Genomic DNA, 55090 nt, shown 5'->3' with positions numbered 1-55090 from the left:
CGACCGTCTGCCAGAGCCCGTGGCCGTTGGGCTCGAAGGAGCGCACCGGCGCGGTGGTCTCCCAGCCGTCCTCGGCGGTGTTGCGCACCGGGAACTCGCCCTGCCAGATGTTGGTGCGCCACACGCCGTCCGGCATCAGCTCGTCCCCCCAGGGGAACCGGGCACCGGTGAGGCCGCCCCGGGAGGCGCACTCCCACTCGGCCTCGGTGGGCAGTCTCCGCCCGCTCCAGGCGCAGTAGGCGACCGCGTCGTCCCAGCTCACGTGGACGACCGGGTGGTCGTCCAGCCCTTCGAGGTCGCTGAACCGCCCGCCCGGGTGCCGCCAGGACGCGCCGCGGACGCCGAGCCACCAGGGCGCGCCGGCGGCCCGGCCCAGCACGTCCTCGGGTGGGGCCGCGAGCGCCAGGTGGAACACGGCGGAGAAGCCGTGCGACTCCGCGTCGGTGACGTAGCCGGTGGCGTCGACGAACGCCGCGAAGGCGCTGTTGGTCACCGCGGTGGCGTCGATGGTGAACGGCCCGACGCGGACCTCGTGCACCGGGACCTCGCCGTCCGCCGGATCGCCGTCGCCGTGGTGGTCGCCCATGAGGAACCGGCCGCCCGGCACGAGGCACTGCTCGGCGGGCGGGGGCACCGGATCCGCTTCCGGGCCGATCTCCCGGTGCTCGCGGGGGCCGTCGTGCACGAGGGTGGGTGCGCAGCACGGCGTCTCCCGGCGGGGTCGGCCGGCCGCGCCGGTCATCGCTCGGCCTTCTGGTAGGTGGCCTCGTCCAGACCGCTCAGCGTGGGGTCGTACGCGACCTCGCCGACGTCGTACATGGACGTCATCCAGTGGTAGAAGTTGTCGCCTCGCTCGCGGAGCACCGTGTAGAGGCGGCGCATCATGGCCGCGCGGACGTCCCGCATCTCCGGCTGCTCGTACCGGTTCAGCAGCTCGTCCGGGTCCGTCTCCAGGTCGTAGAGCTCGTTGACCGAGTCGGGGTTCACCACCAGCTTGTACCGGTCCGTGCGGAGCATCCGCTGGGGATAGGGGAAGTGGTGCCCATGGAACTCGCACACGATGTCGTCGTCCCACTCGGCGTCCTCGCCGCCGAGCAGGGGCAGCAGGCTGCGCGAGTCGACGGCCGTCTTGGGGTCGAGGCCCGCGAGGTCGAGGATCGTCGCGGTGCAGTCGAGCAGGCTCACGAACTCGTCGCGGACCACGCCGCCGGGCCGGCCCGGCACCCGCAGCAGGCCCGGCGTGCGGTAGATGTCCTCGTACATCGCCGGCCCCTTGTCGTGCAGCCGGTGCGCGCCGGTGAACTCGCCGTGGTCGCAGGTGAAGAACACCGCGGTGTCGCCGGCGAGGCCGAGCCGCCGCATCGCGTCCATGACCCGGCCGATCTGCCGGTCGATGAGCGCGACGTATCCCCAGTAGACGGCGATCAGCTTGCGCGTGGTCTCGATCGGCATGGTGTCGAACGTCCAGTGGGCGCTGTAGTTCCGCTGGACCGGCGGCTTGCCCTGGAAGGTCTCCGCGACCGACCGCGGCAGCTCGATGCCGGACGGGTCGACGAGGTCGAAGTACTCGTCCGGCAGGATGTACGGCAGGTGGGGCCCGAAGAAGTGCAGGGCCAGGAAGAACGGCTTCTCCTGGTCCCGCACGTCGGCGGCGTACCGTTCGAGCGTCTCGATCGCCCGGGTGGCGAGGTAGTGCTCGAACGTCGCCTCCACGGGCTGGTGCAGCCGGGCGGCGAGCAGGTTCCCGGGGCCGCCGTTCGGCAGCGTGCCGCGGATCCGGTCGGAGATCTCGTACGGGGGCAGGTCGTGCTCGGCGAGGTAGGCCAGGTAGTCGGGATGGTCGACGGGGTTGTGCCAGCCGGGCAGGTCGGGCCCGTCGAAGCCGAAGTCGCGGGCGGTCTTCTCGGTGCCGACATGCCACTTGCCGATCAGGCCGCAGTTGTAGCCCTTCTCCCGCAGCGCCTGCGAGAACGTGAACTGCCCGTCGGCGAGGTCCTCGATGTAGCCGACGTTGCGCTCGTGGTTGGCGAGCAGCTTGTGCCGGAACGGCGCCTGCCCGGTGAGCAGGCTGGCCCGCGCCGGGGTGCAGATCGCGGTCGGCGTGTACCACCGGTCGAACCGGGTGCCGCTCCGGGCCAGCTCGTCCAGGACGGGCGTCGCGGCCTGCGGGTTGCCGTACGCGCCGAGGGTGTCCGCCCGGTGCTGATCCGTCATGAGGAAGAGGATGTTCGCCGGGCTCGTCACTTGGCGCCCGCCGTGAAGAGGTCGCCCGTGTAGTAGGTCTTCGGGTCGACGGGCGACTTCAGCTTGCCCGCGCCGACGAAGTAGCCGTTCATCCCCGTGAGCCACTTGCCGATGGTGCCGTCGTTGGTCATCCTGTCGAGCTCGTCGACCGATAGGACCTTGACGTTGGCGGCGTCGGCCTTCACCTGGTCGACCGGCACCTTCAGCATCTTCGCGGTGAGCTCGATCGACTCGTCCATGTGGGCCGTCCGGTACTGCATGGCCTCGCGCAGCGCCGCGATCATCTTCGTGGCCTTGTCCTTCTCACCGGAGACGAACTTGTTGCCCGCGACGAACGCGGTCGGGAAGGCCATCTGCGACTCGAAGTCGGAGTTCTTGGCCAGCTCGGTGAGGCCGGGGACCCGCTTCTTGATCGTCGCGATGGCCGGGTACCAGAAGCCCGCGGCGTCGATCTTCTTGGACGAGAAGGCCGACACGATGGTCGAGGCGTCCATGTTGACCACCTTGACGTCCTTCTTCGTGAGGCCCGCCTTCCTGAGCGCGAGGGTGAGGATCATGTCGCCCGACGTGCCCTCGGGCACCCCGACGGTCTTGCCCCGCAGCTGCGCCAGGGACGCGGTGCCGCTCTGCGCGATCACCCGGTCGGCGTTGCCGAGGGTGTTGAGCGCGATGATCTTCGCCTGGCCGGAGGCCGGCAGCCAGAACGCGCCGGGGCCGATGTACCCGACGTCCAGGTCGCCCGTGCCGAGCGCCTGGATCTGCAGCGGGCCGTTGGTGAACACCTTGGCCTTGACGTCGAGGCCGTGCTTCTCCCAGATCTTCTGGTCCTCGGCGACGGCGAGCAGGCTGGTGCCGTTGTAGTCGGCGATGTAGCCGAAGTCGACCTCCGCCTTGCCTCCACCGCCGCCGGAGCCGGAGCCGCAGGCGGAGAGCGCCAGCACGGCGGCCAGGCCGACGGCGGTCGGGGCCGGGATTCTGCGTGACAGTGACATGTCCGTCCCTCGGAGATCAGGCCGTTGTCGATGACGGCACGGGGTGCTTTGAGTCGGCGGCCGTGCGGCCGTCCTGGTGGTAGACGGAGTGCCAGACGCGGTTGCGCAGCGCGGCGAACTCCGTGCTGAGCCGGAACTCCTCGGAGCGCGGGTAGGGGAGGTCGACCTCGATCACGTCGTAGACGCGGCCGGGGTCGGCGGCCATCACGATGACGCGGTTGGCGAGGAAGACCGCCTCGTCGACGTCGTGGGTGATGAACAGGACGGTGCGCTGCTCCTTGCTCCAGGTGTCGAGCAACTGCTCCTGGAGCTTCACGCGGGTGAGCGCGTCCAGCGCGCCGAACGGCTCGTCCATCAGGAGGATCGAGGGGTTCACGGCGTACGCGCGGGCGATCGCGCACCGCTGCCGCATCCCGCCGGACAGCATCTTGGGCAGCGCGTCGGCGAACTGCTCCAGCCCGACCATCTCGATGAAGCGCTGGGCACGCTCGCGGCGCTCCGCCTTCGGCACGCGCGCCGTCTTCAGCCCGAACTCGATGTTCTTGCGGACGGTCAGCCAGGGGAACAGCGCGTACTGCTGGAAGATGACACCGCGCTCGGGGCCGGGTCCGGAGACGGCCGAGCCGTCCACGAGGGCCTGCCCCTCCGTGGGCTCCTCCAGGCCGGCGAGGATGTTGAGCAGCGTGCTCTTGCCGCATCCGGACGGGCCGACCACGGTGACGAACTCGTTGTCCGCGATGTCGAGCGACACGCGGTCCAGCGCGGTGAAGGAGTCCTTGCCGAGCGCGAAGGTCTTGCTGACGCCCTGGACGGAGATCTTCGGCGAGGTGGTCATCGGCGCTCCTGCCATCCGGTGAGCCTGCGTTCGGCCAGCAGGAGCACCCGGTCCATGAGCAGGCCGAGGATCCCGATGGTGATGAGCCCGACGAAGATCGTGGGCAGGTCGTAGTAGAGCTGCGCGTTCTGCATCCGGAAGCCGAGGCCCTCCTGCGCGGCGATGAGCTCGGCGGCGACCAGCGTCGCCCACGCCGAGCCGAGCCCGACCCGCATGCCGACGAGGATGAACGGGGTCGAGGCCGGCACCACCACCCGCAGGAAGATCCCGGCGTCCCCGGTGCCGAGGACGCGGGCCGCGTTGATCAGGGTGCGGTCGACGTCCACCACGCCCTGGAACGTCGAGATGACGCAGACGAGGAACGCCGCCAGGAAGATGACGAAGATCTTCGGTGTCTCGCCGATGCCCATCAGCACGATGGCGAGCGGGATGATGGCGAGCGGCGGGATGGTGCGGAAGAACTGCACCCAGGGTTCGACGAGGCCGCGGACGAGGCCGTACCACCCCATGAGGAACCCGACCGGGATCGCCAGGCCCGTCCCGAGGGCGAACCCGGCGAGGACGCGGCCCAGGCTGGCGAGGACGTCCTTCTGGAGCGTTCCGTCCGAGAGGAGCGTGCCCGCCTGCGACACCACCTCGGCCGGCGTCGGGAGGGTGAAGCCCGCCGCGGCGAGCCCCCACCACAGGGCGATGCCGAACCCGACGGACACGCCGTTCAGCAGCAGGGAGACCCCTCGCCGTCGCGGCCCCGTCCTCGCACCGGCACGGCCGCGGCCGGCCGCGGCGTCCGCGCCGCTCCGGCCCGTCCGGGCGCTCTGGTCACTGAGCACGGCCATGGCCCACTCCTCTGTTCGCTGTCTTCGGTGCGCGCTCCACCTGTGCGCGCTCAGGTGCACGCTCGGCCTGTGCGCGCTCGACCCGTCCGCGCTCGATCGGCCCGGAGCCGCCGGGACCCGCCTCGGCGGCCTCCGGATAGGCCGCCAGCAGCGGCGAGCTGTGAAAGAGCGCGGCGAGGGCGCCGAGCGCGCCGTCGTCGTCGGAGAGCTCGGCCCGGCGCACGACCGGCCGGGGGGCGCCGGGGAAGTGCCCGGCCGCGATGGTGGCCGCGGCCTGTTCGAGCAGCGCGGGCGCCACCCGGGTGATCTCCCCGCCGATGACGACGTCCGAAGGGTTGAGGATCAGGGACGCCTCGCCCAGCACCCGGCCGACGGCGGTCCCGGCGGCGTGCAGCACCCGGTCGGCGACCGGGTCGCGCCGCTCGACCGCGGCGGCCAGGCCGCCGAGGTCCTCGACCGCGAGACCCTGCTCCCGGCAGGTCCGCAGGATGGCGGGGACGGACGCGAGGGTCTCCACGCAGCCCCGCTTGCCGCAGCGGCAGTCCAGCCCGTCCGGGTCGGCCGTGATGTGGCCCAGCTCCCCGGCCAGCCCCGACGAACCGGTGACCAGCCGCCCGCCGACCACCAGCCCACCGCCGACCCCGTCGGAGATCCGCAGGTAGAGAAGGTCGTCGACGGACCCGTGGCCGAAGACGACCTCCGCGAGCGCGGCCAGCCGGGTGTTGTTGTCCACGATGACCGGTGCCCCGAACCGCGCCGCGAACGCGGCCTGCGCCGCCGCCTCGGGCGCGCCGTCGGCCGCCGGTTCGTGCGGAGCCGCCACGAGCACGCCCGGGCTCGGGCGGTACGGCCCGGGAACCCCGATGCCGATGCCCTGCAGCGCCCCGTAGTGCACGCCGGACTCGGCGCTGAGGCGGTCGATGAGCTGGAACGCCAGGTCGAGCCGGACCGGCCACGGCGCGTCGTCGTACCGGTGCGACCCGGACACGACGATCTCGTGGGAGGCGTCCGCGACCGCCAGGCGCACCCGCCGGTGCCCGAAGTCGACGCCCATGAACTGCCCGGAGGCGGGGTCCAGGGCGAGCCGCTCGGCCGGCCGGCCGCTGCCCTCCCGCCTGTCCGCGTCGGTGTCGACCACCACGATGGCGCCGCGCTGCAGCAGGCTGCCGGTGATCTCGGAGAGGGTGGTGCGGGACAGCCCGACGGCGAGGGCGATCTGCCCGCGGCTCATCGCGCCGTGCTCGCGCAGGACGCGCAGGACGCGCTCCTCGTGGGTGCGTCTCACCAGCGCATGCACTCCGGCCGACGTCGTCATGCGGCAACGCTGACAGCGGGCAATTTTTCCGTCAACACTCCGACAGAAAGATCCTCGCGTTTCCGAACCGGTGCCGGCACCGGTCGCGCCACGCGTCCAACGACCTTTCTGTCGCCTGTTCACCGACGGAATGAGTCTCTATAACGTCTCCTCCCAGCCGGGCCACCGGGGTCCTGCGCGACGAACGAGGAGTGAGTGATGACCAGCTCCGAACACGGTTTGCACCTCGGCCGGCGGTCCCTGCTGATCGGTGCCGCAGGCTCCCTCGCGGCGGCCGCGCTGCCCGCGACCGCCGCCGCCGTACAGGCGTCCCCCGCGGAGTCCGTGTCCAAGCGGCGGTACCCGCCGAACTGGCCCGACCCCGAGCCCTACGGCCTCGCCGACACCCGGCAGGACCTGTGGCCACGCCGCGACAACTCCTTCGTCCTGCCGCTTGAGCTGCGCCCCCGGGACAGAGAGCGCGGCGTGGTCTGGATGCGCGACACCTACGTCAACTGCTTCGTCGTCAAGGGACGCCCGCTCTACGTCGCCACCGGGACCTCGCGCGTTCCCGGACTCGACCGGGCCGCCCCGTGGAACGACGGCATCTTCGTGTGGGTGTCGCCTTCGCTGCGAGGGCCGTGGCGGCTGGTCGACACCACCAGGGTCCGGCCGGGCGCCGAGAAGGGGAAGGTGTGGTCGCCCGAGTTCGTCGGCGAGAACCGGCCCGGACGCATGGTCGTCGCGCCGTGGCAGGAGTACTGGTACGACGACAGGTTCGGTAAGCGCGGCGAGGTCTGGGCGCCCGAGCTGCACTACTTCCGCGGAAGGTGGTACATCGTCGCGTGCATGGGCGACCACTCCCGCAAGGTCGGCTCGTTCATGCTGGTGAGCGAGGGCGGGATCGAAGGCCCGTACCGTCTGGTCGAGGGGAACCACGACAAGCCGTTCGGCGACTCCTTCATCGGCGGACCGAACTTCATCGAACCCGGCGCCTACCACCACATCGACGGCGGCCTCTTCGCCGAGAACGGCGACGCGTGGCTCGTCCTGCACAACGACCTCTACGCGAAGTTCCGCGACGACATGGAGGACATCGTCCCGACGACCGACCTCCCGAGGTTCCAGCAGACGCCCTACTCGCCCGAGCCGTACCTCGAAGGCGCCTACGTCTTCAAGTTCCAGGGCAGGTACTACCTCCTGCACGCCGCGTGGGACCGGACGTCGGCCAATCCCGACGGCAGCACCCGCTACGCGTACGACCCGCCCGGCCCCGGCCGCACGCAGTACCAGTACGACGTGATCGTCGCCGTCTCGGACGCCTTCGAGGGCCCCTACTCGGAGCGGTGGACCGCGGGCGTCGGCGCCGGCCACAACAACTTCTTCACCGACGCCGCCGGGCGGCCCTGGTCGACGTTCTTCCGCAACCCGAACGCCGGCTACTGGGCCGACCCGGCGCGCGTCGCCGACGCGGCCGTGCCCGGGGTGGTCCGGTTGGAATGGACCGGCCCCGAGGGCGGGCGCCTGTACGTCCAGCGCCGCGACCAGGGCCGTGCGATCGATGGTTGACGATCGCTCGCGGCCTCGGAGCCGACGCGTCCCGCGTCACCGCCTCGTCACCCGGATCCTCACGATCGCCGGTGTCCTCGCCGCCCTGACCGCCTGCTCGCTCGGCTCATCCGCGGCCGGTGACGCGGGCGGCGGGGTCGAGCCGCTCCCCGCGCTCGGCGCGCTCGGCGCCAACTACAACGAGAACCTCGACCAGCTGAACTACCGGGAGCTGCGCGAGGCACGCGCCGGCTGGGTTCGCGGCTTCTATGCCCTGCCCGAGGCGGACCAGGTCCCGCCGGCGCGGAGCGACGCCATCCGGGTGATCCGCGGTGCTCACGACCGGGGGTTCCGCACCCTGCTCAGCCTGAAGTTCCCCATGTCGGGGACCCCGTTCCCCCAGCCCGGCGGTTCGGAGATGGCAGCCGAGCTCAAGCGGCTGGACAGCGTGCTGCCGCTCGTGCTCGGGACGGCCGACGTGATCACCATCGGCAACGAGCCGTTCATCGAGAGCCTGCCGGCCCAGCGTGACGAGCGGCTCAACCGGTTCTACGAGACCGTCGCGCGCCATGTCATCGAGACCCGGGCCGAACTCTGCGGCGCGGACTGCCCCACCCACCTGTTCATGGGGGCGCTGAACCGGCTGGACCTCCCTCAGAACCGGACCCCGGCCGTCGAGCGGTACCTCGCCTTCGCGCGCGGGACGCCCGAGATCGAGGGCGTCGACCTTCATCCGCACGTTCCCGACGAGGCTCGGATCCAGGACTTCCTGGACTACACCCTGCCGCGGCTTCGCCCTGGCCAGACCTTCCTGGTCACCGAGTTCTCACTGGTCTGGCACTGGCAGAAGCACATGACCGACCGGATACCGGCCGCCTTCGCCCGTCGCTACGACTACGCCTCCGGCACCCAGGTCTGGCAGGTCATCGGCGAAGCGATCGAACGTCCCTTCCCTGCGCGCAAGTGGAACGAACTTCTCGCCCAGAGCCCCTGGTTCGAGTCCAAGAAACACATGCTGCGGGACGAGATGGCGCGGTTCCGGAGTACCGGCCGGCTGGCCGTGGCGACATACGGCTTCCGCCAGATTCCCTCCATGACGGCCGGCTGGAGCGCGACCAAGCCGCCCTGGCTGCTCAACAGCGTGTTCGCCACGCTGACGGTGCGGCACCGCGACCAGGCCATGTCGACGCCGGGCTACGCCTGGATCGGCGATTTCCGCCGCTTGCAGTGACCGCGGCCCGTCCACCTGTCGAGGACCCGGTGACCTGACGGCCCTGACGGGTCAGGCGAGGTCGTAGCGGTCGAGGTTCATGATCTTGTCCCATGCGGCGACGAAGTCCCGGACGAACTCCACCTTCGCGTCGTCGCCGGCGTAGACCTCCGCGACCGCGCGCAGCTCGGCGTTGGCCCCGAAGACGAGGTCGGCCCGGCCGGCGGTCCACCGGACGGCGCCGGACGCGTCGCGGCCCTCGTAGACCTCGGAATCCTCGGACGTCCGCTTCCACACCGTGCCCATGTCGAGCAGGTTGACGAAGAAGTCGTTCGTCAGCGTCCCGGGGGCGTCGGTGAAGACGCCCAGGGACGACCGCTTGTGGTTCGCGCCGAGGACGCGCAGGCCGCCGAGGAGGACCGTCATCTCGGGCACGCTCAGGGTGAGCAGGTTCGCCCTGTCGACGAGGAGGAACTCGCCCGGCAGCATGTTGCCCTTCGCGAGATAGTTGCGGAACCCGTCGTGCGTCGGCTCCATCACCTCGAACGACTCCACGTCGGTCTGCTCCTGCGACGCGTCGGTGCGTCCCGGCGTGAAGGGCACCTCGATGTCGTGGCCCGCGTCCCTGGCGGCCTGCTCGACCGCGGCGCACCCGCCGAGGACGATGAGGTCGGCCAGGGAGATCCGCCTGCCGCCGGTCTGCCCGGCGTTGAACTCCTCCTGGACCCGCTCCAGGGTGCGCAGCACGGTGGCCAGCTCGTCGGGGTCGTTGACCTGCCAGCTCCGCTGCGGCTCCAGCCGGATGCGGGCGCCGTTGGCGCCGCCGCGCTTGTCGGTGCCGCGGAACGACGAGGCCGACGCCCACGCGGTGGCGACCAGCTGCGACACCGACAGGCCGGTGCCGAGGATCTGCTCCTTGAGGTCGGCGATGTCGGCGGCGTCGACGAGCTCGTGGTCCACCGGCGGGACGGGGTCCTGCCAGATCAGCGTCTCGGACGGGACCTCCGGGCCGAGGTAGCGCTGGATCGGGCCCATGTCGCGGTGGGTCAGCTTGAACCACGCGCGCGCGAAGGCGTCCGCGAACTCCTCGGGGTCGTCCTTTCTGCACCGCGGCCAGCGGCTTCTCCAGTTCCCGTTCGCCGCTGTAGCGCTCGTCGTCGAGCCAGGCGGTCCGCCCTGACCTGCAGAGTTGGATGAGTCGAGTCTGCGAAATAATCAACTCTGTGGCCGGGCCGGGCTCACGACCCCGTTCCGACCTTGCGCACGAAGGCCCCGGTGGAGGTCAGGGCGCGGCCGGCGGCGTCCTTGACCTCCAGCTTCTGGAGGGGACTCTCGGTCTTGGCGTCGAGCAGGACCGAGTGCTCCTCGGCGTCCTCGAAGAGGTGGTCCTCGCCCCACTGGCGCAGGCTGACGAGGATGACGAAGAGATCCCGGCCCTTCTCGGTCAGCGCGTACTCGTGGTACGCGCTCCCGTCCGCGGCGGGGACGACCTCCAGGATCCCGTGCGCGACGAGTTCGCGCAGGCGCGACGACAGGATGTTCTTGGCCAGGCCGAGGTTCCTCTGGAACTCGCTGAACCTGGTGATGCCGTCGAAGGCGTCCCGGACGATGAGCAGGGACCAGCGGTCCCCGATGACGTCGACGGCCCGCGCGACCGGGCATTCCGCTCGCTCGTGCGTCACGCGCCGCGGCATCCGCGTCCCCCCAGGTGATGCGGCGGGTCGGCCCCGACCGGATCGACCCTGACCAAGTGGTTGCAAGTATAAACCACACCCTCTATGCTCGCGGCCAGGCTGGTTTCAACTTGAAACCGGAACGGCGCAGCAGTGGAGGAGGCCAGGTCATGACGGCACAGGCGAAGGAAAACGGCGATCCGAAGGTGAGCCCGGCGCGGGTCGCGGTCGTGCAGTTCGAGCCGCGGGTCGGCGTCGAGAACCTCAAGGCCAACGCCCTGGCGGTCGAGCAGCGGCTGACGGCGGCGGCGGACGGGGGAGCCGACCTGATCGTGCTCCCCGAGCTCGCCACCACCGGTTACGTCTTCGAGACCCGGGAGGAGGCGTACGCCCACGCCGAAGCGGTGCCGGACGGGCCCACCGTGGAGATGTTCGCGCGGATCGCCGCCGCGCGGAACGTGTACATCGTCGGCTGCGTGGCCGAACAGGACGGCGTGAAGCTCTACGACACCGCCGTGCTGGTCGGTCCGGAGGGCTACATCGGCCGGTACCGCAAGACCCACCTGTGGAACACCGAGAAGCTGTGGTTCACCCCGGGCGACGAGGGTTTCTCGGTGTTCGACACCCGGATCGGCCGGATCGGACTGCTCGTCTGCTGGGACATCTGGTTCCCCGAGACGGCGCGGATCGTGGCCCAGATGGGCGCGGACATCATCTGCATCCCCACCGGCTGGGTGTGGACGCCGCCGCCCCTGTACGACGCCAGCGGCGTGTGCATGGCCGCGTACCTGACCATCACGGCCGCCCACGCCAACAACGTCTTCATCGCCACCGCGGACCGGATCGGCGAGGAGCGCGGCGCGGGGTTCATGGGCAACTCGCTCATCGCCGGGACGAACGGCTGGCCGATCGACCGGATCGCCGGTCCTGACGAGGACACCATCATCTACGCCGACGTCGACCTGACGTCCGCGCGGACGGCCCCGATCTGGAACCAGCTGAACGATCTCCACCGGGATCGCCGCACCGACCTGTACGACCAGATGCTCGGCTACCGCGACCGCGCCCCGCTGCCGAGGTGACGTGATGGCGACCGTCCGCGGGAAGGCCGACGCCGCCGTCCCGCGAAGGACCGCCCGCCTGGGCGCCGGGCTGACCGGCGCCCTGCTGGCGGTGCTCGCCGGCTGGACGCTCACCCGGGCCGCGAGCCGGCAGGAGTGGAGCGGCGACCGCACCGACGCCGGCCGGCTCGCGTCCTGGCTGGTCGGGTCCATCAGCGAGCCGCAGTTCTACGCGGTCGCCCCGGCGGGCGCGCTCCTGCTCGCCGGGGGCCTGGCCGGCCATGTCGCCCACCGGCGATCGTGGCGGTGGCAGGGGTTCGTCCAGGCCTGCGGGACGGGCCTGTGGGCCTGGGCCGCCGGAAGCGCCCTCGCCGGCCTGCTGCTGGGCAACCTCGCCTGGGGGTGGACCCTCGTCCCCGGTGGCTGGCAGCCCCTGTTCGTGCCGCTGGTCTCCGTCGCACCGGCGATCGTCGTCCTCTACGGGCCCGGATGGAGGGTGGCCCTGTCGGCCACCGTCCTCGGGGCCCTGCTGACCCCGCCGATCGCGATCCTCACCGTCGGGCACGTCACGGGCCCGCTCGACCTGCCGCCCGTGGTCGGCGCGACCACGGGGATGTGGGGCGGCGCGATCATCGCGTTCTGGCTCTGCGGCCGCCTTCCGTGGATGCCGGCGCCCGGCGCCTGGCGGACGGACCCCGATCCGGCGCCGGGACGCCGCGGGCATCTGCTCCTGTGGGTGCCGCGCCGCGCGCTGGCCGACTTCTCCGAGGCGCAGTTCTTCGGCAACGAGTGGGCGAGCGCCGCGCTGATCCTCGGAGCCGTCCTGTCCCATCTGATCGATCCGTCCGGTACCGCGTACGGATCCGGCCTGTTCCCGGAGGTCCTCGCCGGACAGGTCCTCACCGCGGTCGCGGGCGTGGTGGTCTGGCGCGGGCGCTGGGAGGCGCGCGGCTTCTACCCGACCTTCGTGCCGGTCGTCTCCGTCGCTCCGGCCACCGTGCTCGTCTTCGGAGGGACGTGGCAGTCCGTCGTGCTCGGCGCACTGGCCGGGGCGCTGGTCGCGCCGCCCATGGCGGCGGCGATCTCGGCCCGCCTGCCGGCGAGCTTCCACCCGTTCATCGGCAACGTCGCCTCCATGACCGTCTCCACGGCGCTGATCGTCGCCGTGTTCCGCCTCATCCCTGGAATCGCCTCATGACCATCGCAGAATCCGCTCGCGCCCTGCGCCGGCGGGAGACCACCGCCCGGGAGCTGACCGAGGCGGCGTTGCGCCGCGCGCGCGAGCTCGATCCCACGCTGAACGCCTTCGTCCTCATCGATGAAGAAGGGGCCCGCGCGGCGGCGCGCGAGGCCGACGAGCAACTCGCCGCGGGCATCGACCGGGGGCCGCTGCACGGCATCCCGGTGGCGGTGAAGGACCTCATCGACATGGCCGGTCTGCCGACCACCTGCGGATCGGCCACGGCGTTCGGCGGCGTCGCCGCGAAGGACGCCGAGGCCGTGCGGCGGCTGCGCGACGCCGGAGCCGTGATCGTCGGGAAGACGACCCTGCACGAGTTCGCCTACGGCGCGACCGGCGACCGGTCCGTCCACGGCCCCTCGCGCAACCCGGAGGACCCCGGCCGGATGTCCGGCGGCAGCAGCGGCGGCAGCGCCGTCGCGGTCGCCGCCGGCATGGTGCCGCTCACGCTGGGCACCGACACGGCCGGGTCGATCCGGGTGCCCGCCGCGCTCTGCGGCGTCGTCGGCTTCAAGCCCGCCTTCGACGCCGTTTCGACCGAGGGCGTGTACCCGCTGGCGCCGTCCCTCGACCACGTCGGGGTCTTCGCGGCCACGTCCGAAGACGCGCTGATCGGCCACCAGGCGCTGACCGACCGGCCCGTCCTCCCGGTCGCCGCCCTGGACCGCGTCTCCGTCGGCTGGGTCCCGCCCGAGTCCGTCGCCGTGACGGACCGGCGGATCGAGGAGCTGACGCACCGGTTCGTGAGCAGGGCCTTCGACGTCGATGTCGTCGAGGGCTTCGCCAAGTGGGACCTGTTCGACGTCCTCTCCACCCTCCAGGGCAAGGAGGCGTTCCAGGTGCACGAGCACCACCTGGCCGCGGACGAGGACCTCGTCGACCGCGAGGTGCTCGTGCGACTCCACCGGGGACGCGGGATCTCCGATCGTCTCTACGCCGAGGCCGACGAGGTGCGCCGGGAGCTCCGGGCGGTGGTCGGCGACCTGCTGTCGACGTTCGACGTGCTGGCCCTGCCGACCGTGCCGATCGTGGCGCCGCCCGTCGACGCGCGCAACGTCACCGTCGACGGCACCGACCTGGAGGTCCGGGCGGCGCTGCTCTCCCTGACCAGCCCGTGGAACCTGACGGGCTCGCCGGCGATCAGCGTCCCCGCGGGCCGCCTGGACGGGCTGCCGGTCGCCGTGCAGCTCGTCACGTCGCCGGGCAAGGAAGGGCTGCTCTTCGCCGCCGCCCGAGCGCTCGAAAACCTGCGGCTCCCGGCCGTCTGACCCGAAGGGACCCTCATGCCATCGATCCAGGTCGACCTGCCGCTGGTCGCCGACGAGGACACCAAGCGGGCGCTCGCACAGCGCATCGGCGCCATCTACGGGGAGATCATGCAGGTCGGCATGGATCTGCTCACCGTCTCGATCCACGACCTCGGACGCGGCGGGGTGTGGCGCTGCCACGAGTCCGGCCCGCCCACGCCCTCCGCGCTGATCATGTGCGACATCCGGAAGGGCCGCCCGCCCGAGACGCGGGCCCTGCTGGCCCAAGCCCTCATCGACGCCTGCGTGGAGACCTTCGACCTCGACTCCTTGTGGTTGAAGGTCGAGTTCACCCAGCACAGCGGCGACGAGATGTACCACCCGCACCTCGGCGGGTTCAACAAGGACTGGCAGGGCGACGAACGTCCAACGGGCTGACGGGGACGAGGGCGGCGCCCTCCTGATGCAACCAATGGTTGCGTGTCACTGTCCGGCGGGCTAGAGTGATGCGCAACCAAAGGTTGCAAAGGATGGGCATGGAGTACGAATCCATCGAACGGGAGATCCACATCGAGGCCTCGCCCGAGGTGGTCTTCGAGGTGGTGAGCAGCCCCCGGCACCTGCGCGAGTGGTGGCCGGACGAGGCGGAGTTCCCGGCCGTCCCCGGGGAAGCGGGCCGGATCGGCTTCGGCGACCCGCAGAACCGCGAGTGGATGCAGTTCACGGTCGTCGAGGCCGTCCCGCCGCGGCTGTTCTCCTTCCGGTGGACCCACCGGAAGGGGGAGCAGGCCGCCCCGGGCAACTCGATGCTGGTGGTCTTCGAGATCGAGACCGCCGGGACCGGGACGCTGCTGCGGATGACCGAGAGCGGCTTCCGCGAGCGCGGCTGGACGGAAGCGAAGATCGCCGAGGAGTACCGGGCGCACGTCGCCGGGTGGGACCTGTTCCTTCCGCGGCTGCCGGGGTACGCCGCACGGGTGGCCGCGGGCTCATGACCGCGGCCGTGGACGACGCGCTGTGGGCGGCGATCGGCGACCCGACCCGGCGCCGGATGCTCGACCTGCTGCTGAGCGAGGGCGGCGGGACGGCGACCAGCCTGAGCGAGCACCTGCCGGTGACCCGCCAGGCGGTGGCGAAGCACCTGGCCGTCCTCGACCGGGCCGGGCTGGTGCACGCCGCCACCGCCGGACGCCAGCGGCGGTACCGCGTCGACCAGGCCCGGCTCGCCCGCGCGGCCGCGCAGCTGGCCGAGGTCGGCGGCGCCTGGGACGCCCGGCTGCGGCGCATCCGGAGCATCGCCGAGGCGATCCAGCACGACAAGGACACCAAGACCGGGAACGAGCAGCAGACCAGCGACGAGCACTGACCGGCTGGAGGAAGCCATGGGCACGACCACGATCGAGAGCGTTCTCATCGGAAGCACCGATCCGCAGCGGTTGGGGGAGTGGTACGCCGACGCACTGGGCGCGCGGCCCGACGTCGACGGGTTCCTCGGGTTCGGGCAGGTCGGCGTGCTGATCGACGGCCGCGACGACGTCGCGCCCCGCGCCGCCGAGCCCGGACGGGTCATCCTCAACTACTCCGTCCCCGACATCCACAAGGCCGCGCAGCGTCTCGACGACCGCGGCGCCACCTGGGTGTCTAGGGTGGAGTACCGCGACGGCGGGCTCTGGTTCGCCACCGTCGAGGACCCCGAAGGCAACTACGTGCAGCTCATCCAGACCACGCCGACGTACTGGGCGAAGAAGAAGGAGCGCGCGGGGGAGACCGCCGGTCCCCTGGACCACGCCCGCGCGGCGGTCCGGCTGCCGGCGCAGGACCTCGACCGGGCCCGCCGCTGGTACTCCGAACGGCTGGGCCTGGAACCGGCCGAGGAGCGCGACGGCGGCCTGCGCTACGTGTGCGGCGGCACCGAGTTCGTGGTCTTCGCGTCGACCGGCGAGGCGTCGGGGGACCATACGCAGATGAGCTTCACCGTGCCCGACATCGACCTGGCCGTCGAGGATTTGCGCAAGCGCGGCGTGCGGTTCGAAGACGACATCGTCGATGTGAAGGGCCACTACCCGTCCACCGGGGCGACCGGCGAGCGTGGGACATGGTTCCGCGACAGTGAAGGAAACCTGATCGGCCTGGGCCAGTACCTCTACGAGTAATGCCTGTGACAACGTGGTCGATGTCGTTTGGACGTCCCCCGACCGTGCCTGGTTCCCGGTCGGCTGGACGTCAGGGTGAGGGCTTGACGCCGGGCAGGCGGTCGCGCTGGGGAAGCGGGACGGGGTTGCAGGGCTTCACCGGACCGCGTACCTGGTAGCTGCTGAATCCCACCGCGGTCGCGCCGGTGGTGCGGTTCACCGAGATCGTCCACACCAGGGTGTTTCCCGGTTTGATGCGCTCCGGGTGCACATAGAAGATCGCGCGTTCGTCCCGGTCGGGCAGGAGCCATCCGTCGTCCACCGCGGTGGTGCGGCGGTTGGTCTCCTCGTCGAGGTCGCCGCGGGGGATGGTCGAGCATCGCGTAAAGAAGGGGATGAATCCGATGTCCGCCTTGACCCCCAGCGCGGCGAGCTTTCGTTCCACTCCGTCGAGCCGGCGCTGGACCACCTCGGGCGGGCCGCTGAGGTCGTCCATCGTCACCTTGATCCGGCCGTCCGGCAGTCGCTCGGCCGCGTAAGCCCGGCCGCCGCCCGACTCGCCGCCGAGGGTGCCCAACGGCACGATCGCGACCGCCGCCGTGGCGACGGCCGCCGCACCCACGACGTATCGCCGCCGCGGGGCCGGGCGTGCCGGTGTCCGTGACTTCTCCCGCAGCCGGGCGCGGACCTCGGCGACGACCTCGGGCGAGGGGCCGGGACGGGCGCCGTGGTACTCCCGCAGCATCTGCATCTCGTCCATCACTGCACGTCTCCTTGCCCTACTCCGGGTCTGCTTCGAGTGCCCGGCGCAGCTTGCGCCGCGCCCGGGTGAGCCGGGAACCGACCGTCCCGGCGCGGATGCCGAGTGCCTGCGCGACCTCCTCGTAGCTCAGGTCGCCGTAGGCGACCAGCAGAAGGACGTCGCGGTCTCCCGCGCCCAGGCCCGCCAGCGCCTTCTCCAGCCGGGGTTGCATCCGCTGCGCGCTGACCATCTCGGCCACCCGCTCGGCGTGGTCGTCCACGGCCGCCGCGCGTCCGAACAGGCGGCGGGCACGCTTCTCGGAACGCCGATGCCGCCGGACCAGATTGGTGGCGATCCCGTATAACCACGCGCGCGCCTGCGGCCGGTCGGCGTCGTAGCGGTGCCGCAACGTGAAGGCGGTCAGGAAGGTCTTGGCGGCCACATCATCGGCCGGCGCGCTTCCCACACGGGACTCGACGTAGCGGTGGATCTCCCCGATGTACCGGTCGAATATCTCCGAGAACCGTTCAGGATCATCGCGCGACGCCACGATCACCGCGGCGTCGCTGGGGTCTGCCGGCGCCCTGGGCGGCGCGGCGGACGGGGGAACAGTGGCGCTCATGGACCGGCACCTTCCGGGTCATCATCCTGACACCCGTTATTGCCCTCCCGCCCGATCCGTCTTCTCGGCCGCTTCGACCGCCTCGGCCGCCTCGGCCGCGCGCTGCCGCCACCACGCGGCCCCGCCTTTCCGGCCTCTGCTCAGCATCAGCTTGCTGAGGCCGAGCATGGCCTTGGCGTCGCCGGCGTCGGCGGCGCGCCTCCACCACCGCTCGGCCTCAGCCAGGATCCCCGCTCTCGCCATCATGACGCCGAGGTTCACCATGCAGCGGATATGACCGCTTTCGGCACCTCGCCGGTACCACTGCTCGGCCTCTCTCGGCCTGCCCGCCTCGTTGAGGAGGTAGCCGAGATCCAGCATGGCGTCCGTGAAGCCCGCCTCGGCGGCCCGCCGGTACCATTTCTCGGCCATTTCCGTGCGCCCGGTGACCGAGGCAAGGCCCCCGAGGTTGAACATCGCGGTGGTCTCGGCGCTTTCCGCGGCGCGCGTCCACCAGTATTCGGCCTCGTCGTTCCGTCCAGATTGGTAGAGGACGATACCCAGGCTGGTCATGGCCCCGGGCGCATCCGAGGCCTGGACGGCGCGGCGGCACCACTCCTCGGCCTCCGACGCCCGGTCCGTCTCGTTCAGCAGTAGCGCGAGACGATCCATGGCGTCGGCATGACCGGCCTCAGCGGCGCGCCTGAGACGGTTTTCGGCCTCTTGCGGCTGTTTGTCCTCCAGGGCGACCAGGGCAAGGTGATAATGCATCGTGGCGCCGAAGCCGCCGGTCGAGGAACGCGACCGTCTCCGTGGGCGCCTCAGTATTTTCCACATACCGACTCGATCACCCCGATACCGCCGGTGCGGAGTTGCCCGGCTTTCCAGGTCGCTCCACTTGTTCGACGCTTTTCGGGGCGGCTCAGAGCACCCTGTCCGATGAGCGGGCATGACCCAAGCAGGCCAGCGCCACCAGGTTTAATCGCGCGACGATGCCCGGCGGCGAAACACGATCCGCGGATCGGCCCGGCGCGTCAGAGGCTGCGGATGACCGAGACGACGATCCCGAGTACGACGGCTTCGTCGCCGTCGATGACGTCGTAGGCGGGGTTGCGCGGTTCGAGCCGGACGTGTCCGTCGCGGCGCCGGTAGACCTTCACGGTGGCCTCGCCGTCGATCATGGCGGCGACGATCTGGCCGGAGTGGGCCTCCTGCTGCCGGCGGACCACGACGATGTCGCCGTCGCAGATCGCGGCGTCGATCATCGAGTCGCCGCGCACGCGCAGGGCGAAGACGGTGCCGCTCCCGGTGACCTCGCGGGGCAGCGTCAGCGTGTCCTCGACGTGCTCCTCGGCCGAGATGGGAGTACCGGCGGCGATGTGGCCCACGACGGGCACCGCCACCGGCCCGCCGGAAGCGTCCCGCTGCGGTGCCTCCTGCAGGAACATGCGCGTGTCGATCGGCCGCGACACCGCGGCGCCGCGCCGCAGGAACCCCTTGTCCTCCAGGCTCGCGAGGTGGCGCGACACCGACGACGATGACCGCAGGCCGACGGCGTCGCCGATCTGGCGCGTGCTCGGCGCGTACCCGTACCGGACCACCCAGTCCTGGATCATGGCCAGGATCCGCTGCTGGCGCTGGGGCAGTGCGGCGGCGTCCAGGTCTCCGAACGCGTCGAGATCACGGTAGGCGGTCACGGACGGAATTGTAGGGGTGCGGCGGCGGGGACCACGGCCGGGAATCGCCGGTCAGCGCACGAGGGACCGGGCCGTCGGAGCCAGCACCAGCCGCTCGGCGGGCGCGGTGAGGCGTGCCCGCACCGATGCCCACGCCGCGGAGGCCGCCAGGCGCCCGTCATGGTCGCGAAGCGCGCCGGCGCTCGTGACGACCGCCAGCGAGACGACCACGTTCTCGCCCTCCCGGACCGGGAGCCTGGTGAACGTGTTCTCCGCCGGCTCCGTCACCAGGCACCCGATGGGCGTCGCCCCGGCCTCGGCCATCAGCGGATGGACGCGCTCGTCGATGAGCCGCACGACCTCGCCGGTGGCCGCCCGTTCCGGGTGGTGAACGGTTACGAGGACGCGCGACTCGGGACGCTCGGCGGATCCCGGACCGGGCCGCTCGGCGGCGACGGCGATGCCCCTCCCGGCATGCGCGGGGCGCAGCAGCAGGACGTCCGACGCGTCGACCATGGTCGCCGCCGCCGCGGGCCCGTGGGCCTTCCACGCGTCGCTCTCCAGGTAGAACGCGGTCAGCGCCCGATGCCGCTCGGCCATGCCGGCGAACCCGCGTATCCAGACGAAACGATCGGGGCGGTCCTCGTCGTGGAAGATGCCGATGACGCTCATCCCGACGGCTTCCTGCGTCTCGACGAACTCCCGCTCGAAGAGTCCGGTCAGCTCTTCCCGGCGGCCGGAATGCAGCGTGTACTGCCGGAGCTCGACGACGGGCGAGACGTCCTGCGGCTCGGCGGCGGGGATCGCGGACACGAACCCTCCTCTCGGCGGGCGCACCGCTCCTCGGCACGCCGGCACCGAGAGCGTGTCACCGACCGCTCCTGCGCTTCGAGTGGCAGGAAAGTCAATTTCCGCACGATTCCTGCCATAAGATGCCGTGCCATGGGCGCAGGATCCGTCGCGATCGCCGTCCTCGACGGCATGCCGCTGTTCGAGCTGACCATCGCGTTCGAGATGTTCGGCAGCCCGCGCCCCGACCTCGCCGATCCCTGGTACGACCTCCGCGTCTGCGGCATCGGGACCGGCGGCGCCCGCTCGGAGTACGGCTTCGCCGTCGAGACCCGCCACGGGCTGGACGAGCTGCCGAAGGCGGACACGGTGATCGTCCCGGCGCTCCCGTACGTCCACGTGCTCACCGATCAGCCGATTCCCTCCGAGCTGACCGACGCGCTCATCGAGGCATCCCGTGCGGGGGCCCGCATGGTGTCGCTGTGCACCGGCGCCTTCGCCCTGGCCGCCGCGGGCCTGCTCGACGGAAGGCGCGCCGCGACGCACTGGCTGTTCTCCGACGTCCTGGCGCGGCGCCATCCCCGGGTGCAGGTGGACGCCTCGGTCCTCTACATCGACGAGGGCGGCGTGCTCACCAGCGCCGGACGCAGCGCGGGCGTGGACCTGTGCCTGCACCTGCTCCGCTGCGACCTGGGCGCGGACGTCGCCAACCGGGTCGCTCGCCGTATGGTGCTGCCCGCCCACCGCGTCGGCGGGCAGGCGCAGTACATCGACCACGCGGTGCCCCGGCCCGGCGACGGCGGGCTCGGCCCCGTCCTGGAGTGGGCCTCCCAGCGTCTCGACCACCCGCTGACCGTGGCCGACCTCGCCCGCAGGGCAGGCATGAGCCCCCGGACGTTCGCCCGGCGGTTCGTCGCGACGACCGGGACCACGCCCCTGCAATGGCTCCTGGGCCAGCGTCTCGTCCACGCACGCAGGCTGCTGGAATCCACCGACCTTCCGGTCGAGCAGGTGAGCAGGCGCAGCGGCTTCGGCTCCGCCGCCAACATGCGGCGCCACTTCACCGCCCACGTGGGCGTCCCACCGACCGACTACCGCACCACTTTCCGCGCCGGACACGCGCCGGACGACCGGGCAGTGCGGCCCGGGCGCTGATCCGGGATCAGCACCCGGGCCACGATCTAGCGGAGCGGAGGCACGGCCCGCTGGGAGAGGCCCAAGGCGTACTCGGGCCACCAGACGCCGGCCGCCGGATCGACCACGCCGTACTCGGGGTCCTCCGGGCCGGCGGTGCCGCGGGTGCACTGGCCGTCGGACTCGCCGGGACGCTTGATCCAGAGGAAGGCGTCCACCAGGGGGTCACCGGTGCGTGTCGAGGGCCGGGCGCCGAGGCCGCGGCCCGGCGGGTTGCACCAGACCTGGGGATCGGTGTACTTGTCCGCCGGAGGCGTCCACGGCCCCTGGCCGTTGCGGCTGGTGTCCAGGACGAAGTGCGTGAGCGCACGCGCGTTGTCCGGAACGCCGGCCAGGTCGCTGTCCGAGCAGCCGGCCGCGCCCGTCTTCTGGCGGAAGCGCAGGCACTTGGACAGCCTGGTCCCGTACGAGACCAACTCCTCGGTCGACCGATAGTTGGAGACGTTCAGCGCGAAGCCGTCGGCCTTGGCGATACCGCCCTTGAGCAGGCGGCTGGCCATGCCGAGCTGGGCGCGAGGTTCGCCGTATCCGGCGTCGTAGTCCTCGAGCGGCTGCCAGTCCGAATGTCCGGAATCCACATACACACCGGTGCGCGGCAGCCGCTGCAGGGTGCGGATCGCGTAGTTGATCTCGCGGAAGCGCTCCTCGACCAGGGCGGGGTCCTCCGGCGTGCCGGTGGTGCCGCCCCCGCCCTCGTTGCACCACGGCTCGCTGGACAGCAGCGCCAGCCCGTCCGGCTCGACGATCACCACGGCGCGGCCGCCGCCGATCCCCTTCGCGAAGGCGTCGATCCAGGCGCGGTAGGCGGCCTCGGACGGAGCGCCGCCCGCCGAGTACTGCGAGCAGTCCCGGCCCGGCACGTAGTACGCGACCAGCGTCGGGACGGCGTGCTGCCTGGCCGCACCGGCCATCGTCCGCCGTACCGCCGTCCGCACCTCGGCGGGCGTGCCGCCGGTGAACCAGATCGCCTGCGAGACCTTGGACAGCGCCCGCATGTGCGCCGCGTCGGCGTCGCGCCCCGCGGCCGCCCAGATGTCGGCCTGCCGCCCCGCGTTGGTCGCGGGCTCGACGTAGAACCTGGCCTTTCCGGCCAGCGGATCGTCGTGTCCTAACGCCTGCGCCGGCGGCGCGAGAACCGCGACGAGGCCCGCCGTCGCGGCGGCGAGCATCCCGATGCGTCGTCTCATCCGGTACTCCAGAGTCTCGGGGTGGTGGAGGAGACGCACCCGAGACGTGCCCGCGGACACGCATGGGAGCGCTCCCATGCCCGGGAGTCTGAAGACCTCTGCGCGATCCGTCAACCCCCGCTAGTGTGCGGCCCACCCGTTCCAAGATCAGGAGTGTCCATGGCGTACCCGTTCGATCCGGAGCAGCCGCTGCCCGACCCGCCGTTGTGCTTGGGTCAGGGTTTCCGGACGGGGCGGGTGGCGGTGGAGGCTTGGAGGTAGCTGGTCACCATTTCCTCCATTTCGGCGGGGTCCATCACGTCTTCGATGCGGTCGAAGCCGTTCGGGGCTCGGCGTTCGACCTCCTCGATGACCTGCTCGGGGCCGCCCAGGCGGTTGCGGTGGACGATCTGGGCGGTGGCGGGGAGGCGGTCGTCCTGGTAGGAACGCAGGGCTTCGGCGGGGTCGGTGCGGGCCGCCAGGTGAGTGCTCAGGTTCACCGCGTCCAGGATGGCCTGGCCGGCGCCGTTCGAGCCCATCGGGTACATGGGGTGGGCGGCGTCACCCAGGAGGGTGACGCGGCCCCGCGTCCAGTAGGGGAGGGGGTCGCGGTCGCACATCGGGAACTCGAAGCGCTCGCGGGTGGCCTCGATCATGGCGGCGTGGTCGAAGAGGTCGGGCGCGAAGAGCTTGATGTGCTCGGCCAGGTCCGCCGGGTCGGCCGGGCGCGCCCAGTCCTGCTCGCTGGGCGGCGGGTCGCCGGGGCGGCCGATGACGACGCCGATGGCCCAGTTGGTGAGCTTGGTATCCGTGCCCGGCGCGATCGGGTAGACGACGAGCTTGGCGGTGTTGCCGCCGGCGATCACCATGGTGCGGCCGGTGCCGTATTCGGGCCATTCGGTGGCGCCGCGCCACAGCATCATGCCGCCCCAGCGCGGCGGGCCCTCGTCCGGGAACAGGGTCGACCGGACGGTCGAGTGGATGCCGTCGGCGCCGATGAGGATGTCCGCGCGCGCCTGCGAGCCGTCGGCGAAGTGGGCGGTCACCGCTTCGGAGTCCTGCTCGAAGCCGGTCAGGTGGTGGTTGGTGCGCACGGCGTCGGCGCCGAGCCGTTCCTCCACCGCGCGGTGGAGCATGCCTTGCAGGCGGCCGCGGTGCACGCTGATCTGCGGGTGGTCGAAGCCGGCGGCGAGTCCGCAGGGGCGGCGCATGATCTCGTGGCCCAGGCGGTGGGTGTAGACGAGTTCGCCGGTGCGGACTCCGATCTCGTCCAGCCGGTCCAGCAGGCCTAACGCGGCCAGTTCCTTGGTCGCGAACGGCAGCACGTTGATTCCGACGCCGAGCTCGCGGATCTGCTCCCCGCGCTCGTAGACCACGCAGCGGATGCCCTCGGCATGCAGGCGCAAGGCGGTGAACAGACCGCCGATCCCCGCTCCCACAATCGCGACGTTCACGGTTGCCTTCCTCATTGAGAGAGAGTGCCGGTTTCTGGTCGGTCTGTCGTTACGTCTGAGCGCACTCGCCTTTAGTCTGCGCGCACTGTTCGCGGAATTCGCGCGGTGAGAGGCCGTAGGCGTTGCGGAAGGCCTGGCTGAAATGCGATGCCCTGGTGAATCCCCACCGGGCCGCGATCGCGCTGATCGGGCGGGCGGCGAGCCGGGGGTCGGCAAGGTCGCGGCGGCACCGTTCCAGGCGGCGCTCGCGGATCCAGCCGGCAACGGTGTGCCCGTCCTGCTGGAAAAGCTTGTGCAGGTAGCGCAGGGAGATGTGGTGCGCCGCGGCGATCGATCCGGGGGTCAGGTTCGCATCGCCCAGGTTCGCCTGGACGAAGGCGTGGATCTCGGCCGTCAGCGCTCGCTGCCGAGTATGGGACGGCAGGTGGACGTCGAGCGCGTTGGCCAGCGCCACGGTCAGCACGTCGAGGGCGAGGGTCGACAGGCGGGCGGCGTCGGCCGGGCCGAGTTCGTCCATGCGGTGGGCGAGCTGCTGGAGGAACTGCGAGGACAGGGCGCCGATGCCCTGGTCGCCCGGGATCGAGACCGTGGTGAGTTGCCGCAGGTCCCGTTCAGGTAAAGGGAGCAACGAGCGGGGGAAACGCAGAAGCAGCACCCGGCTCTCCGGCACGTCCGGCAGGAACGAGGCCAGGTAGGGGAGCGAGGTGTCGTAGAACATCAGATCCCCGACGTTGAGCTCCACGCACCGGCCGTCCTGCTCCTTGAAACCGCCGCCTTTGACGAAGCAGCCCAGCTTGTACATTCCAGGGTCGGTCTGGCGGATGAGCTTGGGCGTGCGGTGGATCGAGTGCGGCATCGTGGTGATCAGCGTCGCCTGCACGGGACCGAAGTCGCTGACGCCGACCTGAGCCTGAAACCGGGGTTCCCACCGCGGATCGCAGCGTAAGTCGTAGGGCGCGTATAACTTCCCGTTGAGCTCGTGCCAGAAGGCGAACCGCTCCTCCGCCGGAACGTCGGCGGTGCTGATCACATCCATGACCCACCACAGTGTCGGCGCGGGGTCGACCCAGCATCGCCCGGCCGATCCTCGAACGCAACCGCCGTTCCCTGAACGCGATCGGTCAGCGGAAGTCGAGCAGGCGGGCCAGTCCCTCCAGGAGGTCGCCGGTGGCGGTGGCCAGGGAAAGGCGGACCCAGCCTTCGCCCTGCGGTCCGAAGGTGGTGCCGGGGGCGACGGCCACGTGCCGCTGCTGGAGGAGACGGATGGCCCAGTCCGACACGTCGCCGCCGGTGAGGGAGGAGACGTCCGCCCAGAGGTAGAAGGCCCCCTCCGGCCGGAGGTAGGGCAGCCCCGCCTTGTCGAGGACGGCCGCGGCGGCGTCGCGGCGTTCGAGGTAGGCGCCGCGGGCGGCCTCGACCTGGTCCTGGGGTCCGGTGAGCGCGGCGAGCGCCCCGTACTGGGCGGGGGCGTTGACGCAGGCGACGAGGGGTTCCTGGAGCTTGGCGCAGACGGCGGCGAGGGCGGGCGGGACGACGAGGTAGCCGACGCGCATGCCCGTCATCGCGTAGGTCTTGGAGAAGCTGAAGGCGCCGAGCACGCGCCCGTCGGTGTCGAACGCGCCGGGGCTGACGTGCGGGGCGCCGAACGTGATCGCCTCGTAGCACTCGTCCGAGACGAGCCAGAGGTCGTGGCGGCGGGCGAACTCCACGAGGCGCCGGACGTCGGCCTCGGGTTGGACGGCGCCCAGCGGGTTGGACGGGGAGTTCAGGACGATCGCGCGGGTGCGGGGCGTGACCAGGGCGTCCAGGGCGCCGGCGTCCGGGATGAACCCGCGCTCGGGACGCAGCCCGTACCGGACGGGGACGGCCTGGAGGAGCTGGACGACCATCGCGAAGTTGGGCCAGCCGGGGTCGGGGATGAGCACCTCGTCGCCCGCGGAGACCACGGAGGACAGGGCCAGGTGCAGTGCCTGCATCCCGCCCGCGGTGATGATGACCTGCTCGGCCGGGACCTGGATGCCGTTGCGCTCGGCGAGCTTGGCGGACAGCGCCTCGCGCAGCTCGCCGACTCCGGCGTTCGGGACGTACCGGGTGCGGCCCGCCGCGTACGCCTCCTCCGCGGCGGCGAGGACGTGCGGCGGGGTCGGGAAGCTCGGCTCGCCGACGTGCAGGCCGATGACCGGGTCCTCCAGACGCCACGCCATGTCCATGATCGCGCGGATGCCGGAGCGGGGCATCTGCTCGGCGCTGGGGGCGACGGACGGCATCAGGCCTCCTTGAGGGTCGGGAGCAGGGTGAGGGCGGTCCCGCCGTGCAGGGCGGCCCTCTCGGACGGGGACAGGCCGGGCAGCGCATGGTCGGCGAGGCGCAGCAGCTCCGCCGGGCCGGGGACGTCCCTGGTCCAGGGATGGTCCGAGGCCCACAGCATGCGGTCCGGGCCGTAGGCGCCGGCGAACGCCCGGATCACGGGGAACAGGTCGGGGTACGGCGGTGCCTGGCGCGACAGCGCGTACTGCCCGGAGAACATCAGGTAGGTGTGCGGGTGCCGGGCCAGGTCGAGGACGGTCTCCACGACGGACGGCGGGAAGGGGTCGTCGAACGCGGGCCGGCCGTGCTCGTCCACGCGCATGCCGTGCGGCGCGAAGCCCAGGTGGTTGAGGACGATCCGCAGGTCGCCGACCGTGCCGGGCAGCTCGCGCAGCAGCGGGAGCTGGGACGGTGGCAGATAGGACCACAGCGGCAGGCCGCGGTCGGCCAGTTCCCTCAGGACGGGCAGCATCGGCGACTCGGCGAGCGGGCGGGACGGGTCGCCGAGCCACTGCGTGCGCAGCCCCGAGAAGCCCCGGTCGAGGCGCGCGTGGAGCGTCTCGACGGGGTCGGCGGGGCCGAGCCCCTGGGTCGCGCGGTCGGCGACGGCGATGGCGGCGAACCGTCCCGGGTGGGCGGCGACCGTCTCCGCGACGTAGTCGTCCTCCGGGCCGAGCGGGACGAGGACCGCCCGGTCGATGCCCGCCTCGGCCATCACGGCGAGCAGGTCCTCGGCGGGCGCGTCCCGGCCGGCGGGCGCGAGGGCGTCGACGGTCCGCGGGTGGACGGAGGCGGGGCGGAAGATGTGCAGGTGGGCGTCGACGATCATGAGCGGGCCTCCGCGACCTGGGCGGCGACCCGGGCGGCCCGTCCGGCGATCAGCGGGACGTCGTCCTCGGACGGCGCGGCCGGGACCAGGTCGGAGCCGAGGCCGACCGCGGCGGCCCCCGCGTCCAGCCAGGCGCCGACGGCGTCGTGGCGGATGCCTCCGGTCGGGACGAAGGCCGTGCCCCGGAACGGCCCGTGCAGCGCGCGCATGTACGGGACGCCCAGCGGCCCCGCCGGGAACAGCTTGATGAGGCGGGCGCCGGCGTCCAGGGCGGTCGCGACCTCGGTGGCCGTGCCCGCGCCCGGCAGCGGTTCCAGGCCCGCCGCGAGGACGGCCCGGATGAGCGGCGCGTCCGTGTGCGGGCTGACGCAGTAGAGGGCGCCGTGCTCGGCGGCCAGCCGCACCTGGTCCGGCGTGCGGACCGTCCCGGCGCCGAGGAGCGCGTCCTCGGGGAGCGCGGCGCGCAGGTCGCGGAGGGCGGCGGGAGCGCCGGGATGGTCGAAGGTGATCTCCATGGCGGTCAGCCCGGCGCCGTACAGGGCCCGCCCGACCGGCACGGCATGGCGGTGGTCGGTCAGCCGCAGGATCGCGACGGCGCCCGCCGCGCGGATCCCGTCGATGACGTCGCTCATCGCAGGATCCTCCGCGCCGGGGCGCCGCGGCGGGCGAGGTCGGCGGGACGGATCGTGCAGGCGTCCCCGGGCAGGGTGTGCTGGAACGCGCCGGCCCAGGCGGCCTTGTCCACGGCCGTCGCGAGGTCGTCGCCGGTCAGCAGGGAGGCGAGCAACACGCCGAAGGCCGCGTCGCCCGCGCCGAAGGGGTCCACCACGTCGGCCTCGTAGGTCGGGCTCGCGACCTCGCCCCCGGCGGTGACCGCGGCGACGCCGGTCGCCACGCGCCGCCCGGTGAGCTGGGCGGTCTCGCGCAGCACGACGGTGTCGCAGCCGAACTCCTCGATCGCCCGATGGGCGAGCGCGACCTGACCCGCGTCCGGGTCCGCGGAGGGGAGCAGCCGCAGGAGGTCCTGGTGCCCGGCGAGCAGGACGTCCACGGACGGCACCAGGCGCCGCAGCACGGGGACGGCCTGCTCCCACGTCCACAGCCTGGAGCGGTGGTTGACGTCGAACGCGGTGCGGGCGCCGGCGGAACGGGCCGCGGCGAACAGAGCCTCGGCCGCGGCGGCGGGCCCGGCGCCGAGCGCGCAGGTGATGCCGCTGCACACGACGGCGCCGGCGCCCGCGACGGCGTCCTTCCAGTCGAAGGAGTCCGCGGCCAGCCGGGTCATCGCGGTACCGGAACGGTCGTAGAGCACCTCCGACGGCCGGGGGTGCGCGCCGTGCTCGACGAAGTAGAGCGGCGCGCGGGCGTCGCCGTCCCAGTCGACGCGCGGGACGACGCCGTGCGCGCGGGCGTGGGCGGCGACCCGGCGGCCGAGCGGGTTGTCGGCGAGGCGGGTCAGCCAGGTCGCCGGCAGGCCGAGCCCGGCGGCGCCGATGAGCACGTTCATCTCCGCGCCGCCGACATGGACGCGCAGGTCGCCCGCCTGGTCCAGGCGCTCGTGCCCCGGCGCGGACAGCCGGATGAGCGACTCGCCGAGCCCGACGACGCGCGGCGGCGGGTGGCCCGGGGAGGCGGGACGGGAGGGAGCGGGTTCATTCACGGGTGGACCTCGGGACGAACAGGGCCGCGGCGGCGAGGATGACGACGCCCCGGATCAGGTCGGACGCGGTGGCGGGGAACTGCAGCAGCGTGAACGAGCTCTCCACGAGGGCGAGCAGGGCCACGCCGCCGAGCGTCCCGGCGAGGCTGGCGCGCCCGCCGAGCAGCGACGCGCCGCCGACCACGACGACGGTGATGGCGGACAGTTCCAGGCCCTGCCCGGCGCTGGGCGAGCCGATGGTGGCGCGGGCGGCGAGCATGACGCCGGCCGCCGCGGCGAGGGTCCCGGCGATGACGAACGCGAGGACGAGCGTGCGGCGGACGGGCACCCCCGCGGACCGGGCGGCCGCCGCGTCCCCGCCGACGGCGTGCACGTGCCGCCCGAACCGGGTGCGGTGCAGCAGCACGGCGACGATCAGTGCGGCCACCGCGAGGACGGCGAGGGCGAGCGGGAACGGCCCGAAGCGGCGCATCCCGACGTCCGCGAGGGCCCGGGTGACCTGCCCGGACGGCGTCGTGCTGATCATGAACGCGACGCCCTGGATCAGGTAGAACGTGGACAGCGTGACCACGAACGCCGGGATCCGCGTGTTCGCGACGATCAGCCCGTGCACGGCGCCGATCGCGGCGCCGAGCACCAGCATGCCGATGATCGTCGGGATCGTGCGGATCGGGTAGCCGTCGATGAGCATCGCCGTGAGCAGCGCGGACAGCGTCGCCGTCGACCCCACCGACAGGTCGATCCCGCCGGTGAGGACGACCATGTGCTGGCCGAGCGCGACCAGCCCGAGCACGACGGTCGCGGTGAGCACGTTGGCGATGTTGGCCGGCGTCCAGAACCCGCCGGGGTCGGCGACGGTCAGGCCCGCGACGATGAGCGCGACGATCGTCCAGGCGGCGAGCCCGGTCCGCGCCGCCCCCGACAGCACGGTCGCGAGCCGCTCCCGAGCAGGCATGCCCGCGGCGGGCGCGCTCACCGCGGTCACGACGCCACCTCCTGCTCTGTGCCAAGCGCCAGATGCATGATGCGCTCCTCGTTGATCTCGTCTCCGGTCAGCTCGCCCGCGACCCGGCCGCCGCGGCACACGAGCACCCGGTGGGCGAGGCCGGTCACCTCCGGCAGCTCGCTGGAGGCGAACACGACGGCGAGGCCCTCGGCGGCGAGCCCGGCGACTATCCGGTAGATCTCCGCCTTGGCGCCGATGTCGATGCCGCGGGTCGGCTCGTCCAGCAGCAGCACCCGGGGGCGGGTGCGCAGCCACTTCGCGAGGACGATCTTCTGCTGGTTGCCGCCGGACAGCTGCCCGGTCGGCTGCTCGGGGCCCGACACGCGGATCCCGAACCGCTCGCGCTCCTCCTCGAACGCCTCCCGCTCGCGCGCGGACGACAGCCAGCCGCCGGGCGACACGGCGGCGATGCTGGACAGCGTCGTGTTGGCGCGGACGGGCAGGTCGAGCACCAGCCCCTCCGTCTTGCGCTCCTCGGGGACGAGCACCACCCCGGCCCGCATCGCCGCGTGCAGGGAGGCGCGGACGGGGGTCCCGCCGACGCTCACCGTCCCGGCGGCGCGGGGCCGGACGCCGGCGAGCGTGCGGAGCAGGCGGCTGCGGCCCGAGCCGAGCAGCCCGGCGACGCCGACGATCTCGCCCGCCCGCACGGACAGGTCGAGCCCCGGCCCGGCCGCGCCCGGCCCCGCGGGCAGCAGGCCGCGGACGCTCAGCACCTCGCCGTCACCCGGTTCGGACAGGGCGGGGAAGACGGTGTCGACGTCCCGCCCGACCATCTCGCGGACGATCCGGCCGACCGGGTACTCCGCCGCCGGCCCGGTGGAGACGAGCCGCCCGTCGCGCAGCACGGTGACGTCGTCGGCGAGGGCCCGCACCTCCTCCAGCCGGTGCGTGATGTAGATGATCGCGACACCGTCCGCGGCGAGCTCGCGGACGACGGCGTGCAGCGCGTCCAGCCCGCCGCCGGACAGCAGGGCCGACGGCTCGTCCAGCAGCAGCACGCGGCTGCCCCGCACCAGCGCCCGCGCGATCTCGACGAGCTGCTGCGCGGCGGCGGACAGGGTGCCCGCCCGCGTGCGCGGGTCGAGGTCGCCGAGCCCGGCGCGGCGCAGCGCGGTGCGGACGGTGTCGCGCTGCCGGTCGCGGTTCAGCAGCCCGCGCCGGCCGACCTCCTGGCCGAGCATGACGTTGTCGAGGACGGACAGCTCCGGCAGGACGGTCAGCTCCTGGTACACCGCGGTGACGCCCTGCGCGAGCGCGTCGCGGGGGTCGTGCAGCCGGACCGGCGCGCCGCCGATCCTCAGCTCGCCCGCGTCCGGCGGGTGGTTCCCGGTCAGGATGCGCACGAGCGTGGACTTCCCGGCGCCGTTCTCGCCGAGCAGGGCATGGACCCGTCCGGCGCGGCAGACGAGGTCCACGCCGTCCAGCGCCGTGACGCCGGGGAACCGCTTGACCAGGCCGCGCGCCTCCAGCGCCGGGGCGGTCGAATCGGGGCTCGTCATCGTTCCGCCTCCCTTCAGCAGAGCTTGAGCTTCTTGAGCAGGTCCGCCGGGAGGGCGGAGGGGACGGCGAGGTCGTCGCTGCACTCGGGGCGCACGTACCGCGCGATCTGCTCGTCGGTGAACACGGCGGCGTCCACGTTGACCTGGCTCGCGACCTTCTTGCCGGCGAGGACGTCCAGCGCCGTGTCGAGGCACTGCGCGCTCTGCTCGGGCGGGAAGGCGCTCAGCGCGAACGGCACGTTCTTGCCCTGGACGGCCTTGAGGAAGGCGTTCGTCACGTCGCCGGTCAGCGGCGGCACGGGTTTGCCCGCCTGGCTGTAGGCCTCGTACACGCCGAGGTCGGTGATGGCCGAGTCCGACCAGATCGCCTTCAGGTCGGGGTGGCGGGCGAGGAGCTGCGCCGCGACGGTCTTGGCCTTGGTGGCCGACCAGTCGGTGTTCTGCTTGGCGACGACCTGGATGCCCGGGTACCTGCTCGCGAAGATCTTCTCGGCCTGCTTCTTCGGCAGTTCCGCCGTCGGCACGCCCGCGATCCCGGACAGCATCGCGATCTTGCCCTTGCCGCCGATCCGCCGCGCGATCCACTCGGCCCACAGCGTGCCCTGCAGCTCGTAGTCGCGGGTGACGGTGCTGACCGCGCCGGACCCCGGGCCGAGCCGTCCCGAGCACACCACGACGGGGATGCCCTGGCTCGCGGCGGCCCGGACCTGCCCGGTGATCGCGTCCCCCATCGGCACCACCACGAGGGCGTCGGGGCGCTGCGCGACGAGCTGCTGGACGTTGTCGACCTGCTTGTTCACGTCCCCGTTCGCGGACGCGTAGAGGACGTTCGCGCCGCGCTGCTCCGCGCGGTACTTGAAGGCCTCCTCGTTGGTGGTGGCCCACGCGTTCGTCGGCCCCTGCGCCGCGAACGCGACTCGGTAGCCCTTCTTCGGGCGGTCCTTGGCGAAGCGGCCGGTGTCGATCTGGCAGACCTGGGTCCCCGCGGCCGGGGTCAGGCCCGGCAGGCCGATCGCCTCGCCGGCCTTGCGCCAGCTCTGCGCGTACTGCTGCCGGAACGACTCGGCGACCGGGCCGCTGCAGTCGGCGGCGGCGCCGAGCCCGGTGCCCGGCGACTCCCGCTCGGTGCTGCACCCGGCCAGCACGAGCGCGCCCGCGGTGACCGCCGCCACGGCGGCCCTGGGGAGACGGAACGGCACGGGGACGACCTCCTCGAAGCGTTGGCGGAGGGTGCGGCGGCGGCGCGTGCCGGACGGGCCGGTCCGGCGGCGTCCCGGGGCGCTCATCGGGTGCCCGCCGGGGCCGGTCCGCGCTGGCGCAGCCACGTGGCCAGCAGGATCGCCGCGCCCTGGACGGCGAGCTGCCCGCCCGTCCCGGCGCCGAGCTGGATCATCCAGACGATCAGCACCGCGAGCAGCGCCACGCCGAGGACGGTGTGCCCGATATGGCCCTTGCCGCCGCTCAGCGCGACGCCGCCGATGACGGCCGCGGCGAGCGAGTTGAGGTCCAGGCTGCGCGACAGCTGGGCGTCGACGTGCCCGGCGTAGCCCGCGCTGATCAGCCCGGCCAGGACCGCGAGCAGCGCGCTGGCGACGTAGCCGGCGGCGATGACCCGTCCGGTGCGGATGCCCGACAGCCGCGCGGCCCGCGGGTTCGCCCCGGTCGCGTACAGCCGCCGCCCGGCGCTCGTCCGGGCGAGCACGACGGCCGCGACCGCGGCGATCGCGGCGAACACCCACAGCGGTGTCGGGACGCCGAGGACGCGGCCCGACCCGAGCGTCTGCACCGCGTGCGGGATGTCGCCCGCCGCCGCGCCCCGCGTCCACGCCGTGATGCCGCCCTGGACGAGGACGAACACCGCGAACGTCGCGACGAACGGCGGAACGCCGCGCAGCACGACCAGGCCCGCGTTCACCGCGCCGATCGCGATGCCGGCCAGCGCGGCGAGCAGCAGCGCGGCGGGCAGCCTCCCGCCGTCCCCGTCGGTCTGCGTCGCGACGATGACGGTCGTCAGTCCCATCACCGCGCCGACCGACAGGTCGATGCCGCGGCCGAGCAGGACGACCGTCTGGCCGACCGCGGTCACGCCGATCAGGCCCGCCTGGAACAGCACGAGGCGCAGGTTCGCCTCGGAATAGAAGCCGGGGGTCAGCAGGGCGGCGGCGACCAGCACCAGCGCCAGGCCGCTCAGCGGCATCAGCGTGCCGGCCGGGGCGAACCGCGCGGCCCGTCCGGCGGTCAGGGTCGTCATGGACCCTCTCCTCTCTCGCGTCCCCCGACGTGTACTTCCTCTTGGCCGACTGGCGCGCAGAAGGCGGCGGCGACGCCTGCGTACAGGTCGACCGCGCCGCGGAGCGCGCCGATCGAGACCCACTCGTCGGCGCCGTGCGCCCGGCGCAGCAGCCCCGGCCCGAACGCGGGCAGCACCGGAACGTTCCACGCCGGTTGCAGGAAGGCCGCGTCGGTCGTGCCGGGGAACATCGCGTCCGGCGGCGTCCGGCCGAGCACCGCCCGGCACGCGGCCCGCACCGCCTCCGGCAGCGGGCCGGACGGGTCCGACACCGTGCCGGGCAGGTAGCCCTGCTCGTCGAACTCGACCTCCAGGTTCGCGCCGGTGCGCGCCGCGACCTCGGCGACGAGCTCGGTGACCGGCCGCCGGACGTCGTCGCGTCCCGTCCCGGGCAGGAGCCTCACCTCCGTGTCGACGCCCATCCGCCCCGGCAGGACGCCGAACCCGACGCCGCCCCGGAACGCCAGCGCGGTGTTCACGGTCGTCGTCCACCCCTGGATGCCGTACGGGTCCTCCGGGGACGGGATGGACAGCCCGGCCAGCGCCACCGCCGCGTGCGCCGCGTCCACCCCGGCGTTCCGCGTGCCCGCCGCGCCGGACAGGCTGGAGTGGCCCTGCCGCCCGTACGCGACGGCCCGGAGACGGGCGATGCCGCGGCTGCCGAGGTGGAGCGTGTCGTAGTCGTCCTCCAGGCCGCCGGGCTCGCCGATGAGGACGGCGTCGGCGCCGAGGTCGCGGCCCGCCTCGGCGAGGTACTGGGCGCCGTGGTAGGCGCCGTCCTCCTCGTCGGCGGTGAACAGCAGGGACAGGCGTCCCGTGCGGAGCGCGCCGCCGCGCGCAAGGTTCCGCGCGGCGAGCACCATGGCGGCCAGCGCGCCCTTCATGTCCGCCGAGCCGAGCCCGTACAGGCGGTCGCCGGAGACCTCGGCGCCGAGCGGGTCCACCGACCAGGCCGCGTCGCCGATCGGCTTGGTGTCCATGTGGCCGCACAGGACGAGGTGCCGACCGCCCGGACCGAAGTCGAGGGTGAGGAGCAGGTTGGGGCGGGCGCTGGAACTGGAACGCTCCAGCACGGTCGGCGCGGGCAGCCCGGCGTCCACCGCCAGCTCCGTCAGCGCCGCGGCGACCGCGCGCTCGTCCCCGCCCGGGTTCGGGCTCGGGATCCGGATCAGCGCCCGCGCCATCTCCACGACGTCGCCACCCGCATGGGACCGGACGGTCACTTGTAGCGCTCCGCCCAGTCGTTGCCCTGCCAGGTCTTGAGGTCGACCGGCTCCAGGCGGAACAGCCAGCGCGGCTTGTCCAGCGTCGGCTCCAGGTAGCGGGGGCCGTTCTCGCCCAGGTAGCGGACGCTCATCCGCTCGGCGATCGGCAGCCACTCGCCGTCCAGGCAGGGCTCCTCCACGAGGTGCGCCCGGCACTGCGCCACGACCTTGCGCTGCGTCCCCGCCTCGTCCACGGTGATCGCGCAGCGCCCGTCCCTCGCGAGGTGGCGGCCCCAGGCGGAGCGCTCCCGCGGGACGACCCAGAACGACGAGCCGTCCCACTCGTGCCAGCAGGGCACCACGTACGGCCAGCCGTTCTCGTCCAGGCAGGCGAGCCGGGCGATCTGGCCCTCGGCGAGGAAGGCCGCGACCTCGCCGGCGGCCAGCCTCCCGACGGTGCCGCGCCAGCTCTCGTCGGCGCCGGACGGCGCGGGGGCAGCCTCGCTCATGAGACCTCCTTGGTGTCGTGTCCTGCGGTGCGGTGGCCCAGCCGCGCGGACAGCTCCGCGGCGGCCTCCAGGGCCAGCTCGGCGATGGCGGGCAGGTCCTCCCGCGGGAACCGGTAGGCCGGGGCCGACACCGACAGCGCCGCGACGGCCGTCCCGGTGTGGTCGAACACGGGGACGGCCACGCACCGGACGCCGTCCTCGTTCTCGATCTCGTCCACGGCGTAGCCGCGCCGCCGGGTGGCCGCGAGCTCGGCGGCGAGCGCGTCCGCGTCGGTGATGGTGTTGGGCGTGCGCGCGGTCAGCGGCCCGTCCAGGACGGCGCGGACGGTGGCCTCGTCGGCGTGGGCGAGCAGCGCCTTCCCTATGCCGGTCGAGTACAGCGGGTTCACGCTGCCGACGACCGCCGCGGGCCGCACCGCCTGCGGGCTGTCGCTCTTGGCGATGTACAGCACCTGCAGCCCCTGCCGGACGCCGAGGTAGCAGGTCTCGCGCGTCCGCTCGGTGAGCCCGCGCATGAGGTCCTCGGCCCGCTCGCGGACGTCCAGCCGGTGGAGGAAGCGCTGCCCCCACACCGCCGCACGCGGCCCGAGCTCGTACCGGCCGGCCGCGTCGGTGCGCAGCAGTTCGCTCCCGCAGAGCACGTCGAGCAGGCGGAGCACCGTGCCGCGCGGGACCCCGCTGGCCTCCACGAGGTCGGTGAGGCGCTGCGGCCCGGCCTCGGCGACGAGGTCGACGAGCGCCAGCCCCTTGACGAGCGCCTTGGCGGTGCCCGTGGCCTCCCGCAGCACTTTGGACTCGACGTCCATTCCCGTTCTGGACATAGCGCCCATTCCTAGCAGACCGCCTCTGACCTGTGCAAGAGCGAGGCCCTCCCTCGCTCGTCGCGCGGACTGAGAGGATGATCGGCATGGGAGATTCCGACGAGGCCTACCGCCGGCGCACCGCCCGCGTGCTGCTGGTGGACGCCGCCGACCGCGTCCTGCTGTTCCGCTGGCCGAAGGTCGCCGGCCGGCCCGAGACGGGCTACTGCTGGATCACCCCGGGCGGAGGCGTCGAGCAGGGCGAGACGCTGCGCGCGGCCGCGGTCCGCGAGCTGCGCGAGGAGACCGGCCTGAGCGTCACTGCCGACGACCTCGGCCCCCAGATCGCCCTCACCTCCGGCTACGCGGACCTCGGCTGGGCCAAAGGGCTCTTCCGTGACGACTTCTTCCTGGTCCGCACAGCCGCCCACGACATCGACACCGCGGGGTTCACCCCGATGGAACGCGAGCATGTCGGCGCCCACCGCTGGTGGACGATCAAGGAACTGGTGAGCGCGGAGGACGCGGTCTACCCGCTCAAGCTCGCGGACCTCCTCACCGATCTCCTCGCGGGGCGCATCCCCACCGCCCCGGTCCGCCTCCCCTGGCACCACTGACGCACGCTCACGCCGGGACCGCCAGGCGCAGCGCCCGGTCGGGGTCGGCGGACCAGACGGCGCCCTACCGGACGTCGTGATCCGTTCCCTCGCCGACCTCCCCGCCGCGCTCGCCGATCACCGCGAGTGGGCCGAACGGTAGCGCGAGGGCGCGATCCCGTACATGTCGACGAAGGCCTGGCGCAGCGTCTCGGCCGACCCGAACCCGCAGCGCCGCGCCACGCTCGTGATCGGGTGCGTCGTCGTCGCCAGCAGGTGCGCGGCCGCCTCGGTGCGGGCCTGCCGCACGTACCGTCCCGGTGTGCGACCGAGGTGCTCGAGGAACAGCCGGGTGAGGTGGCGCTGGCTCACCCCCGCCAGCGGGGCCAGGGCGGCGGTGCTCAGGTCGCCGTCGAGGTTGCTCGCGACGTGGTCGGTGATCCGCCGGACGAGGCTGTGCTCGGGCGGTGGCGAGGTCGCGACGAACATGCTCATCTGCGCCTGGTTGCCCGGGCGCTGCAGGTAGGCCACCACTAACCGCGCCACGCCGCGTGCGAGCTCCGGTCCGTGGTCCTCCTCGATGAAGGCCAGCGTCAGGTCGAGCGCGCTGGTGACCCCGGCCGAGGTCGCGACGTGGCCGTCCCGGATGTAGATCGGCTCGGGGTCGAAGGTGACCCGCGGATACGCCTTGGCGATCTTGTCGACCCACATCCAGTGCGTGGCGGCGTGCCTGCCGTCGAGCAGGCCGGCCGCGGCCAGCACGGCGGAGCCGGTGCACACCGACGCGACCCGGCGGCTCTCCCTGGCCAGCCGGCGCACATGCCCGACGAACCGCTGGTCGGCCGCGGCCTCCCGGTAGCCCAGCCCGCCCGACACGATCAGCGTGTCCAGCGGCCCCTTGAGCCGTTCGAGCGACTCCTGCCCGTGCAGCGTCATCCCGTCGCTGCAGGTGATCGGCGCGCCTCCCGGGGTGGCCAGGCGTACCCGGTAGGGCGGGTTCGCACCCCAGTTCGCCTCGTCCAGCGTCGAGGTGACGCAGGCGATGTCCAGCAGCTGCGCCCGGTCGTATCCGACGACCACCATCAGCCGTTCGTCCACACGCAGACTCTATGTCGAAGGACGGGGGCGCCAAGTTTTCGGACATCGTCCTCACGTTCCGTTGCCGCACGCGAACCGGCTCACGAAAAGTGAAGGCATCGACTCTTCGAAGGAGAATTCCGATGTCCGAGCTCCGCGTTCACAACCTCGCGATCTCGCTCGACGGCTTCGCGACCGGTGAGGGCCAGGCCCCGGACGCGCCGTTCGGGCACGCCGGCGAGCGCCTGCACGAGTGGATGTTCGCCACCCGGTTCTGGTTCGAGATGGGCGGCGGTCAGGGCGGCAGCGTCGGCGCCGACAACGCGTTCGCCGAACGGCACGGGACGGGCATCGGCGCCGAGATCATGGGCGCCGGCAAGTTCGGCCCGCCGAACTGGCAGGACGACCCCGACTACAAGGGCGCCTGGGGCCCCAACCCGCCGTTCCACACACCGGTCTTCGTCCTCACCCACCGGCCCCGGCCCTCCATCGAGATGGAGGGCGGCACCACCTTCCACTTCCTGGACGCCCCACCTGCCGAGGCCCTCAAGGTGGCCCAGGAGGCCGCGGACGGCCAGGATGTGCGCCTGGGGGGAGGGCCCACGGTGGTCCGCGAATTCCTCACCGAGGGGCTGGTCGACCACATGCACGTGGTCCAGGTCCCGCTCCTGCTCGGCCGAGGCGTCCGGCTCTGGGACGGACTGGAGTCACTGGAAGAGGTCTACGACATCGAGGCGACCTCCACGCCAAGCGGCGTCACCCACCTGACCTTCACCGCCAGGCGCCGGTGACCCGTGGACGCCTTCATCAAAGAGGTGGCGTCGTTGGTCGCCAGTGTCGACGACGAGCACGAGATCACGAAGCGCGTCGCAGCCCGACTATCGGACCTGCTGGCCAGCGATTACCGGCTTCCCTCGGAGCTCACCCGGCCGCTGGACGACCACCATGCCAACTACCCGCTCTACATCGCCCCTGACGACAGCTGGTCACTGGTGTGCGTCGTCTGGGACGTAGGCCAACGCACACCCGTCCACGGGCACGAGACGTGGGGCGTCGCCGGCATCTACGCAGGCGCCGAACGCGAGGTCCGCTACGTCAAGCCCGAGGCGTCAGAGCCGAGCAAGCCCCCGGACGCCGGCCGGTGAGCACGTCTGGGAACGCGGACAGGTCACCGTGTGCTGCACGACCGACGACGACGTCCACGCCGTCACGGCCGTAGGCGACGAACCCACCGTCGGAATCCACGTTTACGGAGCCAACATAGGCACCATCTCCAGGCCGCTGTACGACCCAGCCACCGGAGAAGTCCAATGGTTCACCTCCGGCTGGGACACCCCACCAAGTCAGTTCAGCTAGCCCATGCGCGGGGCTTTTCGGAGTTTGGTTAGTACTACGCCTTGGATGAGGTCGGTTTCTAGGGGGCCGAAGTGCCGGGAGTCGTAGCTGTCTTCGGCGTCGCCGACGACGAAGACGTGGCCGGGAGGGACGGGGACGCCGCCTGGTGCGGTGTCGCCCGGGAGGGCCACGACGCGCTTCAGCACCAGGGACGGACCGTTGCGGGAGCCGGTCGGGTTCAGCGCCTCCGGCAGGCGGACGAGCACGACCACGTTCTTCACCAGGGCGCGGGGCCCGCGGCGGGCGACCAGGACCCGGTCGCCGTGGTGGAACGTCGGGTGCATGCTGCCTCCCCGAACCGTGACGATGAGGAGGGTGATCCTGGCGGCGACGACGCAGCCGCTCGCCGCCGCCAGGATCACCAGGAGCACGGCCATCTGCCTCCGTTCATTTCCACGGTCGCGGCGGCCGGCAAGGACGGTCGGTCCGCATGCCTTTCAGACTTGAGTGCGGTGCGGGCCGTGGCCCGCGTCGGTGTGGCGGCTCAGTGCCTCAGCACTTGCCGTTGAATTGTGCGTAACAGCCGTCTGAGGGGTTGCTGCTTCTCGGGCAGGTCCGGAACCAGAAGGTGCTGTTGCCCACGAGGCAGCAGTTCCAGTCGCTGCAACGATCGGTGCAGCGGTCGACCTGGCACGTCTTGTAGGCCCAGGCGTCCGTTTCCGGGAGGATCAGCGACAGCGCCTTGTCAGCGAGCCGCTCGATGCTCTTGATCATGGCTTTCTTCCTTTCCATCGAATGTGCCGAGCAATGCGGACCGACCGTTAGCGGTTGTTGCGTCGCCGTAGCCTTCGGCTTGCAGGGCGAAGAGCCGGGCGTACAGGCCGTTCGCCCGGCAGAGATGTGAGTGGGGGCCTTGCTCCGCGATCCGGCCGTCCGAGAGGACGACGATCAGATCCGCCTCGCGCACCACGTTGAGCCGGTGCGAGACGAGCAGGGTCGTGCGCCCAGCGCGGTGCTCGTCCAGCCGCCGGTGCATGCGGTGCTCGGCCTCGGCGTCCAGCCCGGCGCTGGGCTCGTCCAGAATGAGCAGGTCGTGGTCGTCCCGCAGCAGCGCGCGGGCGAAGGCGACCCGCTGCCACTGGCCGCCGGACAGGACGACGCCGGCTTCCGGATCGTCGCCGTCCTCCGTCTGGAAGGCGCGGCTGAGCAGCGTGTCGTAGCCGCGCGGCATCGCCTTGATCTGCGCGTGGACGCCGGCGGTGCGGGCCGCCCGCTCGATCCGAGGCCGCTCGTGGAGCGCGGGCGGATCACCGACCCCGATGTTCTCGGCGGCGGTGAGGTCGTAGGTCATGAAGTCCTGGAACAGCGCGCCGATCCGCCGGCGCAGTTCGGCCACCGGCACCTGGCGGATGTCGACGCCGTCCCAGAGGATCGCCCCTCGGGTCGGGTCGTAGAACCGGCACAGCAATTTGATGAGCGTGCTCTTGCCCGCGCCGTTCAGGCCCACGAGCGCGACCGAGGCGCCCACCGGAACGGTCAGATCGACTCCGCGCAGAATCCATGGATGCGCGTCGTCGTAACGGAACCAGACGTCCCGCAATTCGATGCCAGAACGCAAGGGCTTCACGTGGGCGCCGGTCGGCGGCCCGGGAAAGTCGTCCGGGGCACCGACCACCTCAAGATGGTGACCCAACGACAGGAGCGCCTGGTGAGCGGCGCCGATGCCGCTGACCAGCGCGGCCAGCGCCGCCTGCACCCCTGCCACCGCGGCGGCGAACGCCGAGACGTCCCCCACGCTGAGCCGCCCGTGGGACGCGGCGCGCACCGCCCAGAGAAGCCCGGCTCCGGCGATGACGCCCCCGGCCAAGGCCAATACCGCCTGCACGAGTGCGGTCCGTTTGTCCAGCCGGCGCTCGCCGTCCTGGATCCTGGTCAGCGTGCCCAGCAGACGTTCCCGCAGAAAGGATTGCAGGCTGAAAAGGCGCACTTCCTTGGCGGCGCGCACGTCCGTGATCAGCGACTTGTAGAACAGGTAGCGCCGATTGGCGGGTGAGAGCACCATCATCATTCCCACCTGCTGCCTCGACAGCAGGATCTGGGCCATCAGCGCCGGGACCGCCGCGCCCACCAGGACCACCGCCATGACGGGACTGAGGACGTACAGGGTCACGAGCAGGCTCACCAGCGTCAGGACACTGCGCCCGACGTCGAACAACCCCGTCGTGGCCGGAGTGAGCGCGGAGCCGGTTGCCAGCGAGGCCATGCGCAGCCGGTCCAGGAACCGCGGGTCCTCGAACCGGGCCAGCCCGGAGAACGAAGAGACGGCACTGTAAAGGCGGTCCTGGACGTGCCGGTCCACCCGCCGCACCAGTTCGCTGTCCATGAAGGCCGTCAGGTTCGGCACGACCGCGGTCGTGAGGCCGATCGCCACCAGCGCCGCGGCCCACCACAGCGCCGACGCCGCCGGACGCCCGGACGCGATGGAGTCGATGACGGCCTTGGTGGACCACGCGGTCCCCGCGGGCAGCAGACCTGTGACGACGGTGACCGCGAACAGGCCCAGATACATCCACGGGCCGGCGCGCAGGCACAGCAGCGACGCGGCGGCGAGCCGCCTAAGCCCGGAAGGCGCCCACCGCGCTCGGTCCACTTCAGCTCCGTGCCGTGGTGACCGTGGCGTCCGCCTTGGCGATCGTGGGGTCCGCCCGGACGATCCTGCCCGCGACGTCCACTTCAAGGAACGTCGGGAACATCGTGATGTCCAGCAGCTCCGCCAGGGTCGTGGCGTCCGCCCCCGTGACGGCCATCGCCTCACCCGGCAACAGGTCCACCAGTTCGGTGGCGTCCTTCCCCGTCCCGGTGACCACCGCGAGCGCGGCGTCGGTCCCGAGCGTCCCGAAGGCCGGCGCCTGCTCGTGGCACGGGGCGCATCCGGCGCTGAAGAAGCCGATCGACCACGACCGGCCGACCATGGACCCCGAAGACAGCCCCACCTTTCCGGTGGTGGTCACCGAGAATTCGGGAAGGCGGCGGTTCTCGAACCGTTCCAGATAACCGGTGTCACCCAGCTTCTCGGCGAAAGAGAGCATGGCGAAGCGGGTGGAGTGATTCCGCAGGCGGCGGAGCACCGCGAAGGTCATCAGCATGTCGAGAATGCAGAGAATCCCGACGAGCAGGACTCCCGCTACGAGGTAGGGCATCGTGGGGGACCTCACCATCTCGACCGAGCGAACGTGGACCTGCCGGGACGGATGAGAGCACCGCGAGCCTCGAAACCCCTCACCACTCCGGCTGATCTCTTCGCTGGCACGAGTCGAAGGGACGGATTTCCGAATTCATCGTGACGTCAGGCGGGAAAGTATCTTCCGTTCTACGGAAGTGTCAGATCCATCCAGTTGCAGCGTGCTCACGGAAGTGACATGGACGAGATCTAAGCACCGATCGGCTTCAGGTCGGCTTCAGGACGGCTTCGCCGATTCGCAGCTCGGATGACAAAACCGCGTCTCCCGCAGCCGCAGACCCTCGGCGAGGAAGAAGAAGTCGAACTTCCCGCGCTCTAGCCGATCCAGGCGTCGTGGAGCTGGATGCGGCTCGACGCGTCGAACAGCACGCCGTGGACCTTCTTCGCGACGCCCAGCTCTGTCTGCAGCTCCACGACCGGGACCGTGTAGGCGTGCTGGACGATCTGCCGCTAAGCCCGCGCGACCAGGTCGAACCGCTCGGCCTGGTCGGTTTCGGCGGCCTGGCCGTCGAGGAGGGCGTCCAGGTCGGTGGCCGGAATCCGGTAGGTGTTGGCGAGCTTGGACGAGAACGAGTTGCGCGGGATGTCGGGATCGGCGCGGGTGATGTTGGCCCAGAGCAAGTCGAAGTCCCCGGACGTCTGGACCTGTGTGAGCGGCGCTGGGGACGAGCACCGTCGCGGGTGGCCGGTGGCAGGACACGCCGTCCCCCGAACGCGCCGGCAGACGGCGGCGAGCCCGTGAGCCTTCTATCGTCCTCATGGGCCGCTTCGGCGATCGGAGCCGTTGCCTGGATGCGGTGATTTCGGGGATCGATGACGCTGTTATGGCGAGAACATGGCCGATCGAAAAGATGGCATGCTTTCTCTCAATGATTTGATGATAATGCCGACATGATCGAGAAAACCCGGCGTGCCGTCCCTGCCTTCGTGCTCAGATGAATGCGGCAGAGGAGACTTTCGAACTCGGGGAACGACATGGGCAATAGGTGGTTTCGCACGATCGCGGCGATCGGGATGGTCGCGGCGGTTCTGGCGGCCGGACGTCCGCCGGCGGCAGAGCGACGTCTAGGCGCGATACTGGTCCACGAGGCGTTCACCGGGGCCACAGCGGATGCCCGCTTTGTGGGTTATGGAGCCGCATGCCTGACGGGTGCTCCGCGCGGGGGATTGGTCGCGGAAGGCACGAACCATCCGCTCGGCGGCTGCCACCCGGATCCGGCCGGCCCTGTCCCACCGGTGGGCGCGGCCCCGCACGGCTATCTCCAGCTCACCGATGCCCATCTCGAAGAGACCGGCGCCGTGCTCTTCGACTCACCGGTTCCAACACGGGACGGTCTGGAGGTGACCTTCGAGCAGTGGCAGTACGGCAACACCACGCCGACCCCTGCCGACGGGATCTCCTTCTTCCTCACCGACGGCGCCGGACAGCTCACCACACCAGGCGCGTTCGGCGGAAGTCTCGGCTACGCCCAGAAACTACCGGACGACAGTCCGGACGCCTATTTCGTCCCCGGTGTCACCGGCGGCTACCTCGGTCTCGGACTCGACGTGCTGGGGGACTATTACGGCGACGGAGAAAAGCGCGGAAATGGCTGCCGGCGACGTTCTCCAGCCGGGACTTCGCTCCAGCCGCCCCCTCCCGGCCCCAACATCGTGACCGCCCGCGGGCCAGGAAACGGCGTCAACGGATACTGCGTCCTCGCCGCCACGGCGGGCGAGAAGACCTCCCTCGGGACCTGGCGGTCGACACTCCCGGGCCGACTCCACGGCGGGCCGATGACCATGCCCGCCAACGTCACGCCGACGCGGGCCGAGACCCTGCTGAACCCGCTCAAACGAACCGTCCGCCTCACCCTGGCACGCCAGCCGGCTCCAATGGTGACGATCGACATCGACTTCCAGGACGGAAACGGCTACCGTCTGATCCTGCCCTTCCCCGCCCCCGAACCCATCCCCGCCACCATCAAGCTGCGGCTTCGCAGCCTCCACAGGCCCCAAACCGACATACACCTAATCCGCCAGCTCACGATACGTTCCTGACACCCCACCACCCACCCGAAAACCGGCCCGTGCGCCAACTGCCGGGGGAACACAGCAGAGGATGGCGACGACTCCCTCACGCAGGGGAGGAGGTCGGCCCGATCGGGAGATCGGTCGGGGCAAGGTGGGGCGGCATCTTCGGTGGTCAGCGAGACCACTCTCAGGAGGAACCACGATGATCCTCGCGAGCGCGCCACCATCCCTTGCGGGCGTGGCTGGTCGCTTAGAGTGCTTCCGCATGGCACGGCCCTCAGGCAGCGCGAGGTAAACACTCTCGCCCTCCGGTTACGAGGTGCGGGGCCCTCGCCGTCACGTCCCGGACGGCCAGGCGTCGGCCCGCGAGCCGACACGGGCAGATGCCTATCAGGGGCACGCACTCCGCCTGCGATCCAGCGCGGTTTGCGTCTCGCGCGGTCGGGGAACCACCATCCCTTCCACTCGAAAGAAGACGAACTCCGAGGTGAGGTCGCCTTGGCAGACCATTCCGCTCTTCCGGCGTGCATCGAAGTCATCGACGATGCTGTTTAAGGCCAGTATGGGCGAGTAAGGGCTCGACCACTCTCCTCGTAAAGCTTCTGCTTTTCCGTCAAAGGAGGTCGCAGATGCTGGGGTGGAGCAAATTGACATACTCCTCATCTACGCGTATCACCGCTCAGTTCATCCAATCTCCTTCGGTCATCGCCTCCATGGTCGCCTTTCTGGTGCCATTGGGTTTCTGTCTTCTCCAGCCATGGACCGTGGTATCGATCGGCACGGGCGCAGTTCTGCTCTCCGGGGTCCTGCCGCAAGGCCCGGGCTGGAGGGCGGTCATACTTGACGCGGCGAAGGCGGCGGTCGCGTTGTCTCTCGCCGCCCTGGCGGTGACGGCCGCAAGACTCCCCACGCTAATGCTCGACTCACGCCAGGTCGTCGCGCTCACCGTGGCCGCCATGCTGATGGAAGGCGCGATGAGCTGGTCGGCCCGAGTGGTCCTGATCGCCGATGGTCTGATCCGGGTGGGCTGTGCCGTCGGGTTCGCGATCCTCATACTCATGGCAGACAGAACCGGACAGTTGCTGTGGGGCGGCCTGGCGCTCATTCCCGCGGTCATCCACTATCTGAATTTGCGGGTTCTGTACGTCCACGAGAAGGCCTTGCGCACGGCGGAGCGGCTGTTGCAACTGCATCCACTGATGGCAGAGTGGCGCATGGCCCCGGAGAGGATGGAGCCTTTTCTTCATTGCCTACGGCAGGTCATGGGTTCTGATCTCCTGGTGCTGCACACCGTCCTTCCCGCTGGTCAGGTGTGGGTGGAGTCCTCAAGCTCTGACACAAGGCTCCACGATGCCCGGCCACGTCACCTCAGCGGTTTCGAACCCTCGGATTTCTCCGAGGCGCCCGGAATAGTGCCGCGGCATGACCTGCCGGACGGCTGGCGAGCGGGGGTGCTCGTACCTCTTCGCGCACCGGACGGACGGGATGCCGGCTACATGCTGTTGGGCTGGACTCGGCGCAGCGGCCCGTACTTGGCCGCGTGGATGGTCACCGGCGTTCTGGGCGGGGCGGTGGCGAGCACAGCGCACGCAATGGGTGCCATTTGGACAGATGTATGGGCAACCGATGAACTGGAGCGGGAACGCGCCCGGCTGAGCGCCGTCATCGACCACTCGGACATCGCGATCCTTGCGATGGAACCCTCAGGAAGGGTTGAAATCTGGAACGCCGCCATGGCGGAGTTGGTCGGCACCGCCGCCGATGAGGCCGTAGGCATGCGTGCCGTCGACCTGTTCACGTTGACCGACGAGAAGGGGGAGACGGTCGACCTCGCCGATGCGCCTTACGGTACCGTCGAACTCAAGACGAAGAGCGGGCGCTCACTGTGGGTGGAGATGTCCTGCTCGAAGTCGGCATCCTTTTCCGGCGCCCTGATCACTGCCGCTTTCGTGGACAGGTCGGCGCGGCGCAACCTAGAATACATGCGCCAGTTGATCCTGCTGTCCGTTCATCACGAACTGTGCGGCGGTCTTACCATGATCGGCGGGCACGCACAGTTTCTCGGTGACGGTGTCACTGATGAAGGGACGGCCGGGTCTGTCGCCGCGATCGTGGAATCTGTGCAGATGATGGAGCGTGCCATCGCTGATCTGGTTCGGGTGGTGAGCCCGGATTCGCCGTCCGTCCAACCGGTGACGGAGACCGAAGACCTCGATCTCGTGTGTCTGCTGCGGAAAACGTTGACGAGCCTGCCGTCGGTGGCGAAACGCACGCTCGTATCAGCGCCTGAGGAAATGGGCGTGTCCTGTGACCCGGTGCGGTTGCGCCAGTGCCTGCATCTGGTTCTCGTGAACGCGGAGAAGTACGCGCCCGCGGGCAAGGTCACGATCGAGGTACGCAGGGAGGCCGGATACGCTGTGGTCACGATCGCCGATGAGGGGCCAGGCATACCGGCGGACGAACTCGACCTCGTGCTCAAGCCCTACTATCGATCCGCGTCGACTCAGGCTCTGCCCGGAGCGGGGCTCGGTCTCCATATCGCCAAGACGATGATGTGCGCCATGCAAGGCCATATCGAGCTGACCTCTGCACCATCCGGCGGCCTACAGGTAGACCTCAGACTTCCGCTCGCCACTACCGAACGTGAATCATTTCGAAGGCCCTGAGAACGACATGGCCAGCTCCAGTACCTCCGCCTGCGGGCAAGGCACAGCCGCCGCCGTGGCCGCCAGCGCGCGGCGGAAGAAGGCGTCCGGGGACGCTGATCAGCACGGCAGTTCGACGAACTGCACTGTGGTGGGCGCCCCCCACCACGCCGGTTCCGTGCGGCGGACGGCGGCGCGGAGCATCTCACCGGGCCGACATGCCGCAGTAAACGGCGATCGACCGCCCGGTAATGGGACGACGATGCCGGCGATCCGTCGCCGCTGGCCGAGCCGCCAATGTCTCGTCGTGGACCTCCTCGCTACCTCGATGGGCACCATGCCGACGCGCTGCACACCCAGCGCTATCACGCCCGCTTCTTGGTCACCGAGCCCGCAACCGAGTCGGACGAAACGGCAGCATTAGGCCGAGTCGTCCGGCTGTCGGAGGCTTCACGTCGATGACTGCGCGAATTGATCAGCGTATTCACGCAGCCGGAGTCCGCGCCCCGAGCCGTTCCGGGGCGCGGACACTGGCGCTGGGGCAATGGCGTAGCAGCGATCGCTGCGGTTTGCAGGGCCGACGGCGACGGGGGCGCGACAGCCGAGCGAACATCGAGCGAACACGGGGACATGCCGGGACAGAAATTTGGATCTTTGCGGTGGTAAGACTGCAGGTCAGACGGGGGAGCGCCCGGCATCCGCGGGCCCCTGGCGGCCAAGCTCACGGGCCGGGTGTGGTGCGTGACCTTCGTGACCGTTGGAGAGCTGTGGCAGTGGGCCGAGATGCGGAGCTGGGGGCCTCGCACGCGGGACGAGCTTGAGGCGTGGCTGAGTCGGGTCGTCGTCCTGGACTCAGATGAGGACGTGTGCCGGACGTGGGGACGTATCTGCGCGTCGGCCCGTCAACGTGGCCGGCCCCGACCGGCCAACGACTCTTGGGTCGCAGCGTGCTGCGTAGCACGTGGCGTACCGCTGGCGACCTTGAACCTCAAGGACTTCGAGGACTTCACCGCACACGAAGACCTCACCCTCATCACAGCCTGAGCGCTTATAGCGGCGTAGCCGCTGTTTCTCCCACCTTCCTCCTCCGACCCGTCGAGACCCGTACCTAGCGGCGGACGGGTTCTGTCAAGGGTGGCGCAGCCATCACGTAGTGACGCTTGGGTTCGTCCGCGACTAGCGGATCTGGCTCAAATTCCGTGAAGCGGTCACGGTCTGTGCAGAGTCACTCGGTGAAGGCATGGGCGGTAAGGACGCGAACCATGACGCCCCCGAAACCGGCCCCCTGAAGGTGCTCCCGCCAACGCTTCGGGGCCCGGGGCATCCCAGGGGAGCGACATGACGAACAGACCGCGCACGTCCAGGGCGAAAACGACCGGCGCGTCGCCGATCAGGATCGCGGCGACGATGCCCGCGCCGGCCACCGCCAGGACGATCAGAACGATCAGCCCCGTCCGGAAGTCCGGCTGAACCACGAGATCATCCTGAACACCGCTCACACCGACATAGCCTCTTCTCCGGCCGCTCAAGAACTTGCCGCATCGGCGGCGATCCTCCGGCCGAGCCCTCCCGGGACGTGTGGCGGTGGGTCCTATCGCAAGAAGTCCGAGCGGCGAGGATCACCCCGGGCATCGGGACGCGGGACCAGTCAGCCGTTGACCCGGGAAGAGGTGAAGGGGCCTGGATGCTGCCAGGCCCCCTAGTGTGAGGGCTTCAGCTCGGCGCTGAAGCCTTGGTGATGTGTGACGGCCGTTGCTCGTGGCGGGTCAGGCGCTGTTGCGAAGAGTCTTCTCCCCGCAGTTGCTGCCGAACTTCACGGCCTGTTCCTTCCATGTACCGCAGAGGCGGACGGCCCCACCCCAAGAATCGATCCGGAGCAACCTGGGGTCATCCGCCGTGATCCGCACACGCCCACCGGGCGTATGCACCCGGAGCTCTCCGCTGGTCTTGCCGACCTTGACGGAGCTCCCCGCGCGATATGTGGACAGATTGGCGCTGGAGGCCGAGGTGATCTCCTCGACCTCGATGCTTCGGCCGGCGGTCAGACTCATGTTCCTGACCGGTCCGATAGCGGTGATCATGCCTCGGGTGTGCACCTCGAGGAGCTTGTCGAAGCCAACTGGGACGCGGATGGTGATGCCCATGACGGGCCCACCCCACCGCGGCGAGTCGCCCTCGATGATGAGGCGTTCCCCGTTGACGCGGATCAGGCGCGTTTCCTTGGGCATCCTGCCGAAGCTGAGGGCCGTCAAGAGGACCTGAATGTCCTCACGGTCCTCGGCGACGATGGTTACCGGGGCGCGCCCGCCGGAGACGAAGAGTTTGTAGGTGGGCTGCACGACCAACTGGCCCCGCTGGCGAAAGGGAAGCATGCAGTGCTCCTGAGTGTGAGTTGCGTTGCACACGCGCCGTTTGCGCGGGTGCCATGTCTCACCGTTCGGAGGGTCAGCCCATCCGCAAATAAGGGCTCTGGCTCAAACCGTGAAGCGGTCACAGAGTGTGTTTCGTGGTTGGTGCGACGGCCGAATCGCGGTTGGGTAACTCTGCGCGCATGGGCGCGGCCGCATCGTCAGGATCCTGTTCATCCCGGAACTGATCCCTACGAGCGGCCGCGAGGTCATTGTGCTGCATGCCCGCACGGGCGAGAACCCCTGCCGCGTCGACCTGGTCTTCCCGCACCTGAAGGATGTGCAGGTCGATAGCCTCACCGAGGTCGAAGATGGCGTCGTGGTCACCGCGCGGACCCAGACCACAAGCGCGGTCTGCCACCAGTGCGGAACCCCGGCCGCCCGGCGCCATAGCCGCTACCGTCGACGGCTGCACGACCTGGCGGCGGGCGGCAGACCGGTCGTGATCGTCCTGGAAGTGAGCCGGTTCTTCTGCGATAACACGGCGTGTGAACGACGCACGTTCGCTGAGCAGGTGCCGGTGGTCACCAGGCGGCACGGCCGCCGCACAGCGTTGCTGCATCGGCTGCTGGAACGGCTGGGCCTGGCCTTGGCGGGCCGAGCGGGTGCGCGGCTGGCGGGCATGATCGGGCTGCGTGCGAGCAGGTCCACGCTGATCCGCCTGGTCCAGGCGCTTCCAGACCCGCCGGTCGGCCTGGTCCGGGTGCTGGGTGTGGACGACTTCGCCACCCGCCGCGGCCACGTCTACGGCACCGTGCTGATCGACATGGACACCCACCGTCCGATCGACCTGCTGCCCGACCGCCAGGCCGAGACCCTGGCCGCCTGGCTCGCCGAGCATCCCGGCATCGAGGTGATCTGCCGTGACCGCGCCGGCGCCTACGCCGAAGGCGCCCGCAACGGCGCGCCGAACGCAATCCAGTGCGCCGACAGGTGGCACCTGTGGCACAACCTGATTCAGGCCATCGAACGATCCGTCTCCCGGCACCGCTCCTGCCTGCGCGATCCGCACCCCGAACCGGAGCCCGCACCGCCCATCCCAGAACCGAAAGGCTCGACCAAGTTCGTCGAACGCACCCGCGCCAAGCACGCCCGGATCCACGAACTCAAGGACGCCGGACACGGCATCCGCTCGATCGCCCGCCAGCTCGGCATGAGCTCTGGCACCGTGCTCCGCTACGCCCGCGCCGAGATCGCCGACGAGCTGCTGTGGGGGCAGTGGACCACCAAGCCCAGCAAGGTCGACGACTACAAGCCCTACCTGCGCCAGCGGTGGAACCAAGGCGAACGCAACGCCACCCGGCTGCTGGAAGAGATCACCGCGATGGGATATCGCGGCAGCTACGGAGCGCTCAGCGCCTGCCTGCGGCCCTGGCGTGTGCCGGGGCCGGTCACCGCGGCGGCGCCCTCGGCCCGCAGGGTAACCGGCTGGATCGCCACCCGCCCCGAGCGGCTCGACGAACAACAGCGCCTCCAGCTCAAGGCGATCTTGACGCGGTGCCCGGAACTGGACGCGCTCGCCCGCCACGTCCGTGACTTCGCCGTCATCCTCACCCAGCGCCAAGGTCAGGACCTTCCGGCCTGGATCGCCGGGGTCCGCGCCGATGACCTGCCCAGCCTCCACGGCTTCGCCACCGGGTTAGAGCGCGACCTGGACGCCGTCACCACCGGGCTCACCCTCTCCTGGAACTCCGGCCCGGTCGAAGGCCACGTCAACCGCATCAAGATGCTCAAACGCCAAATGTTCGGCCGAGCCGGATTCCCGCTACTGCGCGCGCGGGTCCTCAACGCCCACTGAAAAGGAGCGACATTGCACTTTCAGCAAATCTGGCACGCCGACAGATCTCCGCCGGTCTGCGGCGCATCGCCCAGGCACGCCGTGACCTTGCCCTCCAGCATCCGCAGGACCGCGAGATCTACGAGGCCGAGGCCCGCGCCTACGACAACGCCGCTGCATGGTTCGCGTCCTCACCGCCCATGCCTCCACCGAGTGACTCTGCACAGACCGTGACCGCTTCACGGAATTTGAGCCAGATCCGCGCGTTTCACGGTCACAGCCATGACGCCCGTAGGGCGCCCTTGACAGGTTCCGGCCGCCGCCATCCTCAAGACATCGGGTCGGGGGAGCCCGCACCCTTCCAGTCCAGCTTGTGACGGCCTGTCGGTTGGGCCTGCTGGAATGCGGGGATGAGTGAACATCCTCAACTGGTCACGCAGTTGCTCAGGGCAGTGGTCGCGTACACGTGGTTCTTCGAGACCTGCGACGAGACGGTGTTGGACGACGACACGGCGCTCAAGCAGCAGGAGTACGCCGGTTACCTTCTCAACCGGCTCTCCGATGCGGACAAGCAGCGGGTTGCTGACGAACTGGCGATCCTGGCGGCGAGTGAGACGGATCCGGCGTACCGAAAGTTCGTGAAGGCGTTCGCCTTCGCCATGGGCCTGGTGGAATCCGAGGAGGGCTGAGGCGGCGGCGCGCCCCGGCGGCGAGCGGTTGGAGCGGGGCCGGCGGACGTGGCGCGATGCGCGGCCCGGCGTGGCCGTCCGGTGACCGGCGCCCACGCCGCACCCTCCGGGCGGCGGCGTGAACTCGTCCTACAAGGTCAAGTTCTGGAGATCAGGCCGAACAAGGCCGGGGCCAGGTCGCGCGAATAGTTGGTCGCTGTCGTTGTCCCGGTAGATCGTCTGAGCACATCGGATCAGCTACGCAGTGTGACGATGCTGGCAGGTCGAAGGATGTAGGTGTGGCTGTCACTGGCGGTTCCGTTGTTCCCCGGACCGTTGACGGGTGATGCCCTTGGCCTTTCCTCCGTCCGCGCGGAGGTGCACGGCTTGGAAGGGTTAGCCGACCCACCGGCGGGTGTACTCGATGTGGATCTCTCGCCCGCTGCCCGCCAGAGGGGCGTCAAGTTCTTTGCAGTAGTGGAGATTGAAGTCCTCCCGCAGCTCGGCAGGGGGGTGGTAGTGGGGGCCGTGCTTGAAGATATCGAAAAAAATGCCCGCCGTTTCACGGAACACCTTCGCGCTGCCGACCATGAACATCGTCTCGGCGTGGACGTGCTGGTGAAACACGTCACGGTACCGTCGGTGACGGTGGGCGTCGTAGTCGATCGTGCCGTCGCCGGGCAGATCGTCTGGGGAGAGCCGCACCGTGCCCGTTGCGCCGCGCCCGAGACCTCCACGCAACCGTTTCCAGTGATGCGGCTTGAATTGCAGAGAATGGTGTAGGAGCACTAGATCAAGAGGGGGCTCCTCCAGAGGATACTGAGTTCCGCCTGCCGGGAGGGCGCCGCCGCGGAGAGGCAGATAAATCAGCGAGCGCCGTGAGCGCGCGGCCAGCAGCCAGAGCATGCCGACATATCGGGCGGCACCTGCGTCCACATTCATCTGCAACCCGCCTCGCGCGGGGTCCTGACCGATTAGTCGCGCGCGGGTGAGCGAGTCGGCCGCGCGGATGATGCGGAACTCCTCGAGTCCGAGCCGGATGCGATGATTGGTGATCCTCATAGCCGCTGTTCTCACCGCTGATTGTCCACTTGTCGGCCGCTGGATGACTGTGCGTATCTGCAGCCGAGGCTGCGTGGATAGAGGCTATGCGTGGTTGAAGAAGTGATCAAGGACGCTGTGGTGGCCGGCTGTCCCAGCGATGGGTGGTCCAGGCTCGCCGGATCAAGTTGCGCAGTTTGATGATGGTGTCGGCCAGGTCGAAGAACGCGTTTACAACGATCTCGTGGCGTTCGTGGCGTTCGTGGCGTTCGTGGCGTTCGTGGCGTTCGTGGCAGCGGGCAAGCCGGGCGAAGGCGTTGTGCCAGGCATTGGTCCGCTCGATATGCCAGCGCCCGCTGGCTTGTACCGGCGCTTTGATGCCGATGCAGCCGTCCACCGCCACCTTCTCCAGCAGCAGCCCGACGATCCGGTCGTAGGCGTCAAGCGCGATCTGCTTGAGCCGGGCGAAAATCCCCAGCTTGATCCATTCGTCGCGGCGGGTGCGCAAGGTGGTGGCCGAGCAGGTGGTATCGGCGATGCCCTCATATGGGCAGCCGAACCGCAGCACCTGCAGCAGTTTGTCGAACACGACCCGGTCGCTGATGCGGCGGCGGTGGCGGCTCAGCGGATGCGCCGGGTCGTAGGCCGGCCGCCGGGGCAGCAACGCCTGGAACTGGACCCACAGCGGCTCGGCAAGCCAAGATGGCAGGGCAGGCACGGACGACCTCGCTCTCGTTCACAGGGTGTAGGCAACCACGTGATCTTGAGGCTCCGTGCCTGTGTTACTTCACCACAGCACCCACTACCATTCCGTGCGACCTCTAAGCCGGGAAAGGTCATCTCCTACACCGCGCGTTGGACCGTCTGTGGGCGGGAGAAAGCACGGACGTTCGAGAAGTCGGCGCAAGCGAAGAACTTCCTGTCTGATCTGCGGCAGGCTGCAAAGGACGGCGAAGCGTTCGACCTGGACTCGGGGCTTCCGGTGTCCATGCTCAAGGCGGCGACGGCGCGCACGTGGCTGGAGTTCGCGCGGGCCTACGTCAAAGCGCGCTGGCCACATGCTGCGGCCAAATCCCGTGAGGGCCTCACCGACACCATGACCGTCGTGACGCTCGTGTTCGTCAAGGAGATGCCGGGACGTCCGAAGGCTGCCCTTCTCCGTGTTCTGCTTCGCCAACACGTCTTCGTCCCGGACGCTCGCCGTCCAGACATCTCGCCTGACCTCGGCAAGGCACTCCGCTGGCTGGAGTCGGCGTCCATCCCCATCACCGATCTGGAGGAACCGCGGTTGGCGCGGGCCGCGCTGGAGGCTCTCGCGCTTCAACTGGACGGGCAGCCGGCGGCCTCCTCGACCTTCCGACGCAAGCGGGCGGTGTTCAAGCATGCGCTCGGTTATGCGGTCGAACTGGGGACCTGGCGGCGAATCCCCTCGACCGTGTGAAGTGGCGTCCACCAAAGCAGAACGGGGCCGTTGACCGTCGCGTCGTCGTGAATCCTGCGCAGGCGCGGGAGCTGCTGACCGCAGTGTCCTACGTCGGCCGGTCGCGCGGGCCTCGGCTGCGGGCGATGTTCGCGTGCAGCTATACCGACTCGGGGGGACCTTCGACGATCGCGGGCTCAAGCATCGGGAGGGCGATATCGTCCGGCCGGTTCCGATCCCTCCTGAGCTGGTGGCGATCCTCCGGGAACACCTTGACGCCTTCGGTGCGGCCGAGGATGGGCGGTTGTTCGTCACCAGTGGCGGCCAGTCGTTCTCTGGCTCGGCCTACGCGCAGGTCTGGAAGCGGGCTCGCGTCCTGGCGCTGACCCCCGATCAAGTCGAGTCCCCGTTGGCAGCCAGGCCGTACGACCTTCGGCATGCGGCTGTGTCGCTGTGGCTGAACGCGGGCGTCCATGCTCCCGAAGCGGCCCTGCCGGGCACGGCGTCGACGTGATGTTGCGTGTTTACGCTAAGTGCATAGATGGGCAACGCGACGTCGCCAACCAGCGCATCGAGGACGCGTTGGCATGATCGGCAACCACCGTGGAGAGGCTCCGGAGGATTCCGGGGCCTCTCTCCGTTTTTGCACTGACCTGCGGAAACGTGAGCCTAGTCATTCCGCGTATGTTCCGGGAACAGTTACGGCAGCTGTAATTGAGGCTCTGGCCTGCGGTGATCATGTGTTGGTGTCGGCGTAGGCGTGCCATGCCTGGTGGCATTTTCGGGCTCGGTATTGGTGGCGTCGGCGCCAGGTGGACCATGCGCGG

General features: G+C 70.8%; 55 protein-coding genes and 1 pseudogene (1 of these 56 cut by a window edge). 19 read left to right on the top strand and 37 right to left on the bottom strand.

The window, feature by feature from the left end; all coding sequences use genetic code 11:
• The 6 genes in view from ABGB11_RS38820 to ABGB11_RS38795 are tightly spaced (at most 16 nt apart) and all read right to left on the bottom strand, a layout consistent with a single transcriptional unit that may run on beyond the window.
• Nucleotides 1-742, bottom strand: partial view of a formylglycine-generating enzyme family protein gene (locus tag ABGB11_RS38820; protein WP_347640506.1) — the 5' portion only. 242 nt of this gene lie to the left of the window's left edge; the window shows 742 of its 984 coding nt (coding positions 1-742); the start codon lies at nucleotides 740-742; its stop codon lies beyond the left edge, outside the window.
• A complete protein-coding gene (locus ABGB11_RS38815) occupies nucleotides 739-2244 on the bottom strand; it encodes a sulfatase-like hydrolase/transferase (RefSeq protein WP_347640505.1) in 1506 nt (501 codons plus the stop codon). Before ABGB11_RS38815 ends, ABGB11_RS38820 begins: the two co-directional genes overlap by 4 nt.
• Nucleotides 2241-3236 (bottom strand): aliphatic sulfonate ABC transporter substrate-binding protein, encoded by a 996-nt coding sequence (locus ABGB11_RS38810; protein WP_347640504.1) that lies wholly within the window; start codon nucleotides 3234-3236, stop codon nucleotides 2241-2243. Before ABGB11_RS38810 ends, ABGB11_RS38815 begins: the two co-directional genes overlap by 4 nt.
• 16 nt (nucleotides 3237-3252) lie before the next feature.
• Nucleotides 3253-4071, bottom strand: a complete 819-nt coding sequence (locus tag ABGB11_RS38805; protein ID WP_347640503.1) for an ABC transporter ATP-binding protein — start codon at nucleotides 4069-4071, stop codon at nucleotides 3253-3255.
• Nucleotides 4068-4907, bottom strand: coding sequence for an ABC transporter permease (locus tag ABGB11_RS38800; protein WP_347640502.1), 840 nt, complete (start codon nucleotides 4905-4907; stop codon nucleotides 4068-4070). The genes ABGB11_RS38805 and ABGB11_RS38800 overlap by 4 nt, the downstream gene beginning before the upstream one ends.
• On the bottom strand, nucleotides 4891-6222 hold the full coding sequence (locus ABGB11_RS38795; RefSeq protein ID WP_347640501.1) for an ROK family transcriptional regulator: 1332 nt from the start codon (nucleotides 6220-6222) through the stop codon (nucleotides 4891-4893). Before ABGB11_RS38795 ends, ABGB11_RS38800 begins: the two co-directional genes overlap by 17 nt.
• 198 nt (nucleotides 6223-6420) lie before the next feature.
• On the opposite strand from ABGB11_RS38795, the gene ABGB11_RS38790 reads away from it, so the two are divergent.
• Nucleotides 6421-7770 carry a family 43 glycosylhydrolase gene (locus tag ABGB11_RS38790; protein WP_347640500.1) on the top strand — a complete coding sequence of 450 codons (1350 nt, stop codon included), beginning with the start codon at nucleotides 6421-6423 and terminating at the stop codon, nucleotides 7768-7770.
• Nucleotides 7763-8980, top strand: a complete 1218-nt coding sequence (locus ABGB11_RS38785; RefSeq protein WP_347640499.1) for a hypothetical protein — start codon at nucleotides 7763-7765, stop codon at nucleotides 8978-8980. Before ABGB11_RS38790 ends, ABGB11_RS38785 begins: the two co-directional genes overlap by 8 nt.
• Nucleotides 8981-9031: 51 nt before the next feature.
• Here ABGB11_RS38785 and ABGB11_RS38780 read toward each other — a convergent pair.
• Both ABGB11_RS38780 and ABGB11_RS38775 read right to left on the bottom strand, forming a co-directional pair.
• Nucleotides 9032-10057: pseudogene (locus ABGB11_RS38780) on the bottom strand (peroxidase family protein); the annotation flags it as partial.
• Nucleotides 10058-10197: 140 nt separating this feature from the next.
• The gene (locus ABGB11_RS38775) at nucleotides 10198-10641 is read right to left on the bottom strand and encodes a helix-turn-helix domain-containing protein (protein ID WP_347640498.1); all 444 of its coding nucleotides are present in this window, start codon (nucleotides 10639-10641) and stop codon (nucleotides 10198-10200) included.
• Between the two features lie 161 nt (nucleotides 10642-10802).
• Here ABGB11_RS38775 and ABGB11_RS38770 point away from each other — a divergent pair, with 161 nt between their 5' ends.
• The 7 genes from ABGB11_RS38770 (at nucleotide 10803) to ABGB11_RS38740 (ending at nucleotide 16333) form a co-directional block, all read left to right on the top strand.
• Complete coding sequence (locus ABGB11_RS38770; protein ID WP_347640497.1) at nucleotides 10803-11714, top strand: nitrilase family protein; 912 nt, start codon at nucleotides 10803-10805, stop codon at nucleotides 11712-11714.
• A 4-nt stretch (nucleotides 11715-11718) separates the two neighbouring features.
• Entirely contained in the window at nucleotides 11719-12891 is a 1173-nt protein-coding gene (locus ABGB11_RS38765; RefSeq protein ID WP_347640496.1) for a hypothetical protein, read from the top strand.
• The gene (locus ABGB11_RS38760) at nucleotides 12888-14201 is read left to right on the top strand and encodes an amidase (RefSeq protein ID WP_347640495.1); all 1314 of its coding nucleotides are present in this window, start codon (nucleotides 12888-12890) and stop codon (nucleotides 14199-14201) included. Before ABGB11_RS38765 ends, ABGB11_RS38760 begins: the two co-directional genes overlap by 4 nt.
• A 15-nt stretch (nucleotides 14202-14216) precedes the next feature.
• Nucleotides 14217-14618: a hypothetical protein gene (locus tag ABGB11_RS38755; protein WP_347640494.1), complete on the top strand. Its 402-nt coding sequence runs from the start codon at nucleotides 14217-14219 to the stop codon at nucleotides 14616-14618.
• A 98-nt stretch (nucleotides 14619-14716) separates the two neighbouring features.
• The gene (locus tag ABGB11_RS38750) at nucleotides 14717-15175 is read left to right on the top strand and encodes an SRPBCC domain-containing protein (protein ID WP_347640493.1); all 459 of its coding nucleotides are present in this window, start codon (nucleotides 14717-14719) and stop codon (nucleotides 15173-15175) included.
• Complete coding sequence (locus ABGB11_RS38745) at nucleotides 15172-15546, top strand: metalloregulator ArsR/SmtB family transcription factor (protein ID WP_347640492.1); 375 nt, start codon at nucleotides 15172-15174, stop codon at nucleotides 15544-15546. The genes ABGB11_RS38750 and ABGB11_RS38745 overlap by 4 nt, the downstream gene beginning before the upstream one ends.
• A gap of 16 nt (nucleotides 15547-15562) precedes the next feature.
• Nucleotides 15563-16333: a VOC family protein gene (locus ABGB11_RS38740; protein WP_347640491.1), complete on the top strand. Its 771-nt coding sequence runs from the start codon at nucleotides 15563-15565 to the stop codon at nucleotides 16331-16333.
• Between the two features lie 70 nt (nucleotides 16334-16403).
• Here ABGB11_RS38740 and ABGB11_RS38735 read toward each other — a convergent pair whose 3' ends face one another.
• The 5 genes from ABGB11_RS38735 to ABGB11_RS38715 all read right to left on the bottom strand — a co-directional run bounded on the left by ABGB11_RS38735 (nucleotide 16404) and on the right by ABGB11_RS38715 (nucleotide 20144).
• The gene (locus ABGB11_RS38735) at nucleotides 16404-17072 is read right to left on the bottom strand and encodes a hypothetical protein (protein ID WP_347640490.1); all 669 of its coding nucleotides are present in this window, start codon (nucleotides 17070-17072) and stop codon (nucleotides 16404-16406) included.
• 19 nt (nucleotides 17073-17091) lie between these two features.
• A complete protein-coding gene (locus tag ABGB11_RS38730) occupies nucleotides 17092-17676 on the bottom strand; it encodes an RNA polymerase sigma factor (protein ID WP_347640489.1) in 585 nt (194 codons plus the stop codon).
• 36 nt (nucleotides 17677-17712) lie between these two features.
• On the bottom strand, nucleotides 17713-18426 hold the full coding sequence (locus ABGB11_RS38725) for a tetratricopeptide repeat protein (RefSeq protein WP_347640488.1): 714 nt from the start codon (nucleotides 18424-18426) through the stop codon (nucleotides 17713-17715).
• Nucleotides 18427-18689: 263 nt separating this feature from the next.
• A complete protein-coding gene (gene lexA / locus ABGB11_RS38720) occupies nucleotides 18690-19352 on the bottom strand; it encodes a transcriptional repressor LexA (RefSeq protein WP_347640487.1) in 663 nt (220 codons plus the stop codon).
• Nucleotides 19353-19403: 51 nt separating this feature from the next.
• On the bottom strand, nucleotides 19404-20144 hold the full coding sequence (locus ABGB11_RS38715; protein WP_347640486.1) for an NIPSNAP family protein: 741 nt from the start codon (nucleotides 20142-20144) through the stop codon (nucleotides 19404-19406).
• Nucleotides 20145-20273: 129 nt separating this feature from the next.
• Between ABGB11_RS38715 and ABGB11_RS38710 the strand changes: the two genes are divergently transcribed.
• Nucleotides 20274-21275: a helix-turn-helix domain-containing protein gene (locus ABGB11_RS38710; protein ID WP_347640485.1), complete on the top strand. Its 1002-nt coding sequence runs from the start codon at nucleotides 20274-20276 to the stop codon at nucleotides 21273-21275.
• Between the two features lie 26 nt (nucleotides 21276-21301).
• Here ABGB11_RS38710 and ABGB11_RS38705 read toward each other — a convergent pair whose 3' ends face one another.
• From ABGB11_RS38705 to ABGB11_RS38640, 14 genes are all read right to left on the bottom strand, one after another.
• Nucleotides 21302-22501 (bottom strand): glycoside hydrolase family 6 protein, encoded by a 1200-nt coding sequence (locus tag ABGB11_RS38705; protein WP_347640484.1) that lies wholly within the window; start codon nucleotides 22499-22501, stop codon nucleotides 21302-21304.
• Between the two features lie 215 nt (nucleotides 22502-22716).
• Nucleotides 22717-23934 carry a flavin-dependent oxidoreductase gene (locus ABGB11_RS38700; RefSeq protein WP_347640483.1) on the bottom strand — a complete coding sequence of 406 codons (1218 nt, stop codon included), beginning with the start codon at nucleotides 23932-23934 and terminating at the stop codon, nucleotides 22717-22719.
• A gap of 49 nt (nucleotides 23935-23983) precedes the next feature.
• Nucleotides 23984-24970 carry a helix-turn-helix domain-containing protein gene (locus ABGB11_RS38695; RefSeq protein ID WP_347640482.1) on the bottom strand — a complete coding sequence of 329 codons (987 nt, stop codon included), beginning with the start codon at nucleotides 24968-24970 and terminating at the stop codon, nucleotides 23984-23986.
• 85 nt (nucleotides 24971-25055) lie between these two features.
• A complete protein-coding gene (locus ABGB11_RS38690) occupies nucleotides 25056-26201 on the bottom strand; it encodes an aminotransferase class I/II-fold pyridoxal phosphate-dependent enzyme (protein WP_347640481.1) in 1146 nt (381 codons plus the stop codon).
• The gene (locus ABGB11_RS38685) at nucleotides 26201-27070 is read right to left on the bottom strand and encodes an amidohydrolase family protein (protein WP_347640480.1); all 870 of its coding nucleotides are present in this window, start codon (nucleotides 27068-27070) and stop codon (nucleotides 26201-26203) included. Before ABGB11_RS38685 ends, ABGB11_RS38690 begins: the two co-directional genes overlap by 1 nt.
• Nucleotides 27067-27702 (bottom strand): bifunctional 4-hydroxy-2-oxoglutarate aldolase/2-dehydro-3-deoxy-phosphogluconate aldolase, encoded by a 636-nt coding sequence (locus ABGB11_RS38680; RefSeq protein ID WP_347640479.1) that lies wholly within the window; start codon nucleotides 27700-27702, stop codon nucleotides 27067-27069. The genes ABGB11_RS38685 and ABGB11_RS38680 overlap by 4 nt, the downstream gene beginning before the upstream one ends.
• Nucleotides 27699-28730, bottom strand: a complete 1032-nt coding sequence (locus ABGB11_RS38675; RefSeq protein ID WP_347640478.1) for a sugar kinase — start codon at nucleotides 28728-28730, stop codon at nucleotides 27699-27701. The genes ABGB11_RS38680 and ABGB11_RS38675 overlap by 4 nt, the downstream gene beginning before the upstream one ends.
• Complete coding sequence (locus tag ABGB11_RS38670) at nucleotides 28723-29715, bottom strand: ABC transporter permease (RefSeq protein WP_347640477.1); 993 nt, start codon at nucleotides 29713-29715, stop codon at nucleotides 28723-28725. Before ABGB11_RS38670 ends, ABGB11_RS38675 begins: the two co-directional genes overlap by 8 nt.
• Nucleotides 29712-31238 carry a sugar ABC transporter ATP-binding protein gene (locus ABGB11_RS38665; protein ID WP_347640476.1) on the bottom strand — a complete coding sequence of 509 codons (1527 nt, stop codon included), beginning with the start codon at nucleotides 31236-31238 and terminating at the stop codon, nucleotides 29712-29714. The genes ABGB11_RS38670 and ABGB11_RS38665 overlap by 4 nt, the downstream gene beginning before the upstream one ends.
• 14 nt (nucleotides 31239-31252) lie before the next feature.
• Entirely contained in the window at nucleotides 31253-32563 is a 1311-nt protein-coding gene (locus ABGB11_RS38660; protein ID WP_347640475.1) for a substrate-binding domain-containing protein, read from the bottom strand.
• Nucleotides 32521-33489, bottom strand: coding sequence for an ABC transporter permease (locus ABGB11_RS38655; protein ID WP_347640474.1), 969 nt, complete (start codon nucleotides 33487-33489; stop codon nucleotides 32521-32523). Before ABGB11_RS38655 ends, ABGB11_RS38660 begins: the two co-directional genes overlap by 43 nt.
• The gene (locus ABGB11_RS38650) at nucleotides 33486-34751 is read right to left on the bottom strand and encodes a M20/M25/M40 family metallo-hydrolase (RefSeq protein ID WP_347640473.1); all 1266 of its coding nucleotides are present in this window, start codon (nucleotides 34749-34751) and stop codon (nucleotides 33486-33488) included. The genes ABGB11_RS38655 and ABGB11_RS38650 overlap by 4 nt, the downstream gene beginning before the upstream one ends.
• A complete protein-coding gene (locus ABGB11_RS38645; protein ID WP_347640472.1) occupies nucleotides 34748-35242 on the bottom strand; it encodes a pyridoxamine 5'-phosphate oxidase family protein in 495 nt (164 codons plus the stop codon). The genes ABGB11_RS38650 and ABGB11_RS38645 overlap by 4 nt, the downstream gene beginning before the upstream one ends.
• Nucleotides 35239-36063 carry an IclR family transcriptional regulator gene (locus tag ABGB11_RS38640; protein WP_347640471.1) on the bottom strand — a complete coding sequence of 275 codons (825 nt, stop codon included), beginning with the start codon at nucleotides 36061-36063 and terminating at the stop codon, nucleotides 35239-35241. Before ABGB11_RS38640 ends, ABGB11_RS38645 begins: the two co-directional genes overlap by 4 nt.
• An 86-nt stretch (nucleotides 36064-36149) precedes the next feature.
• Between ABGB11_RS38640 and ABGB11_RS38635 the strand changes: the two genes are divergently transcribed.
• Nucleotides 36150-36659 carry an NUDIX domain-containing protein gene (locus ABGB11_RS38635; protein WP_347640470.1) on the top strand — a complete coding sequence of 170 codons (510 nt, stop codon included), beginning with the start codon at nucleotides 36150-36152 and terminating at the stop codon, nucleotides 36657-36659.
• 117 nt (nucleotides 36660-36776) lie between these two features.
• Here the strand turns inward: ABGB11_RS38635 and ABGB11_RS38630 are convergent, their stop codons facing one another.
• On the bottom strand, nucleotides 36777-37736 hold the full coding sequence (locus tag ABGB11_RS38630) for a helix-turn-helix domain-containing protein (protein WP_347640469.1): 960 nt from the start codon (nucleotides 37734-37736) through the stop codon (nucleotides 36777-36779).
• Between the two features lie 122 nt (nucleotides 37737-37858).
• Here ABGB11_RS38630 and ABGB11_RS38625 point away from each other — a divergent pair, with 122 nt between their 5' ends.
• Nucleotides 37859-38506: a dihydrofolate reductase family protein gene (locus tag ABGB11_RS38625; RefSeq protein WP_347640468.1), complete on the top strand. Its 648-nt coding sequence runs from the start codon at nucleotides 37859-37861 to the stop codon at nucleotides 38504-38506.
• 33 nt (nucleotides 38507-38539) lie between these two features.
• Nucleotides 38540-38860, top strand: a complete 321-nt coding sequence (locus ABGB11_RS38620) for a hypothetical protein (protein ID WP_347640467.1) — start codon at nucleotides 38540-38542, stop codon at nucleotides 38858-38860.
• Nucleotides 38861-39067: 207 nt separating this feature from the next.
• Here ABGB11_RS38620 and ABGB11_RS38615 read toward each other — a convergent pair whose 3' ends face one another.
• The 5 genes from ABGB11_RS38615 to ABGB11_RS38595 form a co-directional block, all read right to left on the bottom strand.
• Entirely contained in the window at nucleotides 39068-39487 is a 420-nt protein-coding gene (locus tag ABGB11_RS38615; RefSeq protein ID WP_347640466.1) for a S26 family signal peptidase, read from the bottom strand.
• 115 nt (nucleotides 39488-39602) lie between these two features.
• Complete coding sequence (locus ABGB11_RS38610; RefSeq protein WP_347640465.1) at nucleotides 39603-39824, bottom strand: hypothetical protein; 222 nt, start codon at nucleotides 39822-39824, stop codon at nucleotides 39603-39605.
• A complete protein-coding gene (locus tag ABGB11_RS38605) occupies nucleotides 39796-41619 on the bottom strand; it encodes an ABC transporter ATP-binding protein (RefSeq protein WP_347640464.1) in 1824 nt (607 codons plus the stop codon). The genes ABGB11_RS38610 and ABGB11_RS38605 overlap by 29 nt, the downstream gene beginning before the upstream one ends.
• Before the next feature lie 82 nt (nucleotides 41620-41701).
• On the bottom strand, nucleotides 41702-42250 hold the full coding sequence (locus ABGB11_RS38600; RefSeq protein ID WP_347640463.1) for a hypothetical protein: 549 nt from the start codon (nucleotides 42248-42250) through the stop codon (nucleotides 41702-41704).
• A gap of 491 nt (nucleotides 42251-42741) precedes the next feature.
• Nucleotides 42742-42912, bottom strand: a complete 171-nt coding sequence (locus tag ABGB11_RS38595) for a hypothetical protein (RefSeq protein WP_347640462.1) — start codon at nucleotides 42910-42912, stop codon at nucleotides 42742-42744.
• Nucleotides 42913-43266: 354 nt separating this feature from the next.
• On the opposite strand from ABGB11_RS38595, the gene ABGB11_RS38590 reads away from it, so the two are divergent.
• Together ABGB11_RS38590 and ABGB11_RS38585 are read left to right on the top strand one after the other, a co-directional pair.
• A complete protein-coding gene (locus ABGB11_RS38590) occupies nucleotides 43267-44331 on the top strand; it encodes a hypothetical protein (protein WP_347640461.1) in 1065 nt (354 codons plus the stop codon).
• Between the two features lie 602 nt (nucleotides 44332-44933).
• Nucleotides 44934-46970, top strand: a complete 2037-nt coding sequence (locus ABGB11_RS38585) for a PAS domain-containing sensor histidine kinase (protein WP_347640460.1) — start codon at nucleotides 44934-44936, stop codon at nucleotides 46968-46970.
• Between the two features lie 1187 nt (nucleotides 46971-48157).
• Here the strand turns inward: ABGB11_RS38585 and ABGB11_RS38580 are convergent.
• Both ABGB11_RS38580 and ABGB11_RS38575 read right to left on the bottom strand, forming a co-directional pair.
• Complete coding sequence (locus ABGB11_RS38580; protein WP_347634618.1) at nucleotides 48158-48448, bottom strand: hypothetical protein; 291 nt, start codon at nucleotides 48446-48448, stop codon at nucleotides 48158-48160.
• Between the two features lie 267 nt (nucleotides 48449-48715).
• A complete protein-coding gene (locus ABGB11_RS38575) occupies nucleotides 48716-49321 on the bottom strand; it encodes a hypothetical protein (RefSeq protein ID WP_347640459.1) in 606 nt (201 codons plus the stop codon).
• A gap of 250 nt (nucleotides 49322-49571) precedes the next feature.
• On the opposite strand from ABGB11_RS38575, the gene ABGB11_RS38570 reads away from it, so the two are divergent.
• Nucleotides 49572-51155 carry an ISL3 family transposase gene (locus ABGB11_RS38570; RefSeq protein WP_347640458.1) on the top strand — a complete coding sequence of 528 codons (1584 nt, stop codon included), beginning with the start codon at nucleotides 49572-49574 and terminating at the stop codon, nucleotides 51153-51155.
• 389 nt (nucleotides 51156-51544) lie between these two features.
• Nucleotides 51545-51823 carry a hypothetical protein gene (locus ABGB11_RS38565; RefSeq protein ID WP_347640457.1) on the top strand — a complete coding sequence of 93 codons (279 nt, stop codon included), beginning with the start codon at nucleotides 51545-51547 and terminating at the stop codon, nucleotides 51821-51823.
• A 375-nt stretch (nucleotides 51824-52198) separates the two neighbouring features.
• On the opposite strand, the gene ABGB11_RS38560 is transcribed toward ABGB11_RS38565, so the two are convergent.
• Nucleotides 52199-52864 (bottom strand): hypothetical protein, encoded by a 666-nt coding sequence (locus ABGB11_RS38560; protein ID WP_347640456.1) that lies wholly within the window; start codon nucleotides 52862-52864, stop codon nucleotides 52199-52201.
• A 106-nt stretch (nucleotides 52865-52970) separates the two neighbouring features.
• Entirely contained in the window at nucleotides 52971-53561 is a 591-nt protein-coding gene (locus ABGB11_RS38555; RefSeq protein ID WP_347640455.1) for a transposase, read from the bottom strand.
• Nucleotides 53562-53600: 39 nt separating this feature from the next.
• Here ABGB11_RS38555 and ABGB11_RS38550 point away from each other — a divergent pair, with 39 nt between their 5' ends.
• Nucleotides 53601-54284 (top strand): hypothetical protein, encoded by a 684-nt coding sequence (locus ABGB11_RS38550; RefSeq protein WP_347640454.1) that lies wholly within the window; start codon nucleotides 53601-53603, stop codon nucleotides 54282-54284.
• Between the two features lie 133 nt (nucleotides 54285-54417).
• Complete coding sequence (locus ABGB11_RS38545) at nucleotides 54418-54777, top strand: hypothetical protein (RefSeq protein ID WP_347640453.1); 360 nt, start codon at nucleotides 54418-54420, stop codon at nucleotides 54775-54777.
• Nucleotides 54778-55090: the final 313 nt, after the last annotated feature.

Origin of the sequence: Actinomadura sp. B10D3 (genome assembly GCF_039871695.1) — a bacterium.
Classification (GTDB): domain Bacteria; phylum Actinomycetota; class Actinomycetes; order Streptosporangiales; family Streptosporangiaceae; genus Spirillospora; species Spirillospora madurae.
This window is presented reverse-complemented; position numbering and strand designations above follow the sequence as displayed.

Excerpts from the sequence above, each read along its gene's own strand:
- ABGB11_RS38645 (WP_347640472.1), bottom strand. The coding sequence starts at position 35,242 with ATGAGCGAGGCTGCCCCCGCGCCGTCCGGCGCCGACGAGAGCTGGCGC.
- ABGB11_RS38600 (WP_347640463.1), bottom strand. The coding sequence starts at position 42,250 with ATGCCCTACCTCGTAGCGGGAGTCCTGCTCGTCGGGATTCTCTGCATT.
- ABGB11_RS38575 (WP_347640459.1), bottom strand. The coding sequence starts at position 49,321 with ATGCTTCCCTTTCGCCAGCGGGGCCAGTTGGTCGTGCAGCCCACCTAC.
- ABGB11_RS38655 (WP_347640474.1), bottom strand. The coding sequence starts at position 33,489 with ATGACGACCCTGACCGCCGGACGGGCCGCGCGGTTCGCCCCGGCCGGC.
- ABGB11_RS38635 (WP_347640470.1), top strand. The coding sequence starts at position 36,150 with ATGGGAGATTCCGACGAGGCCTACCGCCGGCGCACCGCCCGCGTGCTG.
- ABGB11_RS38760 (WP_347640495.1), top strand. The coding sequence starts at position 12,888 with ATGACCATCGCAGAATCCGCTCGCGCCCTGCGCCGGCGGGAGACCACC.
- ABGB11_RS38615 (WP_347640466.1), bottom strand. The coding sequence starts at position 39,487 with ATGGCCGTGCTCCTGGTGATCCTGGCGGCGGCGAGCGGCTGCGTCGTC.
- ABGB11_RS38785 (WP_347640499.1), top strand. The coding sequence starts at position 7,763 with ATGGTTGACGATCGCTCGCGGCCTCGGAGCCGACGCGTCCCGCGTCAC.
- ABGB11_RS38800 (WP_347640502.1), bottom strand. The coding sequence starts at position 4,907 with ATGGCCGTGCTCAGTGACCAGAGCGCCCGGACGGGCCGGAGCGGCGCG.
- ABGB11_RS38810 (WP_347640504.1), bottom strand. The coding sequence starts at position 3,236 with ATGTCACTGTCACGCAGAATCCCGGCCCCGACCGCCGTCGGCCTGGCC.
- ABGB11_RS38755 (WP_347640494.1), top strand. The coding sequence starts at position 14,217 with ATGCCATCGATCCAGGTCGACCTGCCGCTGGTCGCCGACGAGGACACC.
- ABGB11_RS38805 (WP_347640503.1), bottom strand. The coding sequence starts at position 4,071 with ATGACCACCTCGCCGAAGATCTCCGTCCAGGGCGTCAGCAAGACCTTC.
- ABGB11_RS38750 (WP_347640493.1), top strand. The coding sequence starts at position 14,717 with ATGGAGTACGAATCCATCGAACGGGAGATCCACATCGAGGCCTCGCCC.
- ABGB11_RS38695 (WP_347640482.1), bottom strand. The coding sequence starts at position 24,970 with ATGGATGTGATCAGCACCGCCGACGTTCCGGCGGAGGAGCGGTTCGCC.
- ABGB11_RS38560 (WP_347640456.1), bottom strand. The coding sequence starts at position 52,864 with ATGAGGATCACCAATCATCGCATCCGGCTCGGACTCGAGGAGTTCCGC.
- ABGB11_RS38610 (WP_347640465.1), bottom strand. The coding sequence starts at position 39,824 with ATGATCAAGAGCATCGAGCGGCTCGCTGACAAGGCGCTGTCGCTGATC.
- ABGB11_RS38640 (WP_347640471.1), bottom strand. The coding sequence starts at position 36,063 with ATGTCCAGAACGGGAATGGACGTCGAGTCCAAAGTGCTGCGGGAGGCC.
- ABGB11_RS38590 (WP_347640461.1), top strand. The coding sequence starts at position 43,267 with ATGGGCAATAGGTGGTTTCGCACGATCGCGGCGATCGGGATGGTCGCG.
- ABGB11_RS38790 (WP_347640500.1), top strand. The coding sequence starts at position 6,421 with ATGACCAGCTCCGAACACGGTTTGCACCTCGGCCGGCGGTCCCTGCTG.
- ABGB11_RS38725 (WP_347640488.1), bottom strand. The coding sequence starts at position 18,426 with ATGCATTATCACCTTGCCCTGGTCGCCCTGGAGGACAAACAGCCGCAA.
- ABGB11_RS38680 (WP_347640479.1), bottom strand. The coding sequence starts at position 27,702 with ATGAGCGACGTCATCGACGGGATCCGCGCGGCGGGCGCCGTCGCGATC.
- ABGB11_RS38740 (WP_347640491.1), top strand. The coding sequence starts at position 15,563 with ATGGGCACGACCACGATCGAGAGCGTTCTCATCGGAAGCACCGATCCG.
- ABGB11_RS38795 (WP_347640501.1), bottom strand. The coding sequence starts at position 6,222 with ATGACGACGTCGGCCGGAGTGCATGCGCTGGTGAGACGCACCCACGAG.
- ABGB11_RS38765 (WP_347640496.1), top strand. The coding sequence starts at position 11,719 with ATGGCGACCGTCCGCGGGAAGGCCGACGCCGCCGTCCCGCGAAGGACC.
- ABGB11_RS38710 (WP_347640485.1), top strand. The coding sequence starts at position 20,274 with ATGGGCGCAGGATCCGTCGCGATCGCCGTCCTCGACGGCATGCCGCTG.
- ABGB11_RS38625 (WP_347640468.1), top strand. The coding sequence starts at position 37,859 with ATGTCCGAGCTCCGCGTTCACAACCTCGCGATCTCGCTCGACGGCTTC.
- ABGB11_RS38730 (WP_347640489.1), bottom strand. The coding sequence starts at position 17,676 with ATGAGCGCCACTGTTCCCCCGTCCGCCGCGCCGCCCAGGGCGCCGGCA.
- ABGB11_RS38685 (WP_347640480.1), bottom strand. The coding sequence starts at position 27,070 with ATGATCGTCGACGCCCACCTGCACATCTTCCGCCCCGCCTCCGTCCAC.
- ABGB11_RS38735 (WP_347640490.1), bottom strand. The coding sequence starts at position 17,072 with ATGGACGAGATGCAGATGCTGCGGGAGTACCACGGCGCCCGTCCCGGC.
- ABGB11_RS38605 (WP_347640464.1), bottom strand. The coding sequence starts at position 41,619 with ATGTATCTGGGCCTGTTCGCGGTCACCGTCGTCACAGGTCTGCTGCCC.
- ABGB11_RS38745 (WP_347640492.1), top strand. The coding sequence starts at position 15,172 with ATGACCGCGGCCGTGGACGACGCGCTGTGGGCGGCGATCGGCGACCCG.
- ABGB11_RS38585 (WP_347640460.1), top strand. The coding sequence starts at position 44,934 with ATGCTGGGGTGGAGCAAATTGACATACTCCTCATCTACGCGTATCACC.
- ABGB11_RS38565 (WP_347640457.1), top strand. The coding sequence starts at position 51,545 with ATGAGTGAACATCCTCAACTGGTCACGCAGTTGCTCAGGGCAGTGGTC.
- ABGB11_RS38690 (WP_347640481.1), bottom strand. The coding sequence starts at position 26,201 with ATGCCGTCCGTCGCCCCCAGCGCCGAGCAGATGCCCCGCTCCGGCATC.
- ABGB11_RS38665 (WP_347640476.1), bottom strand. The coding sequence starts at position 31,238 with ATGACGAGCCCCGATTCGACCGCCCCGGCGCTGGAGGCGCGCGGCCTG.
- ABGB11_RS38705 (WP_347640484.1), bottom strand. The coding sequence starts at position 22,501 with ATGAGACGACGCATCGGGATGCTCGCCGCCGCGACGGCGGGCCTCGTC.
- ABGB11_RS38770 (WP_347640497.1), top strand. The coding sequence starts at position 10,803 with ATGACGGCACAGGCGAAGGAAAACGGCGATCCGAAGGTGAGCCCGGCG.